The sequence below is a fragment of the Epibacterium sp. MM17-32 genome (assembly GCF_022348205.1).
In the GTDB taxonomy this organism is placed as follows: Bacteria; Pseudomonadota; Alphaproteobacteria; order Rhodobacterales; family Rhodobacteraceae; genus Epibacterium.
This window is the reverse complement of the sequence record NZ_JAKRFC010000014.1, coordinates 1-55,492: the sequence shown is the minus strand read 5'-3', so window position 1 is coordinate 55,492 and position 55,492 is coordinate 1. Positions and strand designations below refer to the sequence as shown.

Genomic DNA, 55,492 nt, shown 5'->3' with positions numbered 1-55,492 from the left:
AACGCCGTGATCCCAAGCGCGGACAGCAGCAGGAACGCCGTCGCCTGGGTCAGGATGCCCAGCACCCCCAGCATCGCCTTGCCAAACCCCAGGCTCATGCCGTTGGAGATGCAATTGACCGCATTCGGCCCCGGCGTGGTGACAAAAGCGGCCCAGAACAGGGCAAAGACGATCCAGGCATCAAAGCTCATGCGCAGCCCCCGGCGTCATGACAAACGCCCCTCGCGCGGCGCGCGGCAACGAGTGGAGGACCGCAGCCAGTCGCATCAATACACCGGCGGCGCGATGACCCAGATGACGACACAGGGCACGTCATAGGGGTTCGACCACTGAAAGGGCTCGTGGCGGATGCGGAAACTGTCGCCGGGGCCGACGGTGAAATGCCGGGTCCCGATCTGCAGATCGAGGTGGCCGGAAATCACATAGGCCACCTCTTGTGTCGGGCGATGGGCCGGCGCCTGCATGCGCGCGTGCGGGGCAAAGGTGGAATGCACCATCTCGAAGTCATCGGTCAGATCGGGTGAGAGCAGTTCCTCGATCAGCCCTTCTTCACCAGAGCCCATGGGCCGCCGGGCCCCCGCACGCACAATATAGCCCTGTTCCGCCACCGGGGCGGAGGCATGGGCAAACAGCATCGACATCGGCACATCCAGGCATTTTGCAATCTGCCGCAGGTCGGAGATCGACGGCTCCGACTTGTCCCGCTCCACCTGGCTGAGCCATCCCACCGAGCGCCCCATGCGGGCCGAAAGATTCGCAAGCGTGATCCCCCGCGCCCGCCGCAGCGCGCGCAGATCAGCGCCAAGCGTGGTGAGAGCGGGCGTGTGGTCGTTCAAATGCGCCTCCAGCGGGGTCGTGAAATTTACACCTCAATTTTCACCATGCCCGATTCTCGTGAAATTCCAAAGCGAAATTTCACGGACACTGTCAGGATAAAAAAACCGGCGCACGCTGCGCCGGTTGTTTACAATTTGGATCGTTGTATCGGCCGCAGGCTCAGAGCGCGCCAAAGACCTGCGCCAGCAGCGCCTGAAGGTGCTCGGCATCTTCGGCGGTGAAGGCCGCGGGCCGGTCGCTATCGATATCAAGCACGGCGATCACCTCGCCTTTGCCGTTGCGCACCGGCAGCACGATCTCTGATCGGGTCGAGGAGGAGCAGGCGATATGGCCGGGGAAGGCCTCGACGTCCTCGACCAGTTGCACCTCGCCGGTGCGGGCCGCTGCCCCACAGACTCCGCGCGAAAACGGAATGACCAGGCACCCGTGACCGCCCTGATAGGGGCCGATCTTCAGCACCTCGGGTTCGGTCACCCGATAAAAACCCGTCCAGTCAAAGCGCTCATCGGCATGATGCAGCTCACACGCCACTGTCGCCATCAACGCAACCGCGTCGGTTTCGCCCTCGGTCAATGCCGCCACCGTCTTGGCCAGCTCGGAATAGTTCACCCGCATTGGAGTTTTGCCTTTTCTGAATATGAAGAGGAGGGTCACCCCTCCTCAATCCTGTCACATCTCGTGGACAGCGCGCGTCGCTTTTGGGGTCAGACCCGCTCGATCGCGATCGCCGTGCCTTCACCGCCGCCAATGCAGATTGCCGCAACGCCGCGCTGCAACCCGCGGGTTTCAAGCGCGTGCAGCAGAGTCACGATAATTCGCGCCCCCGACGCGCCGATCGGATGCCCCAGGGCACAGGCGCCACCGTTCACGTTCACCTTGTCACGCGACAGGCCCATCTCCCGCATGAAGGCCATCGGAACCACCGCAAAGGCTTCGTTCACCTCCCACAGGTCCACGTCTTCCACATCCCAACCGATCCGGGTCAGCAGCTTGCGCGCGGCAGGAACCGGCGCGGTGGTGAACCATCCCGGCGCCTGGGCGTGGCTGGCGTGCCCGAGAATATGCGCCTTGACCTGCAACCCGCGCGCCGCCGCCGCATCCTCGGACGCCAGCACCAGCGCCGCAGCGCCGTCCGAGATCGAAGAGGCATTCGCCGCCGTCACGGTGCCGTTTTCGCGGAACGCCGGTTTCAGCGTCGGGATCTTGTCGGGACGCGCCGATTTCGGCTGCTCGTCAGAGTCGGTCACCACCTCACCTTTGCGTGTTTTCACAACCACTTCGGTGATTTCATTGGCAAATGCGCCACTGTCCTGCGCGGCCAGCGCATTGGACAGCGACCCCAGCGCAAACTCATCCTGCTCCTCGCGGCTGAACTGGTAGAACTCCGCGCAGTCCTCCGCAAAGGTCCCCATCAGGCGCCCCTTGTCATAGGCGTCTTCCAACCCGTCGAGGAACATGTGGTCGATGACCTGACCATGCCCGATCCGGGCGCCTGCGCGCATCTTCGGCAGCAGGTAGGGCGCATTGGTCATGCTCTCCATGCCGCCGGCGACCATCACATCAGCCCCGCCGAGCGCCAGCCGGTCGAACGCCATCATCGCCGCCTTCATGCCGGAGCCACACATCTTGTTCAGCGTGGTGGCGGGGACTTCCTCGCTCAGCCCCGCGGCGAACCCGGCCTGACGCGCCGGCGCCTGTCCCTGCCCGGCGGGCAGCACACAGCCCATCAGCACCTCATCCACCGTGGTCGCGCCCGCGCGCTGCAGCGCGGCCTTGATCGCCGCGCCGCCCAGCTCGGCTGCGGTTACACCTTCATACATCCCTTGGAAACCGCCCATCGGTGTCCGGGCCGCGCCTGCGATCGCAATTCTGGCCATTCTTTCGACTCCTTCAATTTTCTAAACTATCCATACTGAATGATAACATTTAAGGTCTAGGGTGAGTTCCAAGTAAGACGAGCCGAGGAACATGAAATGAGCCTGACGAGCACCGAAGCGGACGGCGCACAAGTGGTTACCGTAAACGCCCAGCGCATTGATGCGGCCATGGCTATCCAGTTCAAGGAAGACATGCGCACGGAAACCGAAGCCGGTCCAAAGCGCGTGATCCTTGACCTGTCCAGGGTCGATTTCATCGACTCCAGTGGTCTGGGCGCGATTGTCGCCGCGATGAAGCAACTTGGCAAGGAGCGCAAGCTTGACCTCGCCGGGCTGACCCCGATGGTGGACAAGGTCTTTCGCCTGACCCGAATGGACACGGTCTTTAACCTCTATGATACGCTCCAGGATGCTCTGGACCCCGAACACGTTGAAAATTGACGCAGCCCAACCCGCCTGTGGAGCCTGAACTTCATGGTTGATTCCTTCGCCTGCTCCTTCAGGGCGACCGAACTGGATGCCCGTCGGGGGATCGTCTCGGTGGTCGAGCGCCTGAAGGAAATGGGTATTCCGAATACCCGGGTCGACGAGGTACAGATCGCCCTCGCCGAGGCGGTAAATAATGTGGTGGAGCATGCGTATGCAGAAACCGCCACCGGCGATGTGCTGATCAGGTGCAATCTGCACCCTGACCGGCTCTGGGTCGAGATTCGCGATGCCGGCGCGCCCTTTCCAGCCTCCAAGCTGCCAGAGGGGCGGGCCGTCGACGTCAACACCGATACGCCGCTGGAAGATCTGCCCGAAGGGGGATTCGGCTGGTTTCTGATCCGCGAGTTGACAAGCGACATCCAGTATCAGCGCAACATGGACAACAACCAGCTGTCCTTGTGCTTTGAAATTCAGCTCACCAACTGAGGTTGCCCCGCGCCGCATCGCCGGTCTGCGCGCGGATCGCCAAAGTGACGCGAATTTAGCTCAGATGCCCGACAACTCTGCTGCCGCTTCACAAATCTGCCGCAATCCGGACCCACGAGCGCCCGAAAGGTAAGCAACAAATCAACGTGTAGCTGAACCAAAGCTTCCCCCGGCGCCGTGTGTTTCTGCCCCCACCAAGTGCATGGCGCCGGGGTGTCTTTGCCAGTGCTGGCCACCGGCGTTTGTTTTGCTCTCCTGCCTCCTTGCGCGTTCCTCCGGTCCTGCACCGCCAGACGAGATGTTGCGACCGGCGCACAGCCATCGTCGGACTGTGCCTGCATCGCCCACTGGACAAAGCCCCCGCGTGTGTCGGTGCACGCCTCAGCCGGAGTTCCGAGGGCCGCGTTTGCGGTTTTCATTGCGCTTGTTCCTGAAATCTCGTGGATTTTACGCCGGCGATATAGGATGAATGACCCTGCCACCCGGGGTCATACAGAGGAGGAACCGCATGCGTGATTTCCATCAACCGGGCCGCTCTGCGGTCTTTGCGCAGAACGGCATCTGTGCCACGTCGCACCCGCTGGCGGCACAGGTTGCCATCGACATTCTGAAACGCGGCGGCAATGCGATGGATGCGGCGATCGCCGGGGCGGTTCTTCTGGGAATCTGTGAACCGATGATGACCGGGATCGGCGGCGATTGCTTTGCTCTGTACACCCGCGCCGGCGAAGACACCGTCCGGGCCCTGAACGGATCAGGCCGCGCCGCCCGGGCCGCGCAGGCCGAAGTGCTGCGCGCGCGGGGGCTGCAAACCGTGCCTTTGCACTCGGTCGACGCGGTCACGATACCCGGCGCCATCGATGCGTTCTGCCATCTCTCTGCAAACGAAGGGAAACTTGACCTCGGCACGGTGCTGGCCCCCGCCATTCACTACGCCGAAGAAGGCGTCCCGGTTGCGCCGCGGGTTGCCTTTGACTGGGGCAACAACGCCGGCACGCTCCAGGGGGCGGCGCGCGACAGCTATCTTCTGAACGGACGCGCCCTACAGGTCGCCGAGATGTTTCGCGCCCCGGGCCAGGCCGAGGTGCTGCGTCGGATCGCGCGCGACGGGCGCGATGCCTTTTACAGCGGTGAGATCGCCGAGGATATGGTCGCTGCCCTGTCCCAGCTGGGCGGCGTCCAAACGGTCGAGGATTTTGCCGCGACACGCTCTACCGTGGCCGCGCCGATTTCAGGTCACTACAAGGATGTGGAGCTGTGGGAGCATCCCCCCAACGGCCAGGGCGCGACCGCGATCCTGATGCTCAATATCCTGAAGCATTTTGACATCGCCGCGCTTGATCCCTTTGGCGCGCAACGCGCGCATATCGAGGCCGAAGCCGCCAAGCTGGCCTATGATGCGCGCAACCGGTTCATCACCGACCCGGATCACATGTCCCGGCTCGACCACATGCTGGCGCCGGAGACCGCCGCCAGCCTTGCCGCATTGATCGACCCCAAGCGCGCGATGACGGCCCCGCAGGACATCAGCGAAGCGGTGCACAAGGATACGGTCTATATCACCGTGGTCGACAAGGACCGCATGAGCGTCTCGCTGATCTACTCGCTCTTCCACGGCTTCGGCTCTGGTATCGCGTCCGAGAAATTCGGCATCCTGATGCAGAACCGCGGGGCCGGATTCTGCCTTGACCCCGGCCACCCCAACGAGCTCGCGGGCGGCAAGCGCCCGATGCACACCATTATCCCCGCCATGCTGGCAGAACAGGGGCGTGTCACCATGCCGTTTGGCGTCATGGGGGGGGCGTATCAGCCAAACGGGCATGCACGGTTTGTCTCCAACCTGCGGGATTTTGGCATGGACCCGCAGGCGGCGATCGACGCGCCGCGCGCATTCTCGGATGCGGGCGTGCTCAAGGTGGAGCGCGGCTATCGCGATGCGGTGCGCTCCGAGCTGTCAGAGATGGGCCACACGGTCGAGGTTCCGGACACGCCGATCGGCGGCGCCCAGGCGATCCGCATTCACGACAACGGCGTGCTGGAAGGCGCAAGCGATCCGCGCAAGGACGGCTGCGCGCTCGGCTACTGAGATAGGCCACCGATGCCGGGTTGGACCTGGCATCGGGACGCCGCCGGACCCGTTAGTTCAGTTGATACTGTAGCTGATAGTTGCCATCGTCAAAGCCGGTGAACATCTCATAGACATCCGGATGGCTCACCGGCTCGCCAGAATAATCCGCAATCAGGTTCTGCTCTGAGACATACGCAACATAGTAGGTCTGATCGTTTTCAGCGAGCAGGTGGTAATAGGGCTGTTCCTTGGCGGGACGGCTTTCTTCGGGGATTGCTTCATACCATTCCTCGGTATTTGCAAACTCCGGATCCACATCAAAGACCACGCCCCGAAACGGGTGCTTGCGGTGACGAACGACCTGGCCAAGATTATATTTTGCGCGTGTTTTCAGCATGTTTCCGGCCCTCTTCTCACACTGTACTAGCGTTTTCTTCCCCCTGTTGTCCAACCTCGGTGGCGAGGTTTTGCAGAAACAATCTGTCAGAGCGGTCTTTACAGTCGGTCAACCTGATCGTTTCAAACAAACTTTTAGTGATCAGCGAGAGCCCCCCGGCCCTGTCAATAGGGATTTCTTCTGCCCCCGCAATTGGCTAAACTGCGAAAAAAACCAAATAGGCAGAGGCAATGAGCAGAATCATAAGTGCCCTGGCGCTCCTGTTGGCTTTGGCCGCCTGTGGTGGTGGGTATAATTCCCCGCCGCGCAATCTGGACAATGCCTGCAGCATCATCACCGAGCGTCCCAAATATCTTCGCGCCTTCCGCGCCGCAGAGCGCCGGTGGGGGGTTCCCGTGCATGTCCAGATGGCGACGATCCATCAGGAAAGCCGCTTTGACGGCAAGGCCCGCACGCCGCACAAATATGTGCTCGGCATCATTCCGATGGGACGGATCTCAAGTGCCTACGGATATGGACAGGCGCTGGACGGGACCTGGGACGACTACAAGGACGACACCGGCCGCCGCTTTGCCCGTCGGGACCGGATCGACGACGCGACCGATTTCATGGGCTGGTACATGGCGCGCAGCTACCAGCGCAACGGCATCCCGCTCACCGACGCCCGCAACCAGTATCTGGCCTATCACGAAGGCCACACCGGATATGCCCGCGGCAGCTATCGCAGCAAGAGCTGGCTGTTGAGAGTGGCCAACAAGGTGGAAGCGCGCTCCAACGCCTATCAGGTCCAGCTGAGCGGTTGCCGCAAGTTTCGCTAGAACACCTGCCCCGCGCACAGGCCCGCGCGGGGCAGAATTCGATTCAGCGGTCGCGTTTGGGACGCGAAATGCTGAACAGGCTGGACCGGAACGACATCCCGGTCTGCATATCCCCCAGGATCACCGTGGTTTCCTCGCCGGCGCCGCCATGGATCACCCATTTGCGCAGCTGCACCGGATTGTCGGTGAACATCAGCTCGATACTGCCGTGTTCCGGGTTCTTGGGGTCCTGTGCCCGCACCACCGTCGACACCCCATCAAACCCGTGCCCCACGACCATGTTGGCCTGCCCGAGATTGACCCGGCGCGCCAGGATGATCGACAGCGGTGTCCGGCTCAGCGGATAGGTCTCCGGCGGCTGGTTCGACTTGGGGTCCATGATCGCAACGGTTCCGGCCTCGGCCAGCACCAGACCGGAATGCGGTGGATCATACTCGAAGCGCACCTTGCCCGGACGGCGGATATACAGCTGCCCGGTCGACAGGCTGCCGTCGTCATTCACCTGCGTGAAGTCCGCCTGCGCGGTGGCAAAGCTGTTCAGATAGGCCGAGATTTCATTCAGGCTCAGCTTCTCCGCCGCGGTTGCCGCGGTGGAGGCCAGCGTGGTTGCGCCAAGCGCAAGAGCAAAGACAAACTGTTTCATGATGTAGAAGATATGCGCGTGTGACCCAAAGTGAAGAGGCCGGGCAGAGCGCCCGGCCTTTTGTCGCCTATTGCTCGGGAACGAGGATTTCCCTTTTGCCAACGTGGTTTGCGGGCGAAACGAGGCCTTCTTCCTCCATCTGCTCCACCAACCTCGCGGCCTTGTTATAGCCAATGCCCAGCTTGCGCTGGATGTAGGAGGTCGAACATTTGCGGTCCTTGATGACAATGCCCACCGCCTGATCGTAGAGCGCATCCTCACCATTGGTGTTGCCGCCTGTATTGAGGCCCAGCACCGCGTCGATATTGTCGGCCTTCTCGTCATCGGGACCTTCGACCACGCCGCCGACGTAATCGGGCGGGCCGAATTGTTTCAGGTGGTTCACCACCTCCTCGACCTCTTCATCCGACACAAACGGGCCGTGGCAGCGGGTGATCTTGGCGCCACCCGCCATATAGAGCATGTCGCCCATCCCGAGAAGCTGCTCGGCGCCCATTTCGCCCAGGATGGTACGGCTGTCGACCTTGGAGGTCACCTGGAAGGAAATCCGCGTCGGGAAGTTTGCCTTGATGGTGCCGGTAATGACGTCCACGGAGGGGCGCTGCGTGGCCATGATGAGGTGAATACCCGAGGCCCGCGCCATCTGCGCCAGACGCTGGATGCAAGCCTCGATCTCCTTGCCCGCAACCATCATCAGGTCGGCCATCTCGTCGACGATGACGACGATATAGGGCAGTTTCTTGGGCTCGAACTCTTCGGTCTCGAACACGGGCTCGCCGGTGTCGTCGTCAAACCCCGTCTGCACGGTGCGGCTGAACATCTCGCCCTTGGCCAGCGCCTCGGAGACGCGGCCATTGTAACCCGCGATATTGCGCACGCCCATCTTGGACATCTTGCGATAGCGGTCTTCCATCTCGCCCACGACCCATTTCAGGGCCACAACCGCCTTTTTCGGGTCGGTCACAACGGGCGAGAGCAGATGCGGGATGCCATCATAGACCGACAGTTCCAACATCTTCGGGTCGATCATGATCAGGCGGCAATCCTCGGGCGTGAGCTTGTAGAGCAGCGACAGGATCATGGTGTTGATCGCCACAGACTTACCGGAGCCGGTGGTGCCCGCGATCAGCAGGTGCGGCATCTTGGCGAGGTTGGCGACCATACTGTCGCCACCGATGTCCTTGCCCAGCGCCAGCGGCAGGTTCTGATTGCCGTCGCCAAAGTCCCGGCTGGCGAGGATCTCGCGCAGCACCACTTTTTCGCGGTTCTCGTTGGGCAGTTCGATCCCGATCACCGAGCGGCCGGGAACCGTGGACACACGGGCCGACAGCGCCGACATCGACCGTGCGATGTCATCCGCCAGACCGATCACGCGCGACGCCTTGAGACCGGGCGCGGGCTCCAGCTCGTACATGGTGACCACCGGACCGGGGCGGACCGAGACGATCTCTCCCTTGACGCCATAGTCATCCAGCACGGATTCCAGCATGCGTGCGTTTTCTTCCAGCGCCTCGTCGCTGAGGTGATGCCGCTCGATGGCGGCCGGGTTGGTCAGCAGGGACAGGGGCGGCAGTTCGAAATCGCTGCTGTCGTCCTGGAACAGGGTGGGCTGGGCTTCTGCCTTGGCACGTGTCGAGGGCTGCACCGGCTTGCGTTGCGGCTGTTCGACCACGGCCTTGCGCGGCTCGGCCACCGGAATGTCCATCGGCGCCATGGCCGTCGCCGGTTTTGGATCGGCGCGCGGTGTGATCGGAACCCGCGGCAGCTCCGCGCCGCCGGTGTCGGGCGCGGCGTCCTGTACTGTCGAGACGGGAGCGTCTGGCAGGGCTGTGGGCGGGGCTTCGGGCAGGTCCTCGGTCGGGACCTGATCGCTCAGGAACACGTCCGGCGCTTGCGGCTCCACCATCGTTTCGGCCACCGGATGCGCGGGCGCCTGCGGGATCGGGGTCGGGGCCGGGGCCTGCGGGGGCGTAGTCATCTCCTCCGGATGCGCCGACAGCGGCGGTTCCGCAACGTGAGATGCCTGCTGCGCCGGGGCATTGAAGATCAGCGGCTCGGGTCGTTTGCCACGCCCTTTGGTCAACGGCAGGTTTGGATCGGGTTGCGGCGGCTCGTGCTGGGCGCGACGGATCCGCACGGCATTGGCAATTTTCTGTGCGATCCGTTCGTCGCCGGGCACATCATCATCGACATGCGCAACCGGGGCCGGGTCGACCAATTCGGGTTCCGGCATTTCCACCGGCTCCGCCCGGCGGATCAGGTTGGTGGCCCGGCTGAACAAACCGCCACGTTCTTCCACCTGCGGCGCAGGCTCCGGTGCTGGCGCAGGCGCATGCAGGCCGAACTGCGGCTCGGTGCGTGCAAAATGGTTTTCCGGCAACGGGTCGCTGTAGACCAGCGGATCATCATCGGTCTCTGCCTCAACCGCCATGGCCCTCCGCTCGGCACGCCGCGCCTGCCAGTTGCGCGCCGCCTGCAGACCACCGCTGGCGCCACGCCCCGTCAGGCTCGCCAATGTGCCATAGGCCAGGATCATCCCCACCAGCAGGAACCGCCCGATCCGGGACAGCTCCGAACGGGTGAACCCCAACACAAACGCGCCGAGCGCCACCATCGCCAAGGCGGTCAGAAACGACAGGAACTTGACCAGAAAGGCCAGCCCGAAGGGCAGCAGCGCCAACAGGCCACCCAGTGCGGTATTGCCGATCATGCCCCCAAGGCCAAAGCTGTGAAACGCTCTCCACTCCGCGTCCGGCACCAGCGTCTCATAGTGCAGCGCGACCACAATCAGCCAAAACACCAGCATCAGCGCGGGCCAGAGAATACGCTCCTCGCCCTTGTGCAGCAGGAACCGCCCGCCCCAGGCAAAGAGGAACACCGAAATCGCCCAGGACCCTTTGCCCAGAAAGGTAATCAGCAGGAAGGAAATCGACGCACCGGTCTGGCCAAGCCAGTTCTGCACCGGGGCATCGGTGGACACCATCCAGTTGCTGTCGTCCGGCGTGTAGCTGCCGATCATCGCAGCCACCAGCAGCCCGATACCGATCAAAAGGAGCCCGATCAGCTCCTTGCCACGTTTCTCAATGGCTGCCTGCATGTTGCTGTCCAGAAGCGGATCCCGCCCGCGGGTTTGAAATGCCATGCCTACCTCGGTTCGCTCGCGTGGGGCATCGGCTGTTTCGCTCTTGGATCAGCCCCACCGGTGTTTCGTCTTGCTTTTGGCCTGCCCCCGACAGGTGCGGAAGCAGGCAGTCCTGTCATCTCAATAGAGACAATCGCGCAGCACCGTAAGGGCGGTGCGTGTTTGTTCCTCTGACGCAACCAGCGCCACGCGGATATATCCGTGTCCGGGGTTTTCTGCCCCCTTTCCCTGCGCCAGGAACGCGCCGGGCAGCACCCGCACGCCGGTCTCCTGCCAGAGCTTCAGCGTCGCCGCCTCGCCATCCTCGACCGGCAGCCACAGGAAGAATCCCGCCTCGGGCGACATGTAGCCCTCCAGACCGGCAAAGACCTGATCCGCGATGCGGTATTTTTCCTGATAGAGCGCGCGGTTCTCAACCACATGCGCCTCATCCGCCCAGACCCGGGCGGCTGCGGCCTGCAACGGCCCGGGCATCGGGGCGCCGGCATAGGCGCGCAGCTTCTTCACCTGCACCAGTGTTTCGGGTCCACCGGCCAGCAGGCCAGAGCGCAGCCCCGGCAGGTTGGAACGCTTGGAGAGCGAGTTGAACAGAACCACCCGCTCCGGGTCTGCGCCCATTTCATCTGCCACGGTCAGGGCCCCCACCGGAGCCTCATCGCGATAAATCTCGGAATAGCACTCATCCGCGAAGATCTTGAAATCGTATTTCTCTGCCAGCGCGATCAACTGCTGCCAGTATGCGCGCGAAGCCACCGCGCCCTGCGGGTTCGCGGGCGAGCAGATATAGGCCACGGCGGTGCGGTTCAGCACATCCTCGGGCAACGATGCATAATCCGGCAGGTGACCGGTCTCTTCGGTTGCGGGCACGAAGACCGGCTCCGCCGCCACCGAAATCGCTGCGATCATGTAGACCTGATAAAACGGGTTCGGGATCAGAACCACCGGCCGCTGGCCGTTCTTTTCCTCGGGGCAAAGCGCCATCGCCGCATTATAAAGCCCCTCGCGGGTGCCGTTGAGGGCCATCAGCCGGGTCGCCGGATCAAGCGTCACGCCATAGCGCTGCGCCGCCCAGTCTGCCATCGCACCGCGCAACGCGTCGGTGCCCTCGTTTTGCGGGTAGTTGTTGAACGCGGAGGCATGCTCCACGATCACATCGGTGACCCATGCGGGAAATTCGTGTTTTGGCTCGCCAATGGTCAATTGCACCACGTCGCCACCAGGCGCGTGATGGTCAAGAAGCGCACGCAAACGCGGAAACGCGTAGGGCGGCAGATGGGCAAACCGCTCGGGAAACTTCATGTCTGTGCCTCAATACCGGGATCGTAATCGCCCCGTTTGCCCCGCAAGTTACAGGCCAAACAGGCATGCGTCCACCCGCTGATGGCGCGGATGCAACAGTGTGTCTTTCAGGCCAGTGCGGCCTCGATACCCGCGCCCACGCGCAGCAGCGCCTCCTCGCAGTCGGGCTGACCGATCACCTGCAAGCCGCAACTGGGCGTGCCCGTGGGCAGCGAGAGCGCGCAGACGCCCATCAGGTTGCCAATGCGGGTGTTGCGCAAGGTCATCAGGTTCGACGTGACGTAGTAGTCGTGATCGCTCTGCAAACGGGCCAGGTTGGGCGGCAGGATGGGGGCCGCAGGTGCCAGCACCGCGTCAAATCCCGCAACCGCCTGATCCCAGACCATGCGCACCTGTTCAAGCTTGGCCCAGGCCGCCACGTAATCCGCACCGGAGAATTCCGCACCGGAACGGAACCGGGCGAGGATTTCCGGGAACATCAGATCCGGTGTCGCCTCGATCACGTCTTTCCACAGGCCGTAGGCTTCGGTGGTGTAGAGAATCGCAGAGAGCGCCATGGCCTCCGGCAGCTCCGGCACCGCAAGCGGGACGATCTCCGCCCCCGCCTCGCGCAGCTTGTCCAGCGCGGCGGCATGGGCAGTGGCCACCTCCGGCGCGAGATCGTCCTGCGCCACCGTCTGAAGGTCCGCAAATCGCTTGCCCTCGACCGATGCGCCCTCCAGATCCGGCGCGGTGGCCGCGCCTTCGATCAGCGCCAGCATCAGGGCGGCATCCTCGACCGTGCGCCCAAGCGGGCCAATGGTGTCGAACTTCAGGCACAGGGGCACAACGCCCTCAAGACTGACGCGGCCGGAGGTGGTCTTGAGCCCCACGAGGTCATTCCACGCCGACGGGATCCGCACCGACCCGCCGGTATCGGACCCGATCGCACCTGCCGCCAGCCCAAAGGCCACCGAAGCCGCCGCACCTGACGACGACCCACCGGGCACCGCCTCGGGTTCATTCACGCAGGGCGGCGTGGCCTTGACCGGGTTGAGGCCAAGACCGGAGAACGCCAGCTCGCTCATATGCGTCTTGCCCAGGCACACCGCGCCCATGGCAGTTGCGTTTTCCAGCACCAGCGCATCGCGATCCGGCACCCGGCCTTTCAGCAGATCCGAACCCGACTCGGTTTCCACCCCGGCGCTGTCGAACAGATCCTTCCAACTGATCGGCACCCCGTCGAGGGGCGAGCGGCGCAAGCCGGATTTTGCGCGTTCCTGCGCGGCCTTAGCCTCGGCCAAGGCGCGGTCGCGGGTGACTTGCGTGTAGATTCGCGCGGTCTCGGGATGGCTGTCGATGGCCGCCAGATAGGTCTCTGTCAATGCCACCGGGTCGATCTCTCCCGCGGCGATACCGCGGCCCAGTTGGGCGGCGCTCATGGTCAGCCAGTCCTGCATCGCGTGTGCCTTCTCGTGATCCCCGTGCCGGGGCGAATTTCAATGTGTCGCCACCGTAGCGAGAGCGTTCCGGGCACACAATCCCGCGCGACCCTGTCACGAAACCCGCAAGCTGCGGCAGCGTGCCTCTGGACAATGGCATGGACAATTCCCCGGCAGGGCGCATATTGCGGGGCATGACTGATACGCGTGATATCCTGATCGTGGGCGGTGGCCTCAACGGCCCCTCACTTGCCCTAGCGCTGGCACAGGCCGGACATTCTGTGACGCTGATTGATGCGCTGCCCGCGCCGATCCGCGAGGATGCGGGCTTTGATGGCCGGTCTTATGCGCTGGCGCTCGCGTCCACGCGGCTTTTGCAGCAGATTGGCATCTGGGCCCGCATTGAAGATCACGCGCAGCCGATGAACGAGATCAAGGTCAGCGACGGCATCGCCGGGCGCGGCCCCTCACCGCTGTTTCTGCATTTTGAGGCAAGCGATCTGGACGAAGGCCCGATGGGCTATATGGTCGAGGACCGCTATCTCCGCCGCGCCTTGTTGGAGGCGCTGGAGGCGGAGCCCAAGATCACGCAGATTTCAGGCCAGCGGGTGGTTACACAGACCGTCAGCAGGGACGCGGTCACCGTGACGCTTGAGGATGGCACGCAGCTCTCGGGCGCGCTTTTGGTGGGCGCGGATGGTCGCCAAAGCGGCACCGCCGAACGCGCCGGCATCAAGCGCACCGGCTGGGACTATGGCCAGACCGCGCTGGTCTGCGCCATCTCGCACGCGCAACCGCACGACGGCATCGCGCATCAGTTCTTCATGCCGCCGGGGCCGCTGGCGATCCTGCCCCTGCCCGGCCATCGCAGTTCCATCGTCTGGAGCGAAACCCACGCAGAGGCCGCCCGCATTCAAGCACTCTCGGATGAGGACTACCTCACCGTGCTGCGCCCGCGATTTGGGTCGTTTCTCGGAGAAATCGGGCTGGAGGGAAATCGCTTCAGCTATCCGCTGAAACTGAGCCTCGCCAATGCGTTCTACAGCGAACGGCTGGCCCTGGTGGGGGATGCCGCACATGGGTTGCATCCAATCGCGGGTCAGGGGCTCAACGCCGGTCTGCGGGATATTGCAAGCCTGGCCGAAGTGCTGACGGATGCCGCCCGGCGCGGTGAGGACATCGCAAGCCCGCTTGTGCTGGCGCGGTATCAGCAGTGGCGGCGGTTTGACACGACCTCCCTGGCACTGGCGACAGATGTGTTCAACAAGCTGTTTTCCAACGACAATCCGATCCTGCGCGCCACCCGTGACCTGGGCCTTGGGCTGACCAATGCGCTGCCCGGACTGCGCCGGGGTTTTGTGCGCGAAGCCGCAGGGCTCTCGGGGGATCTGCCGCGTCTGCTGCGCGGGCGCCCGCTCTGACCGCGCGCCCGGTGCAAGGTCACTCCAGCGGGCGCGCCTCATCCGTCAGCATCACGGGGATACCGTTGCGGATCGGAAAGGCAAGGTTTGCCGACCGCGAAATCAGCTCCTGCGCCTCGGCGTCATATTCCAGCACCGTCTGCGTAACCGGGCACACAAGCGCCTCCAGCATGTGCCGGTCAAAGGCAGGTGTTGTCTCATTCATTGCAGTTTTTCCTCAAGCGAGCCCCCGCGCAGGGCAAACTCCATCAATGTGACCAGCGTTTCACGCCGGGTTGTGAGGCTGGGGGCTTCGAGCAGCGCCTGCTTGTCCTCGGGTTCGAAATCCAGCAGCATCGACAACGAGTTCACCAACAGCTCATCGCCCGCTTCATCCAGCACGCCCCAGTCGGTCGACATCCCGCGCGCCTCCAGGTAGCGCCCCAGCAGTTCCAACAGCGCCGCGCGATCAAAGGCTGCATCCCCTTCGGCGTGCCCAAGATCCGCATCAAACCCGTTCCAGTCCACCGAACAGCGCCGATAGGGGGTGAACCCCTCGACCTCGGCCATGACGCGGAACCGCGAGAGGCCGCAGAGCGTGATGAAATACCGCCCGTCTTCGGTTTCGGAAAACTGGGTCACCCGCCCGGCACATCCGATCGCATGCAGGCCGCTCCCCTCCGCCTTACGGGCGCTACAGGGCTGGATCATGCCGATGACGCGATGACGAGTCTTGAGCGCGTCCTCGAGCATCTGAAGATAGCGCGGCTCAAAGATATGCAGCGGAAGCTTTGCCCGGGGCAGCAGAAGTGCCCCGGGCAAAGGAAAGACTGGGATCGTATCCGGCAGGTCTGCGGCTTTTATCATGACAGAGAACCTAGCGCCGCATTCGCGTCAGGCAAATATCATCGAGCTGAGCTTGCGGCGGCCATTGAGCACCACCGGATCATTGGGCTTCAGGGCCTCGAAAATGGTGAAGAGCTGGGCCTTGGCCGCGCCCTCGTTCCACTCGCGATCACGCCGGAACAACTCCAGCAGCTCCTGCACCGCCGCCTCGGCCTCGCCTGCGGCGTGCAGCGCCTGCGCCAGATCAAAGCGGGCCTGATGGTCGTCGGGATTGGCCTCGACCGCTGCACGCAGATCGGCGACCGGGCCTGCGTTCTCCGCCTGCCGCGCCAGTTCGATCTGGGCATGCGCCGCCTCGATTTCGGCCGCCGTGGAAATCTCGGCGGGGGCACCGTTCAGCACCGCCTCCGCTTGGTCTAGTTCACCCAGAGCCACGTGGCACCGCGCCAAGCCGCTGTAGGCCGCGGCGTTCTTGTCGCCCTCTCCCAGGATCGCGGCAAAGACCTGCGCCGCATCCGCGGCCGCGCCTTCCTCCAGCATTTGCTCGGCCGTTTCCAGCGCCTCGCCCAGGCCGCCATCTGCGGTACTGCCAGCGGTCTCCGCCAGCTTTTGCAGAAAGGCGTCGATTTCCGACTGCGGCAGCGCGCCCTGGAACATGTCCACCGGACGCCCCTGATAAAAGGCCACGACGGATGGGATCGACTGCAGCGGCAGCCCCTGCTGCGCCAACGCGGCGGCCAGGCGCTGGTTGTCGTCAACGTTGATCTTGGCCATCTTGACCGCGCCCTTGGCCTTGGTCACCGCTGCCTCCAGCATCGGGCCCAGCGTCTTGCAGGGACCGCACCACGGCGCCCAGAAATCCACGATCACCGGGACCTCCATGGAGGCATCGACAACCTCTGCCATAAAGGTCTCTTCGGTCACATCCTTGATGAGATCGCCCGCAGGTGCCGCGCTCGCACCACCGCCCAGAATGTCCATCATTGCTCCGCACTCCTTTCGAGTCTTGCTTGCGCCCTATATGCGATTTCAGCGCCGGAAAACCAAGGGATGAGTTTGGCACCAAGCGTGCGTCCTGCGCACGCCGCACCGGCAGGTGCGGCGCCCGGCCCAACAAAAATGCGCGCCCCTTGGGGCGCGCGTCTTTTGGCGGGAGCCTCCCCGCCCCTTGATCCCGGAGATCAGAGATCGAATGTGGCAAAGACCGGCGCGTGATCGCTTGGCTTTTCCCACCCGCGCGCGTCGCGCAGGATGCGGCTGGAATGGGTCGCGTTGGTGATGTCGGGCGTGGTCCAGACATGATCCAGCCTGCGCCCCTTGTCGGCGGCGTCCCAGTCCTTGGCGCGATAGCTCCACCAGCTATAAAGCTGCCCGTCGGGGATATCCTTGCGCGTGACATCGGCCCAGCCGCCCGCCTCCATCACCTGCGCCAGATGCTCCACCTCGATCGGCGTGTGGCTCACCACTTTCAACAGTTTCTTGTGGTCCCAGACGTCATCCTCGCGCGGCGCGATATTGAGATCCCCGACCAGCACCGATTTCTCGGGCCGGTCCGCATGGAACCAGTCCCGCATCTCGGTCAGATAGTCGAGCTTCTGGCCAAATTTCACGTTCTTTTCGCGGTCCGGCTCGTCACCGCCAGCGGGCACGTAGAAATTGTGGATGGTCACGCCGTTTTCCAGCCGCCCCGCCACATGGCGGGCATGGCCGAGGCTGGCGAAATCCTTGTCGCCCACGTCCTCGATCGGCAGCCGGGACAGGATCGCCACACCATTATAGCCCTTCTGCCCGCGCGCAACCATATGGGTATATCCCAGCGCCCGGAACGCCTCCATCGGGATCTTCTCCACCGGGCTCTTGCATTCCTGCAGGCACAGAACATCCGGCCCCTCCTCTTCGAGCAGTTTCAGCACGATCGGTTCGCGCAGGCGCACGGAGTTGATGTTCCAGGTGGCGAGGGTAAAGGACATGCGGGCTCTCTATCTCTGGCAAGTGTTTGTGCAGGATATTGCCTGTGCCGCGCCCGAGATACCAGTGGGGCGCCTGCGGTTTCCTGCGCAATCTCGACGCCGTGAAAGGCCTTGCAAAACACCGCGCCCCATATTCTACACTTGCGCAAGAGACGCACAGACACGGGACTGGCCGAACTGATGGTACCGGTATTGGGGCAACGCCCCGGGCACCCTTACAAGAAGGCCTATGACTGGTGGCCGCCGCCGGCGCCTGCTGCTGCGCCCTGACGGGGCGATTCCACCACATTCTAGTATCCCAAACGCCAGGAGGTTTCTCATGGCACAGGCCGTTTTGCAGCCCGAGGACGCATGCGTTCTCGTCTCTTTCACCGATGGCACATCCGCCCGCTACCCCTATATCTGGTTGCGCGACAATGACCCCGCCGGGTTTCACCCCGACACGCAGGAGCGGGTCACCGATCTCTCCGCGATCCCGCCCGACATCACCGCAGCATCCGTTGCGATCTCCGGCTCGCATCTGATGGTTCACTGGCAGGACGCGGCCGAGAGCAGCAGTCGCTTTGATCTGACCTGGCTGCGTGCGCATGTGCCAGGCACACGCGCGTCTGATCCGGCGCGCACCGGGTTTCAGCCCTGGCGCAGCGATCTGGGCGCCGACGGCATCCCGCGCGTCGCAGCGCAGGAGGTGCTCACCTCGGATCGCATGCTGCGCAGCTGGCTGGAGCAGACCCAGATCATGGGCCTGTCGATCATCGAGGGACTCGCGGACACAACCGAGGCCGGCATGGAGGTTGCCCGCCGCATCGGCTTTCTGCGGCAAACAAATTTTGGCGTCACGTTTGAGGTGAAATCCAAACCCAATCCCAACAACCTCGCCTACACGCCGATCGCCCTGCCCCTGCACACGGATCTGACCAATCAGGAACTGCCGCCGGGGTTTCAGTTCCTGCATTGCCTGGCAAACGAGGCCGAGGGCGGCGGCTCGCTGTTTTGCGACGGCTACGCCATCGCCGAGGACCTGCGCCACCAAGATCCCGAGAGTTTTGAGCTGCTCTCCACCGTCTCGGTCCCGTTTCGCTTTCACGACCATGAGACCGACATTCGCAATCGCAAGAAGGTCATCAACCTCGACGAAGAGGGTCGCGTGATCGAGATCTGCTTTAACGCTCATCTGGCGGATATCTTCGACCTCGAACCCGCATTGATGCAGCGTTACTACCGGGCCTATCGGCAGTTCATGATCCTGACACGGTCGCCTGAATACCTCGTGACGCTCAAACTCAAGGGTGGCGAGATGGTGGTATTTGACAATCGGCGCGTGCTGCACGGGCGTGACGCCTTTGACCCGCAAACGGGCTATCGCCACCTGCACGGGTGCTACGTGGATCGCGGCGAATTCGAGAGCCGCCTGCGCGTTTTGCACCGCACAGTCTGACACGCACAAAGTGACACGGCACAAAAAAAGGCCGGGCGCGAAGCCCGGCCAGTCCAACAGGGAGGATGCATATCATAACCCGGATATGCGCGGGATTTCTGATGTGTCTCGACCGTATAACGTGTGCAGCCGGAATATGTTCCACACCTGATTGTTGCCTAGGCCACCAACCGGTAACCGCCTGATTCCGTCACAAGGAGCCTCGCATTCGACGGATCGGGCTCGATCTTCTGGCGCAGACGGTAGATATGGGTCTCCAGCGTATGGGTTGTAACCCCTGCGTTGTATCCCCAGACCTCATGCAGCAAGACGTCGCGGGGCACCACGCCATCGTTGGAGCGGTAGAGGAACTTCAGGATGTTGGTTTCCTTCTCGGTCAGACGGATCTTGCGCTCGTCTTCGGTGATCAGGATCTTCATCGCGGGTTTGAACGTATAGGGCCCAAGCACAAAAACCGCGTCCTCGGACTGTTCGTGCTGGCGCAGCTGGGCGCGGATGCGGGCCAACAGCACCGGGAACTTGAACGGTTTGGTGACATAGTCATTGGCGCCGGCATCAAGCCCCAGGATCGTGTCCGCGTCACTGTCGTGACCGGTCAGCATCAGGATCGGCGACTTCACACCCTGCTTGCGCATCAGGCGGCACAGCTCGCGCCCATCGGTGTCGGGCAGCCCGACGTCGAGGATGATCAGATCATAGATCGCTTCCTTGGCGCGCTCCATTGCGCCCTGCCCGTCACCGGCTTCGAAGACGTCGAAATCTTCGGTCATAACAAGCTGTTCGCTCAGCGCTTCGCGCAGATCCTCGTCATCATCAACGAGCAGGATTTTCTTCAACTGGGCCATGTGGTGTCTCCTGTTGTCTTGTGCTCACAGATGTGTGCCTGCCCGCAAAAGAACAAGCTTTGCCATCACAGCTTCACGTCGACGTGTCCCCAGGCGCGGAAATATTTCACTTTTGCAGCAATTGAGCATAGGAGTAGGCTCCTGATGTTACAGCCGGGACCAAGACCTGATGAGCCTATTGCCGACAATGCTGGAGCGGATCGCCCGTGCCCGTGTGGATCTGAGGATGGGATTGCCGGTGATCCTGACCACCGGCGACACTGCCATTCTTGCCATTGCGGTCGAAAGCCTGAGCCCCGACCGCCTCGCCGATCTGCGCGCACTCGGGCCGGTGTCACTGGCGCTGACGGCGCGGCGCGCGGCAACGCTGAAGGCGCGTGTCTATGACGAGGACATCGCACGGGTCACGGTGCCCGCTGATCTCGATCTTGGCTGGATACAGGCGCTGGCAGACCCGGCGGATGATTTGCAAACGCCCATGAAGGGGCCGCTGACCAGTGCCCGCAGTGGCGATGCAACGCTGCCGCGCCTGGCCATCGCGCTGGTAAAATCCGCACGGCTTCTGCCCGCCGCCGCCTATGTCGCGCTGGACAACGCCGGGGACTTTGCGCTCCAGCACGATCTGACTCTGCTGCCCCGCGCGGTTGCCGAGCCCTTGCTGAACACAAGTTCGCCCCTGCATCCGGTCGCCGCTGCGCGCCTGCCGATGGAAGCCTCCGAGGCCGGACGCCTGCATATCTTCCGCCCCGAAGACGGTGGCGAGGAACACTATGCCATCGAAATCGGTCGCCCGGATCGCAGCAAGCCTGTGCTCGCCCGGCTGCACTCGGCCTGTTTCACCGGCGATGTTCTGGGCTCGCTCAAATGCGATTGCGGCCCGCAGTTGCGCGGTGCACTGGCGCAGATGGGGACCGAGGGCGCGGGCATTCTGTTGTACCTCAACCAGGAAGGGCGCGGGATTGGCCTCGCCAACAAGATGCGCGCTTATTCCCTTCAGGATCAGGGCTTTGACACGGTGGAGGCCAACCACCGACTGGGGTTCGAAGATGACGAGCGCGACTTCCGACTTGGTGCCTCGATCCTGCGCGAATTGGGATTCGCCTCCGTCCGCCTGATGACCAACAACCCCGGCAAGATCGCGATGATGGAGAAAACCGGCATCACGGTTGCAGAACGGGTGCCGCTCAAGGTGGGAGAGAACGACTTCAACCGCCACTACCTCGCGACCAAAGCCAGCAAGTCGGGTCACATGCTATGACGCGTGCGGATCTGGTGCTGACGCCGATGGGGCTGCGCTTCATGGGACGGGTGTTTCCCTGCACCATCGGCAAAGGAGGCATTACGCCTGATAAACGCGAAGGCGATGGCGCCACGCCGGTGGGCATCCACCGCATTGTCGGAATGCTCTATCGCCCGGACCGCATCACCGCGCCGCAGGATTGGGCGACGCCGATCCTCCCCCGCGATCTGTGGTCGGACGACGGGGCGGCGCCGGATTACAATCATATGGTGCGCGCGCCCTACGCCTATAGCCACGAGACCCTGCGCCGCGCAGATCCGCTCTATGATCTGGTGCTGCTCACCGATTGGAACTGGCCCAACTCGGTCAAGGGGCGCGGCTCGGCGATTTTCCTGCACCAATGGCGCCGGCCCGGGTATCCAACAGAAGGCTGTATCGCCTTTTCACGCCAGACCCTGCGCTGGATTGCCGAACGCCTGCACCCTGGTGCGCGGGTCATCGTGCGCTCACGCTGAATAGGCGCGCTCGCCAAAGATCGCAGACCCGACCCGTACATGGGTAGCTCCCAGTGCGATGGCGCTCTCGAAATCGCCGCTCATGCCCATCGACAGACCGCTCAGCCCGTTGCGCGCGGCGATCTTGGCGAGCAGGGCAAAATGCAGGCTTGGCTCTTCGTCCACCGGCGGGATGCACATCAGCCCCTTGATCGGCAGGTCGAGCGCGCGACACTCCTGGATGAAACCATCGGCGTCCTTGGGCAGGATACCCGCTTTCTGCTCTTCTTCACCGGTGTTGACCTGAATGAACAGCTCCGGGCAATGGCCCAGCTCCTGCGCAAGCCGTGCCAGCGTGGTGGCAAGCTTTGGGCGATCCACGGAATGAATGGCATTCACCAGCTCCATCGCCTGCCGCGCCTTGTTGGTTTGCAATGGGCCAATGAGGTGCAGGTCCACATCCGGGAATGTCTCGCGAAATCCGGGCCATTTGCCTGCGGCCTCCTGCACGCGATTCTCGCCAAAAACCCGGTGCCCCTCTTCCAGCACAGCCTGCACGCGCTCGTTGGGCTGGACCTTGGACACGGCAATCAGGTCCACCGAACCGGGCGCGCGCCCGGCGGCAGCCTCGGCAGTGGCGATACGGGATTTGATCTCACTCAGCGACATCTCGGCCTCATTTAGCTAGGGGGCTGTTTGGCCGGACAAAACACTGTTTGCGCACAAAAGAAAAGGGCGAGCTCCGAAGAGCCCGCCCCAAGAACACTGTGGTTCAGATCGGCTTAGAAGGAGAACTTCACGCCGAGGTCTGCCAGGGTGTTTTCGGAGGTGTCGCGTGCGATACCGCCTGCCAGGGTGACGCCGCCACCCAGACCGTGGGTGAAGCCCAGGCCGTAAGCGGTTTCGGAGGAGTCCAGACCACCACCGGAAACAACAGCTTGGATCGCGGTTGCGGAGGAGATCTCGTAGTTGATGGACGCACCGTAGGCGAGGTCACCGGAAACGCCGCCGGCGTCAAAGATGTCGCCGTCGCCGAGGATTACGGAGTAACCCAGAGCACCTGCGGAACCAGCAACGTTCAGGATGTAGTAGTCACCTGCGTTGTCGTCGTCACCGTAAGCAGCAGCAATGGTCATGCCGTTTGCCAGGGTGTAGCCCAGACCGATCTGGAACTCTTCGTTGGCTGCAACAGCTGCGGAACCTGCGGAACCGGGAGTTGCGGCAACAGCTGCCTGAGCGCGGGTCTCGGTGTAGGACAGCGATGCGGAGAAGTCACCAACGTTGTAGCGAGCTTTGATGGTGGTCGCGTCCGCGTCACCTGCGCCGAAGCCGCCGATGTCTGCTGCGGTGTCGTACCACACGGAGTTGTGCTCGATCAGGGCGGTCAGACCGATGCCGTAACCGTAGAAGTCAACCTGGTCGCCGGAGTCGAAAACGTCGGAGACGTTACCAACGTCAACACGCAGACCGCCGTAGGACACTGCGAAACCAGCTGCGCCCGGGCCACGACCGGAGATGTCGTTGGCGTGAGAGTCTTCGTTGGCTTCGAGACGGAAGCGAGCTTCCAGCTTCACGCCAGCGTCGGTTTCCGCGATGCCGGTGATGTTGACGCGCATACGCTGTTCGATGCGGGTCTCGTCAGTTTGAGCTTCGTTGTAAGCCAGACCAAAACGTGCGGAGCCGCCGATGGTCAGCTCTGCTGCTGCGACGCCTGCGGTCGCGACCAGTGCGGTCGAAGCGAAGAGAATCTTTTTCATGGTTTTCCCTCGGGTTTGAATTTCCAAAGAAGCAATCGGCTGACGCCACTTCGCTCCTCAAGTACGCACATCCTCTCGCTCGAATTGGGGTCGTGAAGCAAGCGCGCGCTGAAAGGGGAAAACCTTTCATCAACAAATTGATGCATCGGTGCCACAGTCGATTTCGGCGAATATCCCGTCAAAGCGCAGCAGCGGCGAGTCTATTAAAGAATAGGCTTGTTGGCGCATGCCCGCTTGTCTAGGAGTAGTCCAACTGGAAAATCAGGAGCGGGCCCGGCCAAAATGCGTGGTATAAAGACCTTTATCCTTCTTTCGTCACTGGCTTTCGTGGCGTCCTGCGGTGCCTTTCGGTCGCTGGACACCGGCACCGAGGTCAATGATGCCGACACCATCGTGCTGGCCGGCGAGGGTCGCGAAGCGCGCGAAGATCGCACCACGATCTGGGAGGCCTTTGGCCCGCGCAAGAGCGAACAGCGCGTCCAGGTGAATCGCTACCTCTGGGCTGCGAGCCTTGATGTGCTTGATTTCCTGCCGGTTCAGTCCGTCGATCCCTTCACCGGCGTCATCATCACCGGCTATGGCACGCCCCCCGGCGGCGGCCGCGCCTATCGCGCCACGATTCACATCAAGGACCCCGCCCTTGAGGCGCGCGCCCTCAATGTCGCGCTGCAAAGCCGCGGCGGCGCCGTGAGCGCGGAAACCGCCCGCGCGGTCGAAGATGCGATTCTGTCCCGCGCGCGTCAGATACGCATGGCCGACAAGAAGATCTGACGCCTGCGCACTGGAACCCATTAGAAATTACACGTATCAGAAGCGCCGGGTCTAAAGCCCGGCGTTTTTAGTCAAAGGATCGCTCACATGTCGCGTTACGAAGCCTCGGACATCGAAGCCAAATGGCAAAAAGCCTGGGAAGAGGCCGCCATTTTCCAAGCGAAAGAAGATCACGACAAGCCCAAGTACTATGTGCTTGAGATGTTCCCCTACCCGTCGGGCAAGCTGCACATGGGCCATGTGCGCAACTACACGATGGGCGACGTGATCGCGCGCTACAAGCTGTCCACCGGCCATAACGTGCTGCATCCGATGGGGTTTGACGCCTTTGGGATGCCTGCGGAAAACGCCGCGATGGCCTCGGGCGGGCACCCCAAGGACTGGACCTATTCCAACATCGACACGATGGTCGAACAGATGAAGCCGCTGGGCCTCTCGCTCGATTGGTCGCGCATGTTTGCCACCTGCGACCCGGAATACTATGGCCAGCAGCAGGCCTTGTTCCTTGATTTCCTTGAAAAAGGTCTGGTCTACCGCAAGAACGCCGTGGTCAACTGGGATCCCGTGGACATGACCGTTCTGGCCAATGAGCAGGTCGAGAATGGTCGCGGCTGGCGCTCCGGCGCGCTTGTGGAACGGCGCGAGCTGACGCAGTGGTTCTTCAAGATCTCTGATTATTCCGACGAGCTGCTGACTGCGCTCGACGGGCTGGAAAACTGGCCCGCCAAAGTGCGCCTGATGCAGGAAAACTGGATCGGCAAGTCCCGCGGGTTGCAGTTCAGCTTTGAGCGCACCGATGGCGGTGAGGCGATCGAGGTCTATACGACTCGCCCCGACACGCTGATGGGCGCGAGCTTTGTTGGCATCTCGCCGGATCACCCGATTGCCAAGCAGCTTGAGACCGAATCGCAAGAGGTTGCAGACTTTGTCGCCGAATGCCGCAAGGGCGGCACCACCGAAGAAGCGATCGAAACCGCCGAGAAGCTGGGCTACGACACCGGATTGCGGGTCAAGCACCCGCTCGATCCGAACTGGGAGCTGCCGGTCTGGATCGCCAACTTCATCCTGATGGACTACGGCACCGGCGCGATCTTTGCCTGCCCGGCGCATGACCAGCGCGATTTTGAATTCGCCACCAAATACGACCTGCCGATCATTCCGGTGATGGAACCGATCTCAGGTGCCGACGCTCTGACCGAGGCCTATGTGCCCACCAAAGCCGAAAAAGTCCGCTATGTGCGCGGCTTTGCAGGTGCGGAGGAACAAACCGGCGAAGAGGGTGTGAACACCGCTGTCGACAAGGCCGAGGCCGAAGGATGGGGCGAAGGCGTCACCAAATTCCGCCTGCGCGACTGGGGTCTGTCCCGTCAGCGTTACTGGGGCTGCCCGATCCCCGTCGTCCACTGCCCCGATTGCGGCGTGGTGCCGGAAAAGAAAGAAAACCTGCCCATTGCGCTGCCTTACGATGAGGACGGCAAGGCGATTGACTTCTCGGTGCCCGGCAACCCGCTGGACCGTCACCCTAGCTGGCGCAACTGTGCCTGCCCCAACTGTGGCACGCCCGCCCAGCGTGAAACGGACACGATGGATACTTTCGTGGACTCCAGCTGGTATTTCGCCCGTTTCACCGCACCGCGCGCCGAAACGCCGACCGATCTGGAGGCGGCCAGCTACTGGATGAACGTCGATCAATACATCGGCGGCATCGAGCATGCGATTCTCCACCTGCTCTATTCGCGGTTCTTTGCCCGCGCGATGCACATCTGCGGCCACCTGCCCGAAAGCGCCAAAGAGCCGTTTGATGCGCTCTTTACGCAAGGCATGGTGACACACGCGATCTACGAGAATGCTGAGCGCAAGGACGACAACGGCCGCGCGATCTATCATTACCCGAGCGAGGTGGAGGAGCGCGACGGCGGTGTCTTCGTCAAGGAAACCGGCGAGCGGATCAAGGTGATCCCCTCCGCCAAGATGTCCAAGTCCAAGAACAACGTGGTCGACCCGCTGGCGATCATCTCCACCTACGGTGCTGATACTGCCCGTTGGTTCGTCCTCTCCGATTCGCCGCCCGAGCGGGATGTGGAATGGACGGCATCTGGCGCCGAAGCGGCCTATAAGCACCTGAACCGGGTCTGGAACCTCTGTGATCGCATTGGCGAGATGGACCCGGATGCCAAGGGCGAAGGCGACGAGGATCTCCTGCGCGAGATGCACAAGGCGATCCGCGATGTGACGCTGGGGGTCGAAAGTTTTGGCTTCAACGCTGCCATCGCCAAGCTTTACGGCTTCACCAACACCCTGTCGAAATCCAAGGCCAGCGCCGCGGTACAAAAACAAGCCATCAAGACTTTGGCGCAGCTGATGTCGCCGATGACCCCGCACCTGTCCGAGGATATCTGGGCGCATCAGGGTGGCGAAGGTCTGATTGCCAACGCCCCCTGGCCGGTCGCGGATGAGGCGATGCTGGTCGAGGACTCTGTGACCCTGCCCATCCAGGTGAATGGCAAACGGCGCGGCGAGCTGACGGTGGCCAAGGATCTCGACAAGGCAGAGGTTGAAAAACTGGCGCTGGCGCATGAAGCTGTGCAGCGGGCGCTGGACGGGGCGGCGCCCAAGAAGGTGATCGTTGTACCGGGGCGGATCGTCAATGTCGTTGCCTGACCGACGCAAATTCCTGAAGTTCACGCTGGCGCTGCCTCTTGGCGCCAGCCTCTCGGCCTGCGGGTTTGAGCCGGTCTATGGGCCAAACGGAGCGGGCACCGCCCTGCGCAACCAGATCGCGTTTCAGGCGCCCGAAACCATCGGCGCGCCGCGCGACAGCGATGCCTACTACTTCGTCCGCCAGCTGGAGACACGTCTGGGCCGCGCGGGGGCGCCGGCCTATCGCATGGATCTGACGCTCGACACGGCCGAGGTCGGCCAGGCGATCACCGCCGAGGGCGACATCACCCGCTATTCGCTGACCGGCACCGCGGGCTACAGCCTCGTGCGCCTGTCGGACGGGCAGATCGTGGCCAGCGGCGAGGTCGAGAATTTCTCGGGCTATTCCGCCAGCGGCACCACTGTGCAAACCCTCGCCTCCGAGACCGACGCACACGAACGCCTGATGGTGATTTTGGCCGATCAGATCGTGACCCGGCTTTATGCGGTGCCCGGATTGGGCAGGACAACCGGCACATGAAACTCAGCCCGCGCGAGGCCGAAGGCTATTTCGCCCGCCCCGACCCCGGCAAGACCGGTCTGTTGATCTACGGCGCGGACGCGATGCGCGTGTCGCTCAAACGTCAGCAGATGCTGGCCGCCCTCCTTGGTCCTGCCGCCGAGGAGGAAATGCGCCTGACCCGCATGCCTGCAAGCGACCTGCGCAAAGACCCGGCCCAGTTGCTGGATGCGGTCAAGGCGGTGGGCTTCTTTCCCGGCATCCGCGCAGTGTTTGTCGAGGATGCCAATGACACCGCCACCCCGGCGATCACCGCCGCCTTGCAGGAATGGCAGCCGGGCGACGCGCAGATCGTGGTCACCGCCGGGCAGCTCAAGGCCTCATCCAAGCTGCGCAAGGCGTTTGAAACCCACAGCAACGCCTATGCCACGGGCATCTATGACGACCCGCCCTCGCGCGCCGAAATCGAGCGCATCCTGGGCGAGGCGGGCGTGCGCGATGTGCCCGGCGACAGCATGTCGGCGCTGACCGATATCGCCAATGAGATCGGCCCCGGCGATTTCTCTCGCATGATCGAAAAGCTCAGCCTCTATAAACATGGCGACAGCAGCCCGCTGACGCTGGAGGATATCGACGCGGTTGCACCTCAATCCACCGAAGCCGCGCTGGACGATCTGCTCAACGTGGTGGCCGAAGGGCGCAGCACCGAGATCGGCCCCGTGCTGCGGCGTTTGCAGGCGCAGGGCACCAACGCGGTCAGCCTTTGCATCGGGGCCACCCGGCATTTTCGCACGCTTTACAGCATCGCAGCCCATCCCGGCGGTCCCGCGCAGGGCATCGGGGGACTGCGTCCGCCGCTCTATGGCAAGCGGCGCGACCGGATGCTGCGCCAGGCCCAGGGCTGGGGCGCGCAGAAATTGCAGAACGCGCTGACAATTCTGACCGACACCGACCTGCAGTTGCGCTCCGCCGGGCAGAGCGCCCCGGCGCAAGCGCTGACCGAACGCGCCCTGATCCGTCTCGCCATGCTGGCCCGCTCCCGCTGATCACCATCCCGCGACGACGCGACGGCCAGCTTGACCTCTTTCGCAGGTGCAGCAAATCTGCCTGCAACCGAGGAGGACACATGATGTACAAAGTGATCGGCAAGCCGATGACCCGCACGTTCCGCGTGCTCTGGGCGCTGGAAGAACTGGAACAGCCCTACGAGCTGGAGGATGCGGCACCGCAAAGCGCCGAAATCCGCGCCTACAACCCATCAGGCAAGGTGCCCGCCCTTGTGGTGGACGGCACGACCGTGACTGATTCCGTGGCGATCATCACCTATCTCGCCGACAAGCACGGCGCGTTGACCGCGCCCGCCGGGACTTTGGCCCGCGCGCGGCAGGATTCGATCACCAATATGCTCAACGACGAGATGGATGCGCTTCTCTGGATGGCTGCGCGGCACAGTTTTGCCCTGCCGGAAGAGCAGCGGGTGCCGGCGATCAAGGATTCCTTGCGCTGGGAATTTGCCCGCTCCGTCAGCCGTGTCGAGGCCCGGTTGACCGATGAATTCATCGCCGGCGACAGGTTCTCCATCGCCGACATCCTGCTCACCCATTGCCTGAACTGGGCGCGCGGGGCCAAGTTCGAGGTCGAAAGCGACGCGTTGCTGGCCTACGGCAAACGCATGCGCGCCCGCGAGGCGTTTCAGCGCGTGGCGGCGCTGTCCAAGTAACGCGCGGCGGCCTGCCCCGCCCAGCGCCCGGTCGCAAAACAGGCGGTCAGCAGATAACCGCCCGTGGGCGCATCCCAATCCAGCATCTCTCCGGCGCAGAACGTGCCGGGGAGCGCCTTCAGCATCAGCCCCTCGTCCAGCGCATCGCGCCGCACGCCGCCCGCGGTCGAGATCGCCTCGTCCATTGGGCGCAGCCCGGAATGACGGATCGGCAGATGTTTGATGACAGCGGCCAGCGCTTGTGGATCCTGTGGCAAGGGGCGGCCAAATTCCTGCAACAGCGCCAGTTTCACCGGCGCGAGCTTCAGCACCCGGCGCATGTGGTTGGACCAGCTCGCCTTGCCGCGCGGCTTGGCAAGACGCGCCGCGAGCGCGGCCTCGGTCAGATCGGGTGCAAGATCCACATGCAACGGGTGCCCCTGGCGCAGCGCCGGGGTCAACGCATAGAGCCCGCCGCCCTCAAGCCCCCGCCGCGAAAGCGTCGCCTCGCCGCGCCCCTGCTGCGTCCCGACCTGCCAGGCCACGGCCTTGAGCGCGGCGCCGAAATGCGGGGCCATGTGATCACTCCAGGCAACCGCAAGCGCGGCATTCGAGGGCTGAAACGGGGCCAGCGCCACGCCGCGCGCCGCCAGCATCGCCGCCCAGGCGCCGTCGGACCCAAGCCGCGCCCAACTTGCGCCACCCAGCGCCAGAACCGTCGCACGTGCAGAAATCCGCTCTGGCCCGGCGGGCGTGTCGAAGGACAAGTGCCCATCCTGCCAGCCCGTCCAGCGCCACCCCAGCTGCCGCGTGACACCACCGCCATCCAGCGCCGCCAGCCAGGCCCGCAGCAGCGGCGAGCCTTTCATCACACTGGGAAAGACACGCCCGGTCGACCCGGTGAACAAATCCTGCCCCAGCCCCCGCGCCCAGTCCTGCACGGCGCGGGCATCAAAGGCGCGGATCATCGGGGCGAGCCACGCCTCGGCCTCGCCGTACTGCGACAGCAGCGTCTCGACGGGTTCGTCCTTGGTCAGGTTGAGGCCGGATTTGCCCGCCATCAGGAATTTGCGGGCGGGCGAGGGCTTGGCCTCAACCAGCAGCACCCGATGCCCCATATGGGCAATCTCTCCCGCCGCCATCAAACCGGCCGGGCCGCCCCCGATCACCACCGCATCCCAATCTTGCATACGACTTTGCCTTTTGCTGTCCCTGCCGCATCTTGACCTGCGTGCTTTCATAATTCGTGACCGACCATGCCCGATCAGACCACCGACCCCACATGCCCGCTCTGCAACCGGCCGATCCCGCCGGACGTCCCGCAGAGCCTGCATCACCTGGTGCCAAAACTCAAAGGGGGCAAGGGCGGACCGACGGTGCTGTTACACCACATCTGCCACAAGGAAATCCACGCCACCCTCAGCGAGGCGGAGCTGGCCCGTGACTACAGCACCATCGCGGCCCTGCAACAGCACCCGAGACTGGCGAAGTTCATCGCCTGGATCCGCAAGCGCCCGCCCGCCTTTACCTCCCGCGTGCCGGGCAACCGGCGCAAACGCTAGCGATGGTCCGGCACGCGGTCGCAGGCCTGCAAGATGGCGCGGGCCACGTCCGGCGCCGCGCTCAGGGACGGCTCCACAAGGGATGCCGCAACGGACATCAGATCCTCCGGGGCGACAATGCGGTCGATCAACCCGTAGTCATAGGCCTCCTGCGCAGAGAGTTTCTGCCCGGCCGCCAGCACCATCTTGGTCCGCGCCGGCCCGATCAGCGCCCGCATCCGCGCCGCATCCGAGGGCTGCGGCAGATAGCCAAGCTGCATCACCGGATAGAAGATCTTTGCGCCCGGCACCGCGATGCGGATATCGCAGGCCAGCGCCATGCCATTGGCGCCACCGGCCAGCGTGCCGTTGAGGGCCGCGACCTTCAGACAGGGCATCGCCGCAAGCGTGCCGGACAGTTCCTCCCACAGCGGTGAGGTCGCCAGGCCGGCGCGGGCTGCGTCCAGATCCGCCCCGGCGCTGAACACCTTGCCGGTGCCGGTCAGGATCACCGCACGTGCGTCCTGTGCTGACCGCAATTCCGCGATCAGCCGCTCCAGCATCTCCGGCGTCAGCGCATTGGCCTTGTCCGGACGATCAAGCCGCAGGACCAGGCAGCCGCGCGCGTCCTGATGGCTCTCGATCATATCAGACCAACCCGCTTGCGAATCCCCTCATCCCGCAGGGAGATCTCGGTCCCGACAAAATCGTCCGCATCCGCGCTGCACATCCACAGCAGCGTGCGCGCCGGCCATTCCGCCGGGATATGGTCCTCCCAGTCCAGCTGGCTGACCGGGTTGATGCCGCTGGCCTTGATCTCGCGCTGCATCTGCGTGGCCACGGTGCCCGGCGACAGCCCCATGACGCGGATGCCGTTGGCAGCTTCTTCAAGGTGCAGCGCCTGCGTCAGCATCGCCGCCCCGGCCTTGGATGTGCAATAGGCGCTCCAGCCTTCCAGTGGTCGTTGCGACGCCCCCGACCCGATGGTCAGAACCGAGCCACCACCCGCCGCCTTCAGATGCGGCAGCCCCGCCCGCATCATGTTGAACACACCGGTAATATTCACATTGATGAGCTGCGCCCAGGCGTCAGGCTCTGCCTGCTCCAGCCGAGAGATCGGCTCGATCATGCCGGCGTTGCAGATCAGCACGTCGAGACTGCCAAAAACCGCATGCGCACGCGCAAAGGCGGCGTCGACCGCGGCGTAATCCGCCACGTCGCAGGCCAACGCCAGCGCTTTTTCGCCGATCTCCTGCGCCAGCGCCTCCAGCGCCTCTGCGCTGCGGGCCAGCAGGACCACATTTGCCCCGGCGGCGGCAAAAACCCTTGCGGCATCCGCTCCGATGCCGCGACTGGCACCGGAAATCACGACCGTTTTATCTCTGAATTCCATAAATTCTCTCCCAACCTACGTTTTCTTCTGTGTTAATCTGCCTTGGGGGGAACGGTCCAGTCATTGGCTCCCTTGACCGTCGGTGCAAGAGCGGAGAGGTTCGCCCCAATTCTTCGCTAGGAAAGGTTCTTCTATGTCTGTTTCTCTAATTCGTGGCCTGGGTTTTGTTGCCCCCGTAATGCTCGTAGCACAGGCGGCACATGCCGACCTGAGCGCCCAGGAGGTCTGGTCGGACTGGAAGGACTACATGTCCAGCACCGGCTATGAGGTCACCGCGTCGGAAGACCTCTCCGGCAACACCCTCACCGTTTCCGACATCAAGATGTCGATGGACATCGAGGGCGATTCCTTTGGCATGACCATGGGCACGCTGGAATTCGTCGAAAACGGCGACGGCACCGTCAATGTGGTGATGCCGGGTGAATTCCCGATGGCCTTTGACATCAATGCCGAGGGCGAGGCGGTCACCGGTACGCTGCTCTACACCCACGACGGCAGCCCGATGGTGGTCAGCGGCGATGCCTCCGAAATGGAATACAGCTACTCTGCCGCCACCGGCGCCATCACGCTGGCGGATCTCGAAATCGACGGCGAGGCGGTGCCCTCCGACATCGCGGCGCTGACGATCAACGTGACCGACCTCGACAGCAACACGGTGATGAAGATCGGCGACGTACGTGCCTACACCCAGTCGATGACCATGGCCGCGCTGGCTTATGATTTCATGTTCCAGGATCCCGACAGCGATGACGGCGCCAAGATCGACGGCGCCATGCAGGGCCTGGAATTCACCGGCGACGTGACCGTGCCCGACATCGCAGATCCGACCGATGTGGCGGCGATGCTGAAGGCCGGCATGGCCTATACCGGCACCTTCACCTTCGAGTCCGGCAACAGCAATGTCAAAGGCGCCGACGGGTCTGATACCTTTGAGATGCAGACCTCCTCGCAGGGTGGAACCTTCGACATCGGCCTCAGCCCCGATGGTCTGGCCTATGATGTCACCCAGACCGACACCACCCTGAACCTGATGGGGTCCGACATCCCGTTCCCGATCGCGCTCAGCATGGAAGAACTGGGCGTCAACTTCGCGATGCCGCTGACCAAATCCGACGAGGAACAGGATTTTGCCCTTGGCCTGGCGCTGCGTGAATTTGCGGTTCCGGAGATGCTCTGGGGTCTGATCGACCCGACCGGCGAGCTGCCGCATGATCCGGCCACCCTGGTTGTGGACATGTCGGGCACCGGCAAACTGTTCTTTGACCTCGTGGACGAAGAGCAGATGGCTGTGGTCGAAAGCGGCGAGGAAGCCCCGGGCGAGTTGAACTCCGTCACCATCAACGAGGTGCTGCTCTCCGCGGCCGGCGCCGAACTGACCGGCACCGGGGCCTTCACCTTCGACAACTCAGACCTGGAGAGCTTTGACGGCATGCCCGCGCCCTCCGGCGAGGCGAACCTGAAACTGGTCGGCGCCAACACCCTGATCGACAAGCTGATCGGCATGGGCCTGATGTCCGAGGATGACGCCATGGGTGCGCGCATGATGATGGGCATGTTTGCGGTTCCTGCCGGTGATGACACGCTGACCTCGAAGATCGAAGTGAACGACGACGGTCACGTGCTCGCCAATGGCCAGCGCCTGAAATGACCTGCGGCCTGCGGGCCTGAATGCACAGATGAAGGGGCTGTTCCTGAGCGGGGCAGCCCCTTTTTATGATGCACAGCCCTTGCGGTGACCCTGCTGTCTGGCTAGCTCTTTAGCATTGCCGCCCACGAGTGAAGGTGCCCATGACACACACGCCCGAAACCCTCTGCCACGCCCTGCTTGATGCTGCCCGCAAGGCCGGCGCCGATTCCGCCGATGCCATGGCTGCCGAGGGCAGCTCCCTCTCGATCGAGGTGCGCGACGGCACGCTGGAGCATGCAGAACGTTCCGAAGGGGTGGACATCGGGCTGCGTGTGCTTGTCGGACAACGACAGGCGCAGGTCTCCTCGTCCGACACCCGGGCCGAAACCCTGATCGCCATGGCAGAACGCGCCGTCGCCATGGCAAAAGAATCACCGGAAGATCCCTATGCCGGTCTCGCCACGGCAGAGCAACTGGCGCAGGGCTGGGATGTTGGGGCGCTTGAAATGGCCGACCCCAGCGCGGAGCCTGCGCCGGATCAGCTGCAACAGGACGCGCTCTCGGCCGAGGCTGCCTGCGCGGCCATTGATGGGATCACCCAGGTCCAGTCCGCAGCGGCAGGGTACGGGCACCACGATATTCACCTGGCGGCCAGCAACGGGTTTTCAGGCGGCTACGCCCGCACCAGCCGCTCGATCTCCTGCGTCGGCATCGCCGGCACCGGCACCGGCATGGAGCGCGACTACGACGGCGATTCGCGGATCTTTCAGTCCGACCTGCGCGACGCGGGTGACATCGGTCGCACCGCCGGGGAGCGGGCGATCGAACGGTTGAACGCCCGCCGCCCCAAGACCGGCGCCTATCCGGTGCTGTTTGACGAACGCATTTCCTCATCGCTGATCGGTCACCTGCTCAGCGCCGCCAATGGCGCGGCAGTGGCGCGGGGCTCTTCCTGGCTCAAGGACAGCCTCGGCGCGCATATCCTGCCGGACGGGCTTTCGGTGATCGAAGATCCCTTCCGCCCCCGCGCCACCGGATCGCGCCCCTTCGACGGCGAGGGCCTGCCGACGCAGCGCCGTGCGATCATCGACAACGGCATCCTGACCGGATGGACCATGGACCTTGCGTCGGCCCGAAAACTGGGGCTGCAGAGCACCGGCAACGCCGCGCGGGGCATCGGGTCGGTCCCGTCGCCCTCGAACTGGAACATCGCGCTCACGCAGGGCGATCGGTCCCGCGCCGATCTGTTGCGCGACATGGGCACCGGGCTGCTGGTGACCTCGATGATCGGCTCCACCATCAACCCCAACACCGGGGATTACTCGCGCGGGGCCTCCGGCTTCTGGGTCGAGAATGGCGAAATCGCCTATCCCGTCAACGAGGTGACCATCGCCGGCAACCTCCTGGACATGCTGAAAACGCTGGTGCCTGCAAATGACGCGCGCATCTATCTGTCGCGGGTGGTGCCATCGCTGCTGGTCGAAGGGATGACCCTTGCCGGAGACTGATCTGACGCTCCTCATCACCGCCGCCCAAAAGGCAGGCGAGATCGCGGGGCAGTTCACCGGCACCGTCGCGAAGAAATGGGACAAGCCCGATGGCGCCGGACCGGTCACCGAAGCCGACCTGGCGGTGAACCGCTATCTGGAGGACCACCTGCGCGCGGCCCGCCCGGACTATGGCTGGCTGTCCGAAGAAAGCGAGCACGATCCCACCCGCCACAGCCGCGAACAGGTCTTTGTGATCGATCCCATCGACGGCACCCGCAGCTTTGCCGACGGGTCCCGCACCTGGGCGCATTCGCTGGCGATCGTGAAAGCCGGGCAGCCGGTCGCGGCAGTGGTCTATCTGCCGCAGCGCGACCTGCTTTATGCCGCCGCGGCGGGGGCCGGGGCGACCTGCAATAACCTTGCCATCACCGCCAGTGCCGCCGACGACAGCGATACCGCCCATGTGCTCAGCGCCAAACCGACGCTGGAGGCGCAGCACTGGACCAATGGTGTCGCGCCCGGCTTTCGGCGCAGCCACCGGCCCTCGCTGGCCTATCGGATGTCGCGGGTGGCCGACGGCACCTATGACGCCATGCTCACCCTGCGCCCGACCTGGGAATGGGACATCGCCGCCGGGGTCCTGATCCTTCAGGAAGCGGGGGGCGTCGTCACCGACCGCAGCGGCCGCGCGATGATTTTCAACCGTCCGGACGCGTTGCAGGACGGCGTCGTTGCAGGCAGTGGCGCCCTGCATCGCCAGCTGCTCTCTCGTCTGGTCTACAGCGCGGAGGCGAATGGGCGATAATGCCCTGGCGCACGGAGGAACACAGACCCATTGGCACGGCCCGCATGACCCGCCCCGAAGGGGAGCTGGTCTGGGCCCATGCAACCACGCAGGAACGGCTGCTGGGGTTGTGCGATGTTGGCAACCGGCTGAAGACGAACCGCCCCGATCTGATGATGATGCTGACCTGGGAGGACGACATACGTCCCCCCCAGCTGCCCGAGGGCTGCGACATCGCGCTGGGGCCGCTGACCGTGGAGCAACCCACGGAAATCCGCAGTTTCCTGGACAATTGGCGCCCCGATGTCTGTATCTGGACCGGCGGGCGCCTGCGCCGCTTGCTGATGCGACAACTGCGGGAACGCGCGCTTCCCTCCTTGCTCGTCGACATCGATGTGGACGAGCTGCCGGGACGCGCGTCACGCTGGCTCCCGGACCAGCGCCACCGGCTGCTGAACGGGTTTGCCGAGATCCTGGTGCCGGGGCGCGATGTCACCGAGCGGCTGAAACGGGCTGGCGTTCCCGCCGAGCGCATTCGGTCCTCGGGGCGGCTGTTCCAGTCCAGCACCCCGCCCGGCTGCAATGATGATGAACTGGCACAGCTGCAGACCCAGCTCAGCAGCCGCCCGCTCTGGCTTGCGGCCCATCTGTCCCTGACCGAACTGCTGCCGATCCTCGGCGCACATCGCGCCACCCTGCGGCTGCTGCACCGGCTGCTGCTCGTGATGACGGTCGACACGCTGGAAGATCTCGATGCCGCGCGCAGCCTCCTGCGCAAGGAGGGGCTGAACTTTGCCGACTGGGACATGGGCGAAGAACCCGAAGACCACACGCAGGTGATTCTGGGCCTGTCGGAGGATCTGGGGCTTTGGTATCGCCTCTGCCCGCTCTGTTTTCTCGGCAACAGCCTGATCCGCGGTGCTCAGGGCAGCAACCCGCTGGACGCCGCCGCGCTTGGCTCTGCCATCCTGCACGGGCCGGGCACGGTCTCTCATGCGCAGGCCTATCATCGGCTGGCCGCCCTGGGCGCGGCCCAGCGCATCTACGGCGAAGAAGAGCTCTCCGAGGCGGTCTACCGCCTGTCCTCACCGGACCGCGCCGCCGAAATGGCGCTTGCAGGCTGGCAGGTGGTGACCGAAGGTGCGGTGATGACCGACACTCTCCTCGACCGGGTCCAGGACCTGCTCGATCAAAGCGAAAACGCCAATGCGACCACCTGAATTCTGGAACAAGGCCCCCGGGGATTTCGACCTGCGCGCCTGTCTGCTGTCCCCCCTGGGCCGGCTCTATGCGCATGGGACCGCGACCCGCCTGCGCAAGGGGGCGCCGGTGCGGGTTCCGGTCCCGGTGATCTGCGTCGGCAACCTGAATGCGGGCGGCACCGGCAAGACCCCGACCGTCATCTGGCTGATGGAGCAGCTGGGCGCGGCCGGGCATACCGTGCACGTGGTCTCGCGCGGGTACGGTGGCCGGCTGGAGGGTCCGGTGCAGGTCGACCCTTCCCGTCACAGTGCCGCCGACGTGGGGGATGAGCCGCTGCTGATGGCGGCCTTTGGCGAGGTCTGGGTCGCCCGGGACCGCGGCACCGGCGCCAAGGCCGCTGCGGCGGCGGGCGCAACCGTGATCGTGCTGGATGACGGGTTCCAGAACCCGGCGGTGGCAAAGGATTTTTCCGTCGTGGTGGTGGATGCCCAGCGCGGCTTTGGAAATGGGCGTTGCCTGCCCGCAGGCCCCCTCCGCGAGCCGGTCGAGGTTGGCCTGCGCCGGGCGGATCTGGTACTGTCGCTGGGGGCGGACGGCGCGCAGGAGAATTTCCTCAAGGTCTGGAACGCGTCACTCACCGTTCCGCATGCGCTCGGTCATGTTGCCCCGCTGCCCACGGGCATGCCATGGCAGGGCACCCGCGTCCTTGCCTTTGCAGGGATCGGGCATCCGGAAAAATTCTTTGCCACATTAAGGGAGCTGGGGGCAGAGCTGTGCCGGGCCGAAGCGCTTGACGATCACCAGACGCTGGCTCCCGCCCTGCTGACCCGGCTGGAACAGGAGGCCCGCCTGCTCGGGGCGCAACTGGTCACCACCGAAAAAGACGCCGTGCGCCTGCCGCAGAGCTTTCGCCAGAAGGTCATCACCCTGCCGGTCCGCCTTCAGGTGGCGCAGCCCGACATGATCCTGACCCCGCTGAAACAGATCGCGCCGCCCCCCGACTGAGGAAGCGGCGCGCCTGTCATCTTGCGGGATCTGCGGCTCAGCCTTCGAGCTCGGCCTCGATCAGCGCTTTCATGTCTGCATAGGGCTGGTTCGAAACCTTGGTGCCGTTCAGGATGAAGGACGGCGTGGACTGCACGTCATCGGCCGTGGCGTTTTCCTGATACCAAGTCACCAGCGTCTGCGCCTTGGTGGCATCCTGCATGCAGGCTTCCAGCTTGTCGTTGTCCAGCCCGGCGAGGCGGCCGATCTTCTTCAGCTCCTCGACGATCTCAGCCGGGCCTCCGGCGCGGGTCCATTCCGACTGGCCCTTGAAGATCAGGTCGGTGATGCCAAAGAACTTCTCTTCTCCGCCGCACCGCGCCACCATCGAAGCCCAGAGGCCGAAGCGGTCGAAATAGACTTCGCGGTAGATGAACTTCACCTTGCCGGTGTCGATGTAATCCGCCTTCAGTTTCTTGTAGGCATCGGCATGGAAACTGGCGCAATGCGGGCAGGTGTAGGACGCATATTCGATCAGGGTCACCGGCGCATCCTCGGCGCCCTGCACCATTTCCACGATGGTGGAGGTGTCCACATCGGCGGCTTCGGCGCTCTCCTGCGCGTTTGCGGCCCCGACCAGTTGCAGGTCCAGCAGGCTGGCCTCGCCCTGGCGGTTGGAAAAACTGTTGATTGCATATACGCCTGCCGCAACGGCGACTGCCGCGCAAATGCCTGTCATGAGACGGGTCATTACTACCCCTTTCGCAGTGTTTTTTGTCGTGTCATCACATTGCGCCCAAGCCGCTCGAGGGCTGCGCGCAACTCGTCATTCTCCACCCCCGTCGCGGATTCGCGCGCCGCCGCCACGTCTTCGGGGGCGGGTTCGACCGGCTCTCGGGTCCTGGGGGCATAGCGGAAATCAACCTGGCCATCCGCAAATCCGGTCGGCGCCGTCTGCGTGATATGCAGCTTGGAAATGGCGTTGTAGCCATAAACCGCGTTGACCTTGTCACGCAGCGCCGATTTCTGCATTTCCAGCATCGGTGCCATGGCCCCCGTGGTCAGAACCGTCAGCGTCGCCCCAAAGCCGCCGCGCCCGTAGCCGACCTTGACCGGACGTGCCATCGCGGCAAGCTCCGGCCCGACGATCTCTTCCCAATGGGTGAGCAGCCGCGAAACCGCAAAGCCACGGGTTTCGCCTGCCTTGCGAATCTGGTCGTTCAGCAAGGAGCCTGTGCGTTTGAAGCCGCGTGTTGTGGGTCGCCTGTATGCCATGCCAGTGGTTTTGCGTGAGTGTCCGCCCTATTGTAAAGGGCCAGAAGCCACAGACCAGCCAAACCATGAGCCAAGGGATAAAGAATGCGTGACCTCGCCGTGCATCCAGAGACACTGAGCCAGGAGTTGCTGGACTGGTACGACCGCCACGCCCGCCGGATGCCCTGGCGGGTCGGCCCCGCAGAGCGCGCCGCCGGGGTGCGACCCGATCCCTACCGCATCTGGCTGAGCGAGGTGATGTTGCAGCAGACCACCGTTGCCGCCGTGACGGAGTATTTCGAACGGTTCACCCGCCGCTGGCCCCGGGTGACCGATCTGGCCGCCGCACAGGATGCAGACGTGATGGCAGAATGGGCCGGGCTTGGATATTACGCACGGGCGCGCAACCTGCTGAAATGCGCGCGTGTGGTCGCGGAGGATCTGAATGGGACGTTCCCCGACACCTACGCGGGGCTGATCGCCTTGCCCGGCATCGGCCCCTACACGGCGGCGGCGATCTCGGCGATCGCCTTCGATCAGCCCGAAACCGTGCTGGACGGGAATGTGGAGCGCGTGATGGCCCGCCTGCACGATGAGCACACGCCGCTGCCGGCAGCCAAACCGCTGCTGAAAGACCACGCCGCAACGCTGACCCCGGTCACCCGCCCCGGCGATTATGCGCAGGCGGTGATGGACCTCGGGGCCACGATCTGCACGCCGAAATCCCCGGCCTGCGGGATCTGCCCCTGGCGGTCCCCCTGCACGGCCAGGGCCAACGGCACCGCTGCGGAGCTGCCCAAGAAAACGCCCAAAAAGCCCAAACCGACCCGATACGGTTACATCTACCTGGCGCGCTCTGCCGCCGGCGACTGGCTGCTGGAGCGCCGCCCCGACAAGGGTCTGCTTGGCGGCATGCTCGGCTGGCCCGGATCGGACTGGAATGACGCCCCCGCCGAGGCGCCGCCCTTTGATGCCGACTGGCAGGAGCTGGGGGCGGAGGTGCGTCACACCTTCACCCACCCCGCGCCCCGGGCAGGAGATCGTTGCCCGCCACGCCTTCCGCCCGTCCGACCTGCCCACGGTCATGCGCAAGGCCTTTGACCTGGCGCGTCCGGAGCTGCGCTGATGCGCCCTCTTGGGTTGCGGGCAGATCACCGCTAGGCTGCGGGACAGCGCTCAACCGCTCTCCGGAGGTGCCACATGGCACAGTTCATTCCTGCCGCCCAGCTGCGCGATTGGCGCCGCGCCCTGCCCTTCTGGCTGTCGCTGACCCTGTTGCCCCTGGTCTGGATCGGCGCTCTTGTGGGCAGCTGGTGGATCCTGCTGCCGCCCCTTGCGACCTGGTATCTCTTTGCCGCGCTTGACGGATTGTTGGGGCTGGATCTCGACAATGCCGACCCGCACTCCTCCGATGCGGATCTGAAATGGTACATCCGGCTCACCACCGCCTGGGTGCCGCTGCAATTCCTCTGCCTGTTTGGCCTGATCGCCTTTGTCGCCGGTGCAGAGCACCTGAGCAGCCTGGAGAAATTCGGCGTCTTCTTTGGAATGGGCGTTGTTTCGGGCACCATCGGGATCAACTACAGCCACGAGCTGATGCATCAGACCAACCGGCTGGAACGCTGGATGGCGGATGTGCTGCTGGCGATGGTGCTCTATTCGCATTTCCGCTCCGAACATCTGCTGGTGCATCACCGCTATGTCGGCACCCCGCGCGATCCGGTCACCGCGCGCTACAACGAGGGGTTTCACCGCTACTATCCGCGCGTTCTGGTGCAATGCTGGCGCTCGGCCTTTGCCGCCGAACGGGAGCGGCTGGCGCGCAAGGGGCTGGCCTGGACCCATCGCAGCAACCCGTTCCTGCGGTACTGGAGCCTCCAGGCCGGAATGCTGATCCTCGCCTGGCTGATCGGAGGCTGGTCCGGTGTGGTGCTGTTCCTGATCCAGGCCGGCGTCGCGATCTGGCAGCTGGAACTGGTCAATTATATCGAGCACTACGGTTTGACCCGCAAACATCTGGGCGACGGGCGCTATGAGCACGTCAAACCGCATCATTCCTGGAACGCCGCCCACAAGGCGTCGAACTGGCTGCTCATCAACCTGCAACGCCACTCGGACCACCACTACAGGCCCGACCGGCGGTTTCCGCTGCTGCAAAACTACGCGCCGTCAGACGCGCCGCAGCTGCCCTACGGCTATCCGGTGATGACGGTGGCCGCCATGATCCCGCCGCTGTGGCGGCGCGTGATGAACCCGAAGGTGCGACGCTGGCGCCAGCACTACTACCCCGAAATCACGAACTGGCAGCCCTACAACCGGCGCACCACCCCGATGCCGCGCTAACGCTGGTTCGCCGCCCGTTCATAGGCCAGATCCATCTCGGCTTCTCTCACTGCAAGGCTGCGCGTCTTGAATCCGTCCATGCTGGCCTTGAGCGCCGCCGAATCCTGTGCCAGCGCATCGGTCGTGCTGGACACCTGCCCGGCCTGGTCGGCGCTGTTCTGGGTGTACTGATCCAGACGCTCCATCCGCTCGCTGATAGAGACCAGATGCCCGGATTGCTCTGCGATGACGCCATCGACCTCCTGCATGATCCGCGCCACGCTGTCGGCACTCGACCGGATGCAATCCAGCCGTTCGCCTGTCTGATGCACAAGGCTGCATCCTTCATGCACCTGCGAGGAGCTTTCGGAGATCAGCTTCTTGATGTCGACCGCGGCATCGGTGGCGCGGCTGGCGAGGCTGCGCACTTCGGCCGCCACAACCGCAAACCCCTTGCCCGCCTCGCCCGCGCGGGCGGCCTCAACCCCGGCGTTCAGCGCCAGCAAGGTGGTCTGAAAGCTGATTTCCTCGATCACGTCGACAATCTTGGTGATCTTGCCCGAGGATTGTTCGATCCGCTCCACGGCGGCGATCGCCTCCTTGACGACAGAGCCCCCCTCGTCGGCAACCAGGCGATTGGCCTCGATCTGCTTGGCCGCATCGGCGACCTTCTCGCTGGTCACCTTGGTGCTCTCAGTGACGCTGTTCACGGCGGTCACCGTTTCATTCAGCGTCGTGGCCTGTTCGCCTGAGCGATGGGCCATGTCCCGCGTCATCTGAACGGTTTCGGCGATCTTGGCATTCACCGAATGCGCCCGCGTTGTTGCATCCGCCAGGATGCCGGACCAGTGATCCAGCAGGCCGTTGTAGGACAGGCGCACATCGTCGAACCGTTCCGGCAGACCGCCGTCGCGCGCGGTGGCAATCTGTTGCGTCAGATCACCGCTCTCCAGCCGCTTGATCCCGTCGGTCATGATATTCAACGCTTTTTCGCGCTCTTGCATCTGAGCGGCGATATAGCCATCGATCACACGCTCGCAGTCGAACAGGATCAGGCGCTGCAACAAGCGCGCCTGTGTCATCACCTTTTTGGAGCCACGCCAGCCAGTCCGCTGCGACAGCACCACGTCCAGAATGCGATCGCCGGCGGTGGCATAGCCCCCCAGGAACAGGTGAAACGGCAGCTGGACCTCGAAATGGACCCGGCCCACCGTCGCGGCAGATGCAAGATAGGCCTCGTCAAAGGCGCCAGAGAACAGCCGCAGCCAATGGGCGCGTTGCGCTGCCTTGGCATGCGCCACGATTTCAGGGGTCGGAAAATACCGCCGGGTTTCCTCGCGCGCGAGGCAGATTCCATAGAACTCATCGAGCACGGCATCGATATGGCGCTCCACCAGAGCAGCCATGTCAGCAAGAACAGATCGGTCAAAATCACCCAGCGCGAACCAGGTCAGCAATTCATCCAGGTTGTTTTGTGGCATCACACAAGCCTTCTAAATGCGATGCCGCCAAGATAGGTCGCAACCCTTAAGGAATGTCTTATTCGGGGCGCGGCAGAGTCCAGACCGACATCGGCCCATCCAGCCCACGGATCGACTGGTCGGGATGGCAGATGAACCCATCCAACAGCTCCGCCCCGCCACCTTCGCGCTGGACCTGCTGGCAGAGGTCATCGCTCATGGCGATGCGCGCCGACAAGTTGCGGGTCATGGCCTCCAGCCGGGAGGCGACATTGACCGCGGTGCCAATCACCGCGTATTCCAGCCGGTTCGCGCCGATATCCCCTTGAACTGTCTCACCAAAATGGATGCCGATCCCGGCGCGGATCTCCGCTTCGCCGGCCTGTTTGCGCTCTGCATTCCAGGCCTCCAGCACCTGACACATGGACCGGGCACAGGCCAGCGCCTGCGCGGCATCGTGATCGCCGGGCATCGGGGTGCCAAAGGTCGCCATCAGCCCGTCGCCCAGATACTTGTCCAGCGTGCCGCCGTGGCGGAACACTTCCTGTTCCATGCGCCCGTGAAAACCACGCAAAAGTTCAATAACCTCGACCGCATCCTTCTCGGCGGCCAAACGTGTAAAGCCGACAATGTCGATGAACAGCACCGCAATCTTGGAGGTTCGGACCTGGTTGAGCGGCTCGTCATTCTGCGACAGCTGCTCCACCACATTGGGCGAAAAATAGCGCGACAGATTGGCCCGCTCCCGCGCCAGATCGGCGTTGCGGTCCAACATCAGGTAGAACCGCCGCGTCGATTGCGCCAGGATCGCCGCAACCATCAAAAAGACCATCGCCTCCTGGATGCGGAACCGAAACCCGACATCGTTGGGGTCAAACAGGGCGATCATATGCGGCCAGTCCGCCAGCGCGTCGTTCAGGCGCTGCGCCATCTCCAGGTTCGGGGTCATCAGATACCACATCAGCCCCGACCCGCCGAGCCAGATCACGCTGGCCCATACGCCGATCCCCAGCACCGTCCGCCAGCTGTAAGCCAAGGTGCCAGCCGCCAGAATGATAAAGAAATACATGAAGTTATCATACTGATACAGCATCGGGATCGGCATATCCTGCTGATCGAACGGGTTCGGAAACACCATGCCATAGGTCATCAGCACCAGATCGAACATGATCAGCGCCACCTCGGCACGGGACCGCCCCACGCGGGCGAACCGGCGAATGAAGTAGCCGTTCACGCACAAGAGCCCCAGCAACGCGATATAATAGAGCTGCGACAGATGCGGGTAGACCGCAATCAGGAACACCGCCACGATCGGCATGATGATCCAGCGCGCCAGAACCGCCATCTCCACGCCGCGCCTCTTGTGTTCCTCCAGCGCCTCGCGGATGTGTTTTGTCTCCAGCGCGTCATCCTGCAGGATCGGATCCGTGGACACGCGCGCCGGGGCGACCGGTGCGGTTGTGGTGGCTTCGACCATCCAGTTCTCCCTTTGGGGGTATGTCAGTCTCGAATTGCTTGCCTTCAAGATAGGAAGGCGATCTTGCGGTTGCACGCCCGCCCCTCAAAGGCAATGCAAAAAACCCCGCCAGTACGGCGGGGCAAGGTGCGATGCGCCGCGCCCGTAGGGCAGCACATCGTCGGCGTTCGAAAGGGTCGGAAAGGCGGCGTCAGCCTTGCATCTCGGCCCGGATCTGCTGGCGCAGCACATCGATCGGGACAGTTTTCCCGTCCTTCTTAAAGCACCAGTAGGTCCAGCCATTGCAGGACGGCGCGTTCTCAAGATGCGCGCCCACCTGATGGATCGAGCCCTTGATATTGTCGCCGATCAGGGTGCCATCCGCGCGCACCTTCGCCTTGTGGCGACGGTTCATCGAATAAAGCTCCTCGCCCGGACGCAGCATACCGCGCTCGACCAGCTGACCAAAAGGAACCCGCGGCTCTGCCCGTTTGGAGGCCGAGACCTGCAGCGCCTCGCGGTCGAATTTGCGCACGCTCTTGATGCGCTCTTCGGCAACCTTGCGGTAGCTCTCTTCGCGCTCAATACCGATGAACTCACGCCCGAGCATCTTGGCCACCGCGCCGGTGGTGCCAGTGCCAAAGAACGGGTCCAGAACCACGTCACCGGGGTTGGTGGAGCCCACCAGAATACGATGCAACAGTGCTTCGGGCTTCTGGGTCGGATGCGCCTTGTCGCCATTTGCATCCTTCAGACGCTCATGGCCGGTACAGATCGGCATCACCCAGTCCGAGCGCATCTGGATGCCCTCGTTCAGCGCCTTCAGCGCCTCATAGTTGAAGGTATATTTGGCACCTTCGGATTTCGACGCCCAGATCATCGTCTCATGCGCGTTGGTGTAGCGTTTGCCGCGAAAGTTCGGCATCGGGTTCGACTTGCGCCACACCACATCGTTCAGGATCCAGAATCCCTCGTCCTGCAAGGCAGAGCCGACACGGAAGATGTTGTGGTAGGAGCCGATCACCCAAAGCGCGCCATTGGGCTTCAGGATGCGGCGGGCCTCTTTCAGCCACGCGCGCGTGAACTGGTCATAGACGCCGAAACTGGAGAACTGGTCCCAGTCATCGTCGACCGCATCCACCTGGGAGTTGTCAGGGCGGTGCAGCTGCCCTTTGAGCTGGAGATTATAGGGCGGATCCGCGAAGATCATGTCGATCGAATTGGAGGGCAGGCTTGCCATCCTCTCGATACAGTCGCCATCAAGAATCGTGTTTAAAGGGAGCGCCGTAGCGGCGCCCTTTGCGATGGTTTTGTTCATTTGCTCTGCCTCGATAACCACGGCGCTTTTGCGCTCATTCTGGTTGTCCACAGGATGAGTCATCCCGGATTCGAGGTCAATTTGTTTTTTGAATCAGCGGACTACGGTTCACTCTTGATACAAGATATTGTGGACCGGCTTAAACGACCTTCTATGGTGAGGGGTAACCCCTATTTTTATGAGCGCCTCGCGATGTTGTTTCGACGGATAGCCCGCATTTCGCTCCCAACCATATCCCGGAAACTGTTGCGCTAAATCCACCATGATGCGGTCGCGGGCCTCCTTGGCCAGGATGGACGCCGCCGCAATGGACAGGGATCGACCGTCCCCTTTGACCACAGCTTCGGCCGGAATGCGCAGATCGCGCGGGATCAGATTTCCGTCGATCAACAGGTAATCCGGCTGTGGGTCGAGGGCGGCCACCGCGCGCTCCATCGCCAGATGCGACGCACGCAAGATATTGTGGTGGTCGATCTCCTCCACCGAGGCATGCGCCACCGCGTAACAGGCCCGCGCCATGATTTCCGGTTCCAGCGCTGCACGCCTGCGGGGCGTCAGCTTCTTGGAATCGTTGAGCCCCTCTGGCAGCGCCGCAAGGTCCAGCACCACAGCCGCCGCGGTCACCGGCCCCGCCAATGGGCCACGCCCGACCTCATCGACACCTGCAATCCGCGTATAGCCGCGCGACAGGGCGGCCTGTTCCAATGACAAATCCGGAGTATCCATGCCCTTCACTGCCCCCGTTTCACCGCGCCGCGCAAGGGCGCCGGCACAAAAAAGGGGCGCAGGACGCGCCCCAGTGGACTGCTCTCTTACCATTGGCGCTTATCGGCGCACCAGACGGTAGCCGTGTTTGCGCAGGCAGCCGGGACGGTAGCCGCGACGGCTTTTGTGGCGGGTGTCAAATTCACGGTAGCAGCGGTTCGGCAGCTCGCGCACATAGTCGTAGTTGCGACGCAGGCAGCGCATGCCCAGGAGGTTGCGATCCTTGCCGCGCACCCGGACACTGGTCAGACAATGCGCCGGCAGGTCATAGCGACGCACGCGCGGCGGCAGCGGTTTGGGATGCGGTTTCGGGTCAACATGCGGCCGGTGGCGGCGGTCTTTCTTGTGATCATTGATCGCGGCACCAATGATACCGAGAATCGCAGCGCCTGCGATGAACTTGGCAATGTCGTCGCCATCAGCCCGCGCCGGTGCGGCGGAAAACCCGGTGACGGCAATGGCCGTGGTGATCACGGCGGCAATGAATTTACGGTGGAGATTACGTGAAGAAGAGGCGAAGCAGGTCATATCGATTTATCCTATGTGGGTGCATGTGGCGGTTGGCAATCAACCGGATGCCCCAAGCCTCGCCCCGGGGGCTCCAGACAGGCAATAACGCCCGCCTGTTATCAAATATCAGCGCCCCAACACCCTGTTGTCATTGAATATCACGGGCCCCGACGGCATGATGAGCACATGACACACATGCGCCAGATCCCCGCCCTTCTGCTGCTCCTCGCAGCCCTCGCGCAGCCCGCGCATGCGGCTGGGTGCTATGCCGATTACAAGGCAAAGCAGGACCAGCCGCTCAAGCTCCATTACGGTGTGATGGAACTCTCCGGGGCCTGCTCCAAATCCGCCGCCCGCGATGAGGTGGCCGCCCGTCTGCAACGCGCAGGCTGGACGCTTCTGAACGTCCTGTCCGTTTTTGGCCCCGAGGGGCTCGACAAAAGGAAAGCGGATGCCGGATCCAACTTTCTCCGTTTCTGAGGTCCGCAATGCCGGGTCCCGGGTGATCGCCCTCGGGATCTGCGCCATCGTGGCGCTTTTGGGGATCGCGGGCACGGTGCTGCTCCTGACCCTGCCCGATGGCAATGCGTTCAACGCCCGGATCGAACGGCTCTTTGTGGAAAACGACCTCACCACCCAGGCCGAGGTCAAACTGCTGGAGATCCTCGCCCAGAGCGGCACCGCCTTTGCCGACACGCTGGCAAGCTATCGGATGGTGATCTTTGTGCTTCTGGTCTTTGCCACCGCGATGATGATTGCCGCTCTGGTGGTGCTGGCGATGCTGGTGATGCTGAACCGGCGCATGGCGCAGATCGAACGCGCCGGGATTCAGGTGACCGAGCTGCTGATCAGCCGCGAGGAGAACACCGTCTATCTCAACAATATGGGCTTCAAACTCACCAAGGCCGCGATGGAAACGCTGTCGGTGCTGGCTGAGGCGCGGCTCGATGATGATGTGCTCTCGGGCGCTGAAATCGAGGCGGTGATTTCCGGCAAATCCAGCAGTGACTGCGAAGAGGCCGCAGGGGCCACGCGGATCAAACGCCTGCGCGACACCCTTGGCAATCAGATGATCAGCGAGCTGTTGGTCAAGAACATCGCCAAACGCGGCTATGTGCTGGCGATCAACAAGGATGTGATCCGCATGGTGTGACGCCCGCCCCGGTCCACCTCCGTCACCCCGGATACGCAAAAGGCGGGGGGCGCTCCCGCCCGTCGTCTGTGAATTGAAAATTCCCATCCGCCCGTTGGGCCCGGCAGACCGCGCCGAAGGCGCGGCCTGCCCCCCGGCGACGTGCACCGCACGGCGCAATCCCTCAAATGTGATCCCCGCTGCGGGCGAAGGGGCTGGAAATCTGCCGCAAACCTTCCCAAATTAGGAAGGCTAGCTTTGGACAGATACACCCCATGAACATTCAGGTCTCGCCGCGCAGCGGTTACGGTATCCTTGTGGAACAACTGGACGGCCCGGTTGCTGCCTATCACGGCGACACGCTGCTCGCACAGAGCAGCCGTGCCAAGGTGATGTATGAAACCCGCCTCTCCCCCGTGGTCTATTTCCCCAAGGAAGACCTGCTGGTGGATATGGACAAGGCCTGCAGCAAGACCACCTTCTGCCCCTTCAAGGGCACCGCCCACTACCGCGACCTGATCCTGCCCGGCAAGAAGGAGCTGTGCAGCGCGGTCTGGAGCTATGACGAAACCCTGCCCGAAGCGCGCCAGATCAAGGGCCATGTCGGCTTCATCCCCGAGGCGCTCGACCGGCTGGATCTGGGCCCAAACCGCCTGCAAGCGCCCGATGACGGCAATATCTCCGGCCCATTGGTGGACTGGCTCCTGCGCGAGGCGGCCTTCCTGCCGTCACCTGAGGATTTCACCCAGGCCTTCGTCGCCAAACTGCACGAACAAGGCCTGCCCGTCAGCCGCCTGACCATCCTCGCCTGGGCCCTGCATCCCCGGATCGCGGGCCACCATTACCTGTGGGAAAAAGGCGTACCGGGGGTGGAGACCTTTTCGCCCTCCTACGAGATCCACGAAAAGCCGGAGTTCAAAAACTCTCCGCTGCGCCATGTCTCCAAGGGGCTTGGCGGGCTGCGCTACCGATTGACCGGCGCGACCCCGCCCGAGGACTTCCCGATCCTGCGCGATCTGCGCGACCGCGGCATGACCGACTATGTCGCCATGCCGCTGCCGTTCTCGGACGGGCGGATCAATGTGTTGACCGTCGCATCCGACGCCCCCGATGGCTTCAGCACTGCTGATCTGGGGTTGATCTTTGAGTGCTCTGCGGTGATTGCGCGCTATTACGAGGTCTTCATGCAGCGTGAAAACGCGCAGGCCGTGCTGGAAACCTATGTGGGCAAACGCTCCGGTGCGCGGGTGCTTGGGGGCAACATCCGCCGGGGGGATGGCGATGAGATCGATGCCGCGATCATGTTCTGCGATCTGCGCGGCTCCACCCTGCTCGAAGAAACCCTGCCGCGCGACAAATACATCAAGCTGCTGAACAGGTTTTTCGAGACCACCTCCGATGTGGTGCATGAAAACGGCGGCGAGGTGCTGAAGTTCATCGGCGACGCGGTGCTGGCGGTGTTCCCGGCAGGCCAGAATCCGGCCGAAGCCCGCGCGCAGGCGCTTGCTGCCGCACGGGGTATTGTCGCCGCGCTCGCCGAGATCGAGCCCTGCCCGTCGCTGCCCAATCTGGACTGCGCCATCGGGATTGCCTCGGGGTCGGTGCTCTATGGCAATATCGGCTCGCAGGAGCGGCTGGACTTCACCGTGATCGGTCAGGCCGCCAATATCGCCGCACGTCTGGGTGATTACGGCAAAACCATTGGCCACCGCATCGTGGTGTCGCGCGACATCCTGACGGAAACCGCCGAGGCCAAGCCGCTGGGACATGTGAAACTGCACAATGTCTCGCAGCCGGTCGAGAGCTTTGCCATCGCGGCAGACTGACAGAAACCTCCCCGCCGCATTTGGCAGGGAGGGAGACCCTCAGACACTCGTTACCATCACACAGCGTGTCCCGCCGCACTCTGGCGGGCGCGTGGCTGCCGCTTGCGCGACAGCCAAATCAGGACCGGCCGGAGCTTAGATGTCGAACTTCACACCCTGCGCCAGCGGCAATTCCGCCGAATAGTTCACGGTGTTGGTCTGGCGGCGCATATAGGATTTCCACGCGTCAGAGCCGCTTTCGCGCCCGCCGCCGGTTTCCTTCTCGCCGCCAAAGGCGCCGCCGATTTCCGCGCCCGAAGGGCCGATGTTGACGTTGGCAATGCCGCAATCAGAACCCGCAGCGGTGAGGAAACTCTCCGCCTCGCGCATATTGAGCGTGAACACGCAGGAGCTCAGCCCCTGCGGCACGTCGTTTTGCATCTCCACCGCGTCCTCAAAATCGTCATAACCCATGACATACAGGATCGGCGCAAATGTCTCTTCTTTGACCGACGCGCTCTGACCGGGCATCTCGACGATGGCGGGCGCCATATAGACACCACCTGCGGGCACGCCCTCGGTGACGCGCGCGCCACCATGCACCGTGCCGCCCTCGCTCTCGGCCGCCTTCAGCGCCGAGGTCATCGCATCGCCTGCGGCCTCGTCCACCAGCGGGCCAACCAGCGTGCCCTCGGCCTGCGGATCACCAATCGGCAGACCGGCGTAGGCGGCCTTCAGGCGCTTCACCAGATCCGCGCGGATCGAGTTGTGCACGATCAGGCGGCGCAGCGAAGTGCAGCGCTGTCCGGCGGTGCCCACGGCAGAGAACACAATCGCCCGCACCGCCATTTCCAGATCCGCCGAGGGGGCCACGATCATCGCGTTGTTGCCGCCCAGTTCAAGAATGCATTTGCCGAACCGCTCTGCCACCACAGGTGCCACCGCGCGGCCCATGCGGGTCGACCCCGTGGCGGAAATTACCGGCACAGAGGGGCTGGCGACCAGCACCTTGCCCAGTTCCGCGTCACCGATCAGGGTCTGCAGCAGACCTTCGGGGGCATCCTCGCCAAAGCGTTTCACCGCGCGTTCAAAGATCTTGGTGCAAGCCAGCGCCGTCAGCGGTGTTTTCTCCGACGGTTTCCAGATCACCGGATCGCCGCAGACAATCGCCAGCGCCGCATTCCACGACCAGACCGCAACCGGGAAGTTGAACGCCGAGATCACGCCCACCGGCCCCGCCGGATGCCATGTTTCGCGCATGCTGTGGCCGGGACGTTCCGAGGCAATCGTCAGACCATAAAGCTGGCGCGACAGACCCACGGCAAAGTCACAGATGTCGATCATCTCCTGCACTTCGCCAAGCCCCTCAGAGGTGATCTTGCCCGCTTCCCAGCTGACCAGCGCGCCAAGGTCATCCTTGGCGGCGCGCAGTTCCTCACCGAGCAGGCGAATGAGCTCACCGCGCCGCGGGGCGGGCACCACGCGCCATGCCTTGAACGCGGACTGCGCGCGTTCCAGAATCGCGGGCATCTCGCCTGCGGGAGTGTCGTGGACCTCGGCCAGCGTGCTGCCATCAATGGGCGAGCGCACCGCGCGGCTGCCACCGCTCAGCTCTGCCGCCGTGAGGTCGAGGTTCTTCAGGATATCGTCTGCTGTTCGTGCCATGTCTTTCATCACTCAGCTGCCAATTTTGTTGTGTCTGTCATGTGGTCGATGTCGCCCGCCCGGTAGAGCTGGCCAAATTCTGTCTCGAGGAACGCCTGCAGGTTCACCTGCTCCTGACGTACAAAGCCGCGCGCGGGCAGGACGCCTTGCCGCACCAGATCCACAACCCCCAGCACGCCGGCGGTGGTGGTCACTTGGATCGCGCTCCATGTCTTGCCGCCGATCTGACGGGAATAGCTCTTGTTGATCAGGCTCTTTTCACGCAGCTCGCCATTTATGCGGCCCCGCGCGGTGCAATAGACCAGCACCACGTCCTGATCGGTGCGCGGCAATGCGCTCTCGAAAATCTCTTTCATCAGGTCGCGGCGGCGTTCCAGCCCCAGATCATGCAGCAGCATTTTCAGGATGTCGCAGTGACCGGGATAGCGGATCGACCGATAAGAGACCGCCCGCGCCTTCCCGTCCAGCGTCTCCGGCAAGGTGCCAAGCCCGCCCGAGGTGTTGAAACATTCATACTCCACCCCATCCAGGCTCAGACGCTCGTAATCTTCGAGCGGCGCAGTCTTGGTGCGCGCGCCATTCACGATGGCATCGCAGGGGTTGCAATACTCGTTGATCAGCCCGTCGGTGGACCATGTGAGGTTATATTTCAACGCGTTGGTCGGAAACTTCGGCAGCGCGCCCACCCGCATGTGCAGGCTATCGAGTTCATCAAACTCCGCCGCCAGTGACGCGCCTGCGATGCCCACAAACCCCGGCGCAAGGCCGCTTTGGGGCATGAACACCGTCTTGCTGCCCTCGGCCAGTTTGCGCACCGCATCGGTCGCGGCCACATCCTCGGTGAGGTCGAAATAATGCGCGCCCGCCGTTTTGGCGGCCTCAGCTATCATTGGCGTCAAGAAGAACGGCGCGGCGGAAATCACCGCGTCAAAGCCCTGAAGCCCCTTGGCCAGATCCGCAGGATCCTTGGCATCGATCTGCTTGGTCGGCACGCCCAGATCAGCAACCGCGCTCAGCGCGTTCAGATCATGATCCGCAAGCGTGACCTGATAATTGGCGGATGTTTTCAGGAACGTGGCGATCGCCTGACCGATCTTGCCCGCGCCCACGACACAGATGTTCCACTGCATATGACCTGCACCTCCTCAAGTTTGAGCATGTCACGCAAAGGCGGGGACCGGCTTTGCGCTCCTCAAGACATGCGTTCCCATTATGGTGCAGGTTCAATTGTTCGTTTTGTAGGGTCAGGATTGTCGGAGTGACGTAAAATCGCGCCAAAATGACGGATCAATCGTCACATCGTTCAAACGCGATCAATACGGCGGCCAAAGACCACCAGCGTATTGGTGCGCTGTACGCCCGGAATGCGGCCCACCTCATCGACCAGAATGTCCAGATCCTCGATCCGCGGCGCCTCGGCCGAGACCATCAGATCGTATTCGCCATTGATCGACAGGCACTGACGAATTTCCGGGTAGGACTCCAGCCGCTTGATAATGCGGCCGGTTTCCTTTTGCTGCACTTCCAGCAGCACCACCACCATGACCCGGTTGCCCTCGTCGGGATCGCGCAGCACCACGGTGTAGCCGGTGATGATGCCGCGCTCCTCCAGCCGGGTGATCCGCTCATGCACGGTGGTGCGCGCCACCCCCAGCTTTGCCGCCAGTTTGGTGGTGGATTCACGCGCGTTGTGTTGCAGTGCCGCGATGATCCGGCGATCCAGATCGTCCATGATGCCTCCAAGCTGATCTGCCGGAAACTACTGCAAACCCTGCGCCCCGGACGCAAGCGCTTTGTGCGGGGACGGCGCGGGCAAAGCCGCGACCGCGCCCGAAAAAAGGACCAGCCCGCGAGATCACGGGCCGGCCCCAGCTGTTGCTATGGTCTGGCCGCGTGGCTTATTCCGCTGCCTGGCGACGCGCGCGCTCCCGCAGGCCATCGCGGTAGATCGCCTTGAACAGCGCAATGCACATCAGCACCATCACGATGGAGAACGGCAAGGCGCCGATGACCATCGCGGTCTGGATCGCCTTGAGCCCGCCGACGAGCAGCAGCGCCCCGACCACCAGACCAAGGGCCGCACCCCAGAACAGGATATGCGGGCGCGCCTTTGGCCCCTCGTCCCCGGCGGCATTGATGGTGTTGACGATGAGAACCGCCGAATCCGCCGAGGTCACCAGATAGGTCATCAGCAGCACCACGATCAGCACCGCCATCAGCCAGGACAGCACCGGCGACAGCATCAGGTCCGTCATCGCAAAGATCTTGTCGCCATCCGGAACCGAGAAGATCGCGCCATTTGCGGTCCCGTTCAGCTCCAGGTCAATGGCGGTGCCGCCGGCAAAGGAGAACCAGACAAAACACATGATCGCAGGCGCGATCGCCGCGCCAAGCACGAATTCACGCACCGTGCGCCCCTTGGAAATCCGCGCCAGGAACAGGCCGACAAAGGGCGCAAAGGCCACCCACCAGGCCCAGTAGAAAACCGTCCAGCCGCCCTGCCAGCCGACCAGCTTGTCGCCGGTTTCCGACCCGTTGCTCTGATAGACGGTAAAGATCATCTCGGGCAGCGCGGTGACATAGGTCCAGAACCCGCCAAACAGCGCATTCAGCCCAAACCAGGTGGAGCCAAAGATCAGGAAGAAGCCCAGCAGGAAAGTCGACAGCACCATGTTCAGGTTCGACAGCCACTTGATGCCCTTGCCGACACCGGACAGCGCCGACAGGGTCGAGGCGCCCATGATGATCAGCACCGCCACGATGATGCCGAGCGACGACGCGGTGCCCTGCTCGTTCAACAGCCAGTCGCCGATGCCGATACGCGCCATGCCGGACACGAACTGCTCGACGCCGAACCCCAGCATCTGCGCCACGCCAAGGATGGTGGCAATGACCGCCACGATGTCGATCACATGCCCAAGCGGACCGGAAAGGCGCTCGCCAAACAACGGCGCCAGCGACGACCGGATGGTCAGCGGCAGGCCGCGGCGATAGGCAAAGAACCCAAGCCCCAACCCGGCGATCGCATAAGAGGACCAGGCGGTGAACCCCCAGTGCAGGTAGGACCACTTATAGGCGTTCAGGTAGTTGTCCATCTCCTTGGAACTGGCAAACCCCTGGATGACATCCGGGTTGGTGTTGAAATGGTAGATCGGTTCGGCCACCGCCCAGGTCAGCATGCCAACCCCGATGCCTGCGCCGAACATCATGGAAAACCACGAAAAACGGGAGAACTCCGGCTCATCGTGATCCTCCCCCAGTTTCAGCCGCGCCGCCGATGGCCAGAAGGCGAGCCCCAGGCAGGCGATGACAAAGGCCGCCATCACATAGACATACCAGGTGGCAAAATTCGACAGGATGAAACTGTTGAACCCGGCCAGCACGGCGCCGGCCTGCTCTGGAAAGGCGACGGCCCAGAGCACCAGCCCTGCGACCGCGAGTTTCGAACTGATCGTCACATCGACGCTGAAGCCCGAGTAGAACCCCCGGTCTGCCGTCTTGATCGGCAGATCCGTGAGCGGTGGTTTGATTGACATTGCGCGTCTCCCTGTTGGAGGTGGGGGAAGGCCTGCGCGCTGTATTTTTGGGGTCGTTTTTTTCTTGCGCGCAGGCGGGTGATGAGGGGCTCAGGTTTCCGGTTTCGGCGCCCGCGCCTGGTCCTCGACGATGTTGAGATCCATGTGGTTTCGCATGTATCGCTCCGAGGCCTTTTGCAGCGGCTGGTAATCCCAGGGGAAATAGCCGCC

54 protein-coding genes and 1 pseudogene (1 of these 55 cut by a window edge) are annotated in these 55,492 nt (G+C 63.4%); 24 read left to right on the top strand and 31 right to left on the bottom strand.

Going from position 1 to position 55,492, the window contains the following annotated elements; translation table 11 throughout:
• The 4 genes from MHM88_RS18570 to MHM88_RS18555 form a co-directional block, all read right to left on the bottom strand.
• Positions 1-191, bottom strand: the 5' end (the start) of a protein-coding gene (locus MHM88_RS18570) for a LysE family translocator (protein WP_239368072.1). The gene continues 439 nt to the left of window position 1, outside the view; the window shows 191 of its 630 coding nt (coding positions 1-191); the start codon lies at positions 189-191; the stop codon falls past the left edge of the window.
• Positions 192-266: 75 nt separating this feature from the next.
• The gene (locus tag MHM88_RS18565) at positions 267-836 is read right to left on the bottom strand and encodes a helix-turn-helix domain-containing protein (RefSeq protein ID WP_239368070.1); all 570 of its coding nucleotides are present in this window, start codon (positions 834-836) and stop codon (positions 267-269) included.
• Between the two features lie 160 nt (positions 837-996).
• Complete coding sequence (locus MHM88_RS18560; protein WP_239368068.1) at positions 997-1,452, bottom strand: GAF domain-containing protein; 456 nt, start codon at positions 1,450-1,452, stop codon at positions 997-999.
• An 89-nt stretch (positions 1,453-1,541) separates the two neighbouring features.
• Entirely contained in the window at positions 1,542-2,714 is a 1,173-nt protein-coding gene (locus MHM88_RS18555) for an acetyl-CoA C-acyltransferase (protein ID WP_239324549.1), read from the bottom strand.
• A gap of 96 nt (positions 2,715-2,810) precedes the next feature.
• Here MHM88_RS18555 and MHM88_RS18550 point away from each other — a divergent pair, with 96 nt between their 5' ends.
• The 3 genes from MHM88_RS18550 to MHM88_RS18540 all read left to right on the top strand — a co-directional run bounded on the left by MHM88_RS18550 (position 2,811) and on the right by MHM88_RS18540 (position 5,715).
• The gene (locus MHM88_RS18550; protein WP_239324551.1) at positions 2,811-3,155 is read left to right on the top strand and encodes an STAS domain-containing protein; all 345 of its coding nucleotides are present in this window, start codon (positions 2,811-2,813) and stop codon (positions 3,153-3,155) included.
• A gap of 33 nt (positions 3,156-3,188) precedes the next feature.
• Positions 3,189-3,629, top strand: a complete 441-nt coding sequence (locus MHM88_RS18545; RefSeq protein WP_239324553.1) for an ATP-binding protein — start codon at positions 3,189-3,191, stop codon at positions 3,627-3,629.
• Positions 3,630-4,137: 508 nt separating this feature from the next.
• Positions 4,138-5,715 (top strand): gamma-glutamyltransferase family protein, encoded by a 1,578-nt coding sequence (locus MHM88_RS18540; protein ID WP_239368066.1) that lies wholly within the window; start codon positions 4,138-4,140, stop codon positions 5,713-5,715.
• A gap of 52 nt (positions 5,716-5,767) precedes the next feature.
• Here the strand turns inward: MHM88_RS18540 and hspQ are convergent, their stop codons facing one another.
• Positions 5,768-6,094, bottom strand: coding sequence for a heat shock protein HspQ (gene hspQ / locus MHM88_RS18535; protein ID WP_239324556.1), 327 nt, complete (start codon positions 6,092-6,094; stop codon positions 5,768-5,770).
• 230 nt (positions 6,095-6,324) lie between these two features.
• On the opposite strand from hspQ, the gene MHM88_RS18530 reads away from it, so the two are divergent.
• Positions 6,325-6,912: a lytic transglycosylase gene (locus MHM88_RS18530; RefSeq protein WP_239324557.1), complete on the top strand. Its 588-nt coding sequence runs from the start codon at positions 6,325-6,327 to the stop codon at positions 6,910-6,912.
• Between the two features lie 43 nt (positions 6,913-6,955).
• On the opposite strand, the gene MHM88_RS18525 is transcribed toward MHM88_RS18530, so the two are convergent.
• The 4 genes from MHM88_RS18525 to MHM88_RS18510 all read right to left on the bottom strand — a co-directional run bounded on the left by MHM88_RS18525 (position 6,956) and on the right by MHM88_RS18510 (position 13,435).
• Complete coding sequence (locus MHM88_RS18525; protein ID WP_239368064.1) at positions 6,956-7,555, bottom strand: outer membrane lipoprotein carrier protein LolA; 600 nt, start codon at positions 7,553-7,555, stop codon at positions 6,956-6,958.
• A gap of 67 nt (positions 7,556-7,622) precedes the next feature.
• Positions 7,623-10,697: a DNA translocase FtsK gene (locus MHM88_RS18520; protein WP_239368062.1), complete on the bottom strand. Its 3,075-nt coding sequence runs from the start codon at positions 10,695-10,697 to the stop codon at positions 7,623-7,625.
• A 120-nt stretch (positions 10,698-10,817) separates the two neighbouring features.
• Entirely contained in the window at positions 10,818-11,996 is a 1,179-nt protein-coding gene (locus MHM88_RS18515; RefSeq protein ID WP_239368060.1) for an aminotransferase class I/II-fold pyridoxal phosphate-dependent enzyme, read from the bottom strand.
• 107 nt (positions 11,997-12,103) lie between these two features.
• Positions 12,104-13,435, bottom strand: a complete 1,332-nt coding sequence (locus MHM88_RS18510) for an amidase (RefSeq protein WP_239368058.1) — start codon at positions 13,433-13,435, stop codon at positions 12,104-12,106.
• Positions 13,436-13,611: 176 nt separating this feature from the next.
• Between MHM88_RS18510 and MHM88_RS18505 the strand changes: the two genes are divergently transcribed.
• Complete coding sequence (locus tag MHM88_RS18505) at positions 13,612-14,838, top strand: UbiH/UbiF/VisC/COQ6 family ubiquinone biosynthesis hydroxylase (protein WP_239368056.1); 1,227 nt, start codon at positions 13,612-13,614, stop codon at positions 14,836-14,838.
• Positions 14,839-14,857: 19 nt separating this feature from the next.
• On the opposite strand, the gene MHM88_RS18500 is transcribed toward MHM88_RS18505, so the two are convergent.
• The 4 genes from MHM88_RS18500 to MHM88_RS18485 form a co-directional block, all read right to left on the bottom strand.
• Positions 14,858-15,043 carry a Trm112 family protein gene (locus tag MHM88_RS18500; RefSeq protein ID WP_239324565.1) on the bottom strand — a complete coding sequence of 62 codons (186 nt, stop codon included), beginning with the start codon at positions 15,041-15,043 and terminating at the stop codon, positions 14,858-14,860.
• Entirely contained in the window at positions 15,040-15,684 is a 645-nt protein-coding gene (locus tag MHM88_RS18495; protein ID WP_239324567.1) for an LON peptidase substrate-binding domain-containing protein, read from the bottom strand. Before MHM88_RS18495 ends, MHM88_RS18500 begins: the two co-directional genes overlap by 4 nt.
• 27 nt (positions 15,685-15,711) lie before the next feature.
• Positions 15,712-16,647, bottom strand: coding sequence for a tetratricopeptide repeat protein (locus MHM88_RS18490; RefSeq protein WP_239368054.1), 936 nt, complete (start codon positions 16,645-16,647; stop codon positions 15,712-15,714).
• Positions 16,648-16,844: 197 nt separating this feature from the next.
• A complete protein-coding gene (locus MHM88_RS18485) occupies positions 16,845-17,633 on the bottom strand; it encodes an exodeoxyribonuclease III (RefSeq protein ID WP_239324571.1) in 789 nt (262 codons plus the stop codon).
• A gap of 319 nt (positions 17,634-17,952) precedes the next feature.
• On the opposite strand from MHM88_RS18485, the gene MHM88_RS18480 reads away from it, so the two are divergent.
• Positions 17,953-19,071 carry a TauD/TfdA family dioxygenase gene (locus MHM88_RS18480; RefSeq protein WP_239368052.1) on the top strand — a complete coding sequence of 373 codons (1,119 nt, stop codon included), beginning with the start codon at positions 17,953-17,955 and terminating at the stop codon, positions 19,069-19,071.
• Between the two features lie 158 nt (positions 19,072-19,229).
• On the opposite strand, the gene MHM88_RS18475 is transcribed toward MHM88_RS18480, so the two are convergent.
• Positions 19,230-19,916, bottom strand: a complete 687-nt coding sequence (locus tag MHM88_RS18475) for a response regulator transcription factor (protein ID WP_005617145.1) — start codon at positions 19,914-19,916, stop codon at positions 19,230-19,232.
• 169 nt (positions 19,917-20,085) lie between these two features.
• Between MHM88_RS18475 and ribA the strand changes: the two genes are divergently transcribed.
• Both ribA and MHM88_RS18465 read left to right on the top strand, forming a co-directional pair.
• Positions 20,086-21,174, top strand: coding sequence for a GTP cyclohydrolase II (gene ribA / locus MHM88_RS18470; protein ID WP_239368050.1), 1,089 nt, complete (start codon positions 20,086-20,088; stop codon positions 21,172-21,174).
• A complete protein-coding gene (locus MHM88_RS18465; RefSeq protein WP_239368048.1) occupies positions 21,171-21,671 on the top strand; it encodes a L,D-transpeptidase in 501 nt (166 codons plus the stop codon). The genes ribA and MHM88_RS18465 overlap by 4 nt, the downstream gene beginning before the upstream one ends.
• Here the strand turns inward: MHM88_RS18465 and MHM88_RS18460 are convergent.
• Positions 21,663-22,319, bottom strand: coding sequence for a YggS family pyridoxal phosphate-dependent enzyme (locus MHM88_RS18460; protein WP_239368046.1), 657 nt, complete (start codon positions 22,317-22,319; stop codon positions 21,663-21,665). The two genes, MHM88_RS18465 and MHM88_RS18460, sit on opposite strands and share 9 nt — an antisense overlap.
• 113 nt (positions 22,320-22,432) lie before the next feature.
• On the bottom strand, positions 22,433-23,407 hold the full coding sequence (locus tag MHM88_RS18455) for a porin (protein WP_239368044.1): 975 nt from the start codon (positions 23,405-23,407) through the stop codon (positions 22,433-22,435).
• Positions 23,408-23,689: 282 nt separating this feature from the next.
• On the opposite strand from MHM88_RS18455, the gene MHM88_RS18450 reads away from it, so the two are divergent.
• The 5 genes from MHM88_RS18450 to MHM88_RS18430 all read left to right on the top strand — a co-directional run bounded on the left by MHM88_RS18450 (position 23,690) and on the right by MHM88_RS18430 (position 29,058).
• On the top strand, positions 23,690-24,178 hold the full coding sequence (locus MHM88_RS18450) for a DUF3576 domain-containing protein (protein WP_239368042.1): 489 nt from the start codon (positions 23,690-23,692) through the stop codon (positions 24,176-24,178).
• 87 nt (positions 24,179-24,265) lie between these two features.
• Positions 24,266-26,839 (top strand): leucine--tRNA ligase, encoded by a 2,574-nt coding sequence (gene leuS, locus MHM88_RS18445; RefSeq protein ID WP_239368040.1) that lies wholly within the window; start codon positions 24,266-24,268, stop codon positions 26,837-26,839.
• Entirely contained in the window at positions 26,826-27,359 is a 534-nt protein-coding gene (gene lptE, locus MHM88_RS18440; protein ID WP_239368038.1) for an LPS assembly lipoprotein LptE, read from the top strand. The genes leuS and lptE overlap by 14 nt, the downstream gene beginning before the upstream one ends.
• A complete protein-coding gene (gene holA, locus MHM88_RS18435) occupies positions 27,356-28,384 on the top strand; it encodes a DNA polymerase III subunit delta (RefSeq protein ID WP_239324590.1) in 1,029 nt (342 codons plus the stop codon). Before lptE ends, holA begins: the two co-directional genes overlap by 4 nt.
• An 83-nt stretch (positions 28,385-28,467) precedes the next feature.
• Positions 28,468-29,058, top strand: coding sequence for a glutathione S-transferase family protein (locus tag MHM88_RS18430; protein WP_239368174.1), 591 nt, complete (start codon positions 28,468-28,470; stop codon positions 29,056-29,058).
• Here MHM88_RS18430 and MHM88_RS18425 read toward each other — a convergent pair.
• The gene (locus MHM88_RS18425; RefSeq protein WP_239368036.1) at positions 29,031-30,227 is read right to left on the bottom strand and encodes a TIGR03862 family flavoprotein; all 1,197 of its coding nucleotides are present in this window, start codon (positions 30,225-30,227) and stop codon (positions 29,031-29,033) included. The genes MHM88_RS18430 and MHM88_RS18425 overlap by 28 nt on opposite strands.
• A 66-nt stretch (positions 30,228-30,293) precedes the next feature.
• On the opposite strand from MHM88_RS18425, the gene MHM88_RS18420 reads away from it, so the two are divergent.
• On the top strand, positions 30,294-30,599 hold the full coding sequence (locus MHM88_RS18420; RefSeq protein ID WP_239368034.1) for an HNH endonuclease: 306 nt from the start codon (positions 30,294-30,296) through the stop codon (positions 30,597-30,599).
• Here the strand turns inward: MHM88_RS18420 and MHM88_RS18415 are convergent.
• Positions 30,596-31,225 carry an enoyl-CoA hydratase/isomerase family protein gene (locus tag MHM88_RS18415; protein ID WP_239368032.1) on the bottom strand — a complete coding sequence of 210 codons (630 nt, stop codon included), beginning with the start codon at positions 31,223-31,225 and terminating at the stop codon, positions 30,596-30,598. The genes MHM88_RS18420 and MHM88_RS18415 overlap by 4 nt on opposite strands.
• The gene (locus tag MHM88_RS18410; RefSeq protein ID WP_239324600.1) at positions 31,222-31,971 is read right to left on the bottom strand and encodes an SDR family oxidoreductase; all 750 of its coding nucleotides are present in this window, start codon (positions 31,969-31,971) and stop codon (positions 31,222-31,224) included. The genes MHM88_RS18415 and MHM88_RS18410 overlap by 4 nt, the downstream gene beginning before the upstream one ends.
• 133 nt (positions 31,972-32,104) lie before the next feature.
• On the opposite strand from MHM88_RS18410, the gene MHM88_RS18405 reads away from it, so the two are divergent.
• From MHM88_RS18405 to lpxK, 5 genes are all read left to right on the top strand, one after another.
• Entirely contained in the window at positions 32,105-33,619 is a 1,515-nt protein-coding gene (locus MHM88_RS18405; RefSeq protein WP_239324601.1) for a DUF2125 domain-containing protein, read from the top strand.
• A gap of 140 nt (positions 33,620-33,759) precedes the next feature.
• Positions 33,760-35,106 carry a TldD/PmbA family protein gene (locus tag MHM88_RS18400; protein WP_239368030.1) on the top strand — a complete coding sequence of 449 codons (1,347 nt, stop codon included), beginning with the start codon at positions 33,760-33,762 and terminating at the stop codon, positions 35,104-35,106.
• On the top strand, positions 35,093-35,893 hold the full coding sequence (locus MHM88_RS18395; RefSeq protein ID WP_239324603.1) for a 3'(2'),5'-bisphosphate nucleotidase CysQ: 801 nt from the start codon (positions 35,093-35,095) through the stop codon (positions 35,891-35,893). Before MHM88_RS18400 ends, MHM88_RS18395 begins: the two co-directional genes overlap by 14 nt.
• Positions 35,893-37,092, top strand: coding sequence for a 3-deoxy-D-manno-octulosonic acid transferase (locus MHM88_RS18390; RefSeq protein WP_239368028.1), 1,200 nt, complete (start codon positions 35,893-35,895; stop codon positions 37,090-37,092). Before MHM88_RS18395 ends, MHM88_RS18390 begins: the two co-directional genes overlap by 1 nt.
• Positions 37,079-38,080, top strand: coding sequence for a tetraacyldisaccharide 4'-kinase (lpxK, locus tag MHM88_RS18385; RefSeq protein WP_239368026.1), 1,002 nt, complete (start codon positions 37,079-37,081; stop codon positions 38,078-38,080). The genes MHM88_RS18390 and lpxK overlap by 14 nt, the downstream gene beginning before the upstream one ends.
• Positions 38,081-38,117: 37 nt before the next feature.
• On the opposite strand, the gene MHM88_RS18380 is transcribed toward lpxK, so the two are convergent.
• Together MHM88_RS18380 and MHM88_RS18375 are read right to left on the bottom strand one after the other, a co-directional pair.
• Positions 38,118-38,810 (bottom strand): DsbA family protein, encoded by a 693-nt coding sequence (locus tag MHM88_RS18380; protein WP_239368024.1) that lies wholly within the window; start codon positions 38,808-38,810, stop codon positions 38,118-38,120.
• A 2-nt stretch (positions 38,811-38,812) separates the two neighbouring features.
• Positions 38,813-39,334 carry a DUF721 domain-containing protein gene (locus MHM88_RS18375; protein ID WP_239324608.1) on the bottom strand — a complete coding sequence of 174 codons (522 nt, stop codon included), beginning with the start codon at positions 39,332-39,334 and terminating at the stop codon, positions 38,813-38,815.
• Between the two features lie 84 nt (positions 39,335-39,418).
• Here MHM88_RS18375 and mutY point away from each other — a divergent pair.
• Positions 39,419-40,439, top strand: a pseudogene (gene mutY, locus MHM88_RS18370) (A/G-specific adenine glycosylase).
• 74 nt (positions 40,440-40,513) lie between these two features.
• Entirely contained in the window at positions 40,514-41,656 is a 1,143-nt protein-coding gene (locus MHM88_RS18365) for an alkane 1-monooxygenase (RefSeq protein ID WP_239368022.1), read from the top strand.
• On the opposite strand, the gene MHM88_RS18360 is transcribed toward MHM88_RS18365, so the two are convergent.
• The 5 genes from MHM88_RS18360 to MHM88_RS18340 form a co-directional block, all read right to left on the bottom strand.
• Positions 41,653-43,116, bottom strand: coding sequence for a globin-coupled sensor protein (locus tag MHM88_RS18360; protein WP_239368020.1), 1,464 nt, complete (start codon positions 43,114-43,116; stop codon positions 41,653-41,655). The genes MHM88_RS18365 and MHM88_RS18360 overlap by 4 nt on opposite strands.
• A gap of 58 nt (positions 43,117-43,174) precedes the next feature.
• Positions 43,175-44,572 carry an adenylate/guanylate cyclase domain-containing protein gene (locus tag MHM88_RS18355; protein ID WP_239368018.1) on the bottom strand — a complete coding sequence of 466 codons (1,398 nt, stop codon included), beginning with the start codon at positions 44,570-44,572 and terminating at the stop codon, positions 43,175-43,177.
• A 190-nt stretch (positions 44,573-44,762) separates the two neighbouring features.
• Positions 44,763-45,869, bottom strand: coding sequence for a site-specific DNA-methyltransferase (locus tag MHM88_RS18350; RefSeq protein ID WP_239368016.1), 1,107 nt, complete (start codon positions 45,867-45,869; stop codon positions 44,763-44,765).
• A gap of 108 nt (positions 45,870-45,977) precedes the next feature.
• Entirely contained in the window at positions 45,978-46,595 is a 618-nt protein-coding gene (locus MHM88_RS18345; protein WP_239368014.1) for a ribonuclease HII, read from the bottom strand.
• Positions 46,596-46,694: 99 nt separating this feature from the next.
• On the bottom strand, positions 46,695-47,162 hold the full coding sequence (locus MHM88_RS18340; protein ID WP_239368012.1) for a hypothetical protein: 468 nt from the start codon (positions 47,160-47,162) through the stop codon (positions 46,695-46,697).
• 168 nt (positions 47,163-47,330) lie between these two features.
• Here MHM88_RS18340 and MHM88_RS18335 point away from each other — a divergent pair, with 168 nt between their 5' ends.
• The 3 genes from MHM88_RS18335 (at position 47,331) to MHM88_RS18325 (ending at position 50,102) form a co-directional block, all read left to right on the top strand.
• On the top strand, positions 47,331-47,624 hold the full coding sequence (locus MHM88_RS18335; RefSeq protein ID WP_239368010.1) for a hypothetical protein: 294 nt from the start codon (positions 47,331-47,333) through the stop codon (positions 47,622-47,624).
• Positions 47,596-48,297: a hypothetical protein gene (locus MHM88_RS18330; RefSeq protein ID WP_009177547.1), complete on the top strand. Its 702-nt coding sequence runs from the start codon at positions 47,596-47,598 to the stop codon at positions 48,295-48,297. Before MHM88_RS18335 ends, MHM88_RS18330 begins: the two co-directional genes overlap by 29 nt.
• 254 nt (positions 48,298-48,551) lie before the next feature.
• Complete coding sequence (locus MHM88_RS18325; protein ID WP_239368008.1) at positions 48,552-50,102, top strand: DUF427 domain-containing protein; 1,551 nt, start codon at positions 48,552-48,554, stop codon at positions 50,100-50,102.
• Between the two features lie 135 nt (positions 50,103-50,237).
• Here MHM88_RS18325 and MHM88_RS18320 read toward each other — a convergent pair whose 3' ends face one another.
• The 5 genes from MHM88_RS18320 to MHM88_RS18300 all read right to left on the bottom strand — a co-directional run.
• Entirely contained in the window at positions 50,238-51,746 is a 1,509-nt protein-coding gene (locus tag MHM88_RS18320) for an aldehyde dehydrogenase family protein (RefSeq protein WP_239368006.1), read from the bottom strand.
• 8 nt (positions 51,747-51,754) lie between these two features.
• Positions 51,755-52,876 carry a saccharopine dehydrogenase family protein gene (locus MHM88_RS18315; protein WP_239368004.1) on the bottom strand — a complete coding sequence of 374 codons (1,122 nt, stop codon included), beginning with the start codon at positions 52,874-52,876 and terminating at the stop codon, positions 51,755-51,757.
• Positions 52,877-53,049: 173 nt separating this feature from the next.
• Positions 53,050-53,478, bottom strand: coding sequence for an Lrp/AsnC family transcriptional regulator (locus tag MHM88_RS18310; RefSeq protein WP_239324631.1), 429 nt, complete (start codon positions 53,476-53,478; stop codon positions 53,050-53,052).
• Positions 53,479-53,644: 166 nt separating this feature from the next.
• On the bottom strand, positions 53,645-55,282 hold the full coding sequence (locus tag MHM88_RS18305; RefSeq protein ID WP_239368002.1) for a BCCT family transporter: 1,638 nt from the start codon (positions 55,280-55,282) through the stop codon (positions 53,645-53,647).
• Between the two features lie 90 nt (positions 55,283-55,372).
• On the bottom strand, positions 55,373-55,492 hold a 120-nt coding region (locus MHM88_RS18300), incomplete at its 5' end, for a hypothetical protein (RefSeq protein WP_239368172.1).

What these genes read in the sequence shown, in the direction of transcription:
- MHM88_RS18400 (WP_239368030.1), top strand. Translation starts at nt 33,760, where the DNA reads ATGACACACACGCCCGAAACCCTCTGCCACGCCCTGCTTGATGCTGCC.
- MHM88_RS18350 (WP_239368016.1), bottom strand. Translation starts at nt 45,869, where the DNA reads ATGAACAAAACCATCGCAAAGGGCGCCGCTACGGCGCTCCCTTTAAAC.
- MHM88_RS18360 (WP_239368020.1), bottom strand. Translation starts at nt 43,116, where the DNA reads ATGCCACAAAACAACCTGGATGAATTGCTGACCTGGTTCGCGCTGGGT.
- leuS (WP_239368040.1), top strand. Translation starts at nt 24,266, where the DNA reads ATGTCGCGTTACGAAGCCTCGGACATCGAAGCCAAATGGCAAAAAGCC.
- MHM88_RS18560 (WP_239368068.1), bottom strand. Translation starts at nt 1,452, where the DNA reads ATGCGGGTGAACTATTCCGAGCTGGCCAAGACGGTGGCGGCATTGACC.
- MHM88_RS18485 (WP_239324571.1), bottom strand. Translation starts at nt 17,633, where the DNA reads ATGTCCTTTACCCTCGCCACCTGGAACATCAACTCCGTGCGCCTGCGC.
- MHM88_RS18515 (WP_239368060.1), bottom strand. Translation starts at nt 11,996, where the DNA reads ATGAAGTTTCCCGAGCGGTTTGCCCATCTGCCGCCCTACGCGTTTCCG.
- MHM88_RS18425 (WP_239368036.1), bottom strand. Translation starts at nt 30,227, where the DNA reads ATGCAAGATTGGGATGCGGTGGTGATCGGGGGCGGCCCGGCCGGTTTG.
- MHM88_RS18335 (WP_239368010.1), top strand. Translation starts at nt 47,331, where the DNA reads ATGACACACATGCGCCAGATCCCCGCCCTTCTGCTGCTCCTCGCAGCC.
- MHM88_RS18330 (WP_009177547.1), top strand. Translation starts at nt 47,596, where the DNA reads ATGCCGGATCCAACTTTCTCCGTTTCTGAGGTCCGCAATGCCGGGTCC.
- MHM88_RS18320 (WP_239368006.1), bottom strand. Translation starts at nt 51,746, where the DNA reads ATGGCACGAACAGCAGACGATATCCTGAAGAACCTCGACCTCACGGCG.
- MHM88_RS18390 (WP_239368028.1), top strand. Translation starts at nt 35,893, where the DNA reads ATGCCCTGGCGCACGGAGGAACACAGACCCATTGGCACGGCCCGCATG.
- MHM88_RS18310 (WP_239324631.1), bottom strand. Translation starts at nt 53,478, where the DNA reads ATGGACGATCTGGATCGCCGGATCATCGCGGCACTGCAACACAACGCG.
- MHM88_RS18550 (WP_239324551.1), top strand. Translation starts at nt 2,811, where the DNA reads ATGAGCCTGACGAGCACCGAAGCGGACGGCGCACAAGTGGTTACCGTA.
- MHM88_RS18500 (WP_239324565.1), bottom strand. Translation starts at nt 15,043, where the DNA reads ATGAATGAGACAACACCTGCCTTTGACCGGCACATGCTGGAGGCGCTT.
- MHM88_RS18375 (WP_239324608.1), bottom strand. Translation starts at nt 39,334, where the DNA reads ATGGCATACAGGCGACCCACAACACGCGGCTTCAAACGCACAGGCTCC.
- MHM88_RS18530 (WP_239324557.1), top strand. Translation starts at nt 6,325, where the DNA reads ATGAGCAGAATCATAAGTGCCCTGGCGCTCCTGTTGGCTTTGGCCGCC.
- lpxK (WP_239368026.1), top strand. Translation starts at nt 37,079, where the DNA reads ATGCGACCACCTGAATTCTGGAACAAGGCCCCCGGGGATTTCGACCTG.
- MHM88_RS18420 (WP_239368034.1), top strand. Translation starts at nt 30,294, where the DNA reads ATGCCCGATCAGACCACCGACCCCACATGCCCGCTCTGCAACCGGCCG.
- MHM88_RS18405 (WP_239324601.1), top strand. Translation starts at nt 32,105, where the DNA reads ATGTCTGTTTCTCTAATTCGTGGCCTGGGTTTTGTTGCCCCCGTAATG.
- MHM88_RS18430 (WP_239368174.1), top strand. Translation starts at nt 28,468, where the DNA reads ATGTACAAAGTGATCGGCAAGCCGATGACCCGCACGTTCCGCGTGCTC.
- MHM88_RS18340 (WP_239368012.1), bottom strand. Translation starts at nt 47,162, where the DNA reads ATGACCTGCTTCGCCTCTTCTTCACGTAATCTCCACCGTAAATTCATT.
- MHM88_RS18465 (WP_239368048.1), top strand. Translation starts at nt 21,171, where the DNA reads ATGACGCGTGCGGATCTGGTGCTGACGCCGATGGGGCTGCGCTTCATG.
- MHM88_RS18455 (WP_239368044.1), bottom strand. Translation starts at nt 23,407, where the DNA reads ATGAAAAAGATTCTCTTCGCTTCGACCGCACTGGTCGCGACCGCAGGC.
- MHM88_RS18525 (WP_239368064.1), bottom strand. Translation starts at nt 7,555, where the DNA reads ATGAAACAGTTTGTCTTTGCTCTTGCGCTTGGCGCAACCACGCTGGCC.
- MHM88_RS18555 (WP_239324549.1), bottom strand. Translation starts at nt 2,714, where the DNA reads ATGGCCAGAATTGCGATCGCAGGCGCGGCCCGGACACCGATGGGCGGT.
- MHM88_RS18365 (WP_239368022.1), top strand. Translation starts at nt 40,514, where the DNA reads ATGGCACAGTTCATTCCTGCCGCCCAGCTGCGCGATTGGCGCCGCGCC.
- ribA (WP_239368050.1), top strand. Translation starts at nt 20,086, where the DNA reads ATGAGCCTATTGCCGACAATGCTGGAGCGGATCGCCCGTGCCCGTGTG.
- MHM88_RS18305 (WP_239368002.1), bottom strand. Translation starts at nt 55,282, where the DNA reads ATGTCAATCAAACCACCGCTCACGGATCTGCCGATCAAGACGGCAGAC.
- MHM88_RS18510 (WP_239368058.1), bottom strand. Translation starts at nt 13,435, where the DNA reads ATGCAGGACTGGCTGACCATGAGCGCCGCCCAACTGGGCCGCGGTATC.
- holA (WP_239324590.1), top strand. Translation starts at nt 27,356, where the DNA reads ATGAAACTCAGCCCGCGCGAGGCCGAAGGCTATTTCGCCCGCCCCGAC.
- hspQ (WP_239324556.1), bottom strand. Translation starts at nt 6,094, where the DNA reads ATGCTGAAAACACGCGCAAAATATAATCTTGGCCAGGTCGTTCGTCAC.
- MHM88_RS18505 (WP_239368056.1), top strand. Translation starts at nt 13,612, where the DNA reads ATGACTGATACGCGTGATATCCTGATCGTGGGCGGTGGCCTCAACGGC.
- MHM88_RS18520 (WP_239368062.1), bottom strand. Translation starts at nt 10,697, where the DNA reads ATGGCATTTCAAACCCGCGGGCGGGATCCGCTTCTGGACAGCAACATG.
- MHM88_RS18460 (WP_239368046.1), bottom strand. Translation starts at nt 22,319, where the DNA reads ATGTCGCTGAGTGAGATCAAATCCCGTATCGCCACTGCCGAGGCTGCC.
- MHM88_RS18545 (WP_239324553.1), top strand. Translation starts at nt 3,189, where the DNA reads ATGGTTGATTCCTTCGCCTGCTCCTTCAGGGCGACCGAACTGGATGCC.
- MHM88_RS18490 (WP_239368054.1), bottom strand. Translation starts at nt 16,647, where the DNA reads ATGATGGACATTCTGGGCGGTGGTGCGAGCGCGGCACCTGCGGGCGAT.
- MHM88_RS18380 (WP_239368024.1), bottom strand. Translation starts at nt 38,810, where the DNA reads ATGACCCGTCTCATGACAGGCATTTGCGCGGCAGTCGCCGTTGCGGCA.
- MHM88_RS18345 (WP_239368014.1), bottom strand. Translation starts at nt 46,595, where the DNA reads ATGGATACTCCGGATTTGTCATTGGAACAGGCCGCCCTGTCGCGCGGC.
- MHM88_RS18315 (WP_239368004.1), bottom strand. Translation starts at nt 52,876, where the DNA reads ATGCAGTGGAACATCTGTGTCGTGGGCGCGGGCAAGATCGGTCAGGCG.
- MHM88_RS18475 (WP_005617145.1), bottom strand. Translation starts at nt 19,916, where the DNA reads ATGGCCCAGTTGAAGAAAATCCTGCTCGTTGATGATGACGAGGATCTG.
- MHM88_RS18540 (WP_239368066.1), top strand. Translation starts at nt 4,138, where the DNA reads ATGCGTGATTTCCATCAACCGGGCCGCTCTGCGGTCTTTGCGCAGAAC.
- MHM88_RS18325 (WP_239368008.1), top strand. Translation starts at nt 48,552, where the DNA reads ATGAACATTCAGGTCTCGCCGCGCAGCGGTTACGGTATCCTTGTGGAA.
- lptE (WP_239368038.1), top strand. Translation starts at nt 26,826, where the DNA reads ATGTCGTTGCCTGACCGACGCAAATTCCTGAAGTTCACGCTGGCGCTG.
- MHM88_RS18495 (WP_239324567.1), bottom strand. Translation starts at nt 15,684, where the DNA reads ATGATAAAAGCCGCAGACCTGCCGGATACGATCCCAGTCTTTCCTTTG.
- MHM88_RS18355 (WP_239368018.1), bottom strand. Translation starts at nt 44,572, where the DNA reads ATGGTCGAAGCCACCACAACCGCACCGGTCGCCCCGGCGCGCGTGTCC.
- MHM88_RS18410 (WP_239324600.1), bottom strand. Translation starts at nt 31,971, where the DNA reads ATGGAATTCAGAGATAAAACGGTCGTGATTTCCGGTGCCAGTCGCGGC.
- MHM88_RS18415 (WP_239368032.1), bottom strand. Translation starts at nt 31,225, where the DNA reads ATGATCGAGAGCCATCAGGACGCGCGCGGCTGCCTGGTCCTGCGGCTT.
- MHM88_RS18450 (WP_239368042.1), top strand. Translation starts at nt 23,690, where the DNA reads ATGCGTGGTATAAAGACCTTTATCCTTCTTTCGTCACTGGCTTTCGTG.
- MHM88_RS18480 (WP_239368052.1), top strand. Translation starts at nt 17,953, where the DNA reads ATGGCACAGGCCGTTTTGCAGCCCGAGGACGCATGCGTTCTCGTCTCT.